Raw genomic sequence first — 57,671 nt, forward strand, 5'->3', positions numbered from 1 at the left:
ATCGGTGCTGGAGCACTGGATCAAGCGTCTGGACGACTTCCAGTTCCATACATCCGGCTTCGTGGACCGCTTCTTCTTCCAGTCCCTGTATGCACGGGTGGCCCCGCAGATTCTGTTTGAATTCGCAACCGACGGTCCGGGCTTCATGGGGGATGAGCCGTATGAAACGCTGGGCGAGAAATTGTCCCTGCCTCCATTCCTGGAATCGAAGCGCGAGCAGATTGAGGGTATGGTTCGTCAGATTGACACGGTGCGCAGCACGAAGGAATTCGTGAAGGAATAAATATCGTGAGTCCAAGAAGCAATCCGGCTTGTTTATAACAAGCGGCGGATTGCTTTTTTTTATGTAACGACTATATTCATGCCATCACATTCAACCTGAGTGGAAGATCCACGATATGATGTACAGCCAGCCACCGCCGGGCTGTTGTCTCACGATCTCCCTGTAGATGACAATTCACTGCAACAAGCCAATTTACCGATTAAGTACATCAATTCTGGTTTAAATACAAATACTGTATAGGAATCCATAACGAATTGGCTGAGGTGGAGCGTGTGAAAGGAAGTTTGTTTAAAAACGTTGTATTTTCGATATCGGCCGTAATCATTGCGGTTTTGGCTGTCCTGGGGGCAATTAGACCGGGGGCATTCGGGGAAGTAGCAGGGTATCTTTTTAGATTCACAACCAATAGTTTCGGTTGGTTCTATTTGCTCTCGATATTCATCATCATCGTCTTTCTGATTTGGGTTGCGGCAAGCAAATATGGCACGATTCGTTTAGGCGGAGACAAGGAAAAGCCGGATTATCCGTTCTTTACCTGGATCGGCATGCTGTTCTCCGCCGGTTTCGGGGTGGGGCTGGTATTCTGGGGTGTTGCCGAACCGATGAGCCATTTCTTTAATACACCCTTTGCAGGCGTGGAAGCAGAGGGCGTTGAGGCCGCGCGTGTGGCTATGGGCTATTCCTTTTTTCATTGGGGAATCAGTCAGTGGTCCGTCTTCGCCTTGGTTGGTCTTGTCATCGCTTTTCTCCAATTTCGCAAGCAGAAGGACGGGCTGGTCTCTACGGCACTTGAACCTGTCACCGGCACCAAACGGGGCGTGAAGAATACGATTGATATTCTGGCCGTTATCGCTACAGTCATGGGGATAGCTACCTCTATTGGACTGGGCGTGCTGCAAATGAGCGGCGGCTTAAACTCCATTATGGGAATAAACAATGGGGTCGGTCTGCAATTGATCGTGCTGGGGATTATTTTTGTAGCATATATGATCTCTTCGACTACGGGACTGGACAAGGGCATTAAGTATTTAAGCAATCTGAACCTTGCGATGGCACTTGTCCTTTTATTGTTTGTATTTATTACCGGACCCTCTGTATTCATACTAGAAACGTTTACGCTGGCAATCGGGGATTATGTTTCGAATTTTGTGTCGTACAGCTTGAGGCTCCAACCTTATGCGGAAGGGACATGGGTACGGGAATGGACGATTTTTTACTGGGCGTGGGCCATTGCCTGGTCGCCATATGTGGGAGCCTTCGTAGCCAGAGTTTCCAAGGGAAGAACCGTTCGGGAATTCATTGTGGGTGTGATGGTCGTGCCGCCCGTCATTGCCTGTCTCTGGATTGCTGTCTTCGGCGGGACGGCAATTTGGTTTGATCTGCACGAGAATACAGGGATTGCGGCGGCCGTCAATGCGGATGTCACCTCCGCTTTATTCCAGCTGTTTAACCAGTTGCCCTTCTCGTCTGTGATGAATGTGCTCGCGATTATCTTGATTCTGACCTTTCTGGTGACTTCGGCGGATTCAGCGACCTATATCTTATCCAGCATGACGACTTACGGCAGCCTGAACCCTCCTCAAATTGCAAAAATCGTGTGGGGCACACTCATGGCAGCAATTGCCGGCGTGCTGCTCTACGCCGGTGGATTGGAAGCCTTGCAGACGGCTTCACTGATCGCAGCACTGCCATTCACCGTGCTGCTGCTGCTTCTCATTATTGCGATCGTGAAGCTGCTGCGCCGTGAACCGCTTCCGATTCGGAAGGCCGATCTCAAACGGTTCCGTCATCTGGAGGAGGCTGCGAACAAGGGTAAGAAGTGAGAAGAAACCGTCGTAAGAAGCGGGAACAGATACTTTACGGTTTACCATAAGGGGCACTCATGCAGTGTTCCCTTTTTATTTTGTTGCTGAAGATATAGGCTCTGCATGGACCACAACGGTCGTACTGCAAAAAAAAGCCTTTATTACACCCGGGGGGAGCAATAAAGGCTTTGGGAAAACCAGCAGGAAAACCTGTTATTTTTTCTTGAGCAGCAAATATACAAAATACGGCGCACCGATGATGGCAACCATGATCCCGGCGGCGATGCCGTCAGGATCTACGATATTGCGCCCGATCGTGTCTGCAAGCAGCAGCAGCCAGCCGCCAATCAATACAGCAATCGGAATGTAGAGCTGATTCCGCGGACCTACGAGCGCTTTGGCGATATGCGGGCCCATGAGTCCAATGAACGTAATGCCGCCCGTCACAGACACGGCAGATGCTGCAAGAGCTACAGCTGCCAGAAGCAGCACAATGCGTTCCTTCTCGATGGACACGCCCACCCCGATGCCTACGGGGTCGCTTAATCCCAGCAAGTTCATTCGCTGCGCTTTGTACAGCGTGAAGGGAATCAGGATAATCAGCCATGGCAGAAGCGCAGCAATGAAGGGCCAATCGGTACCCCATATACCACCCGCTAACCATTTGGCTATAAAATCGACCTTGGTTCGTTCAGCGGATGAAGTGAGTACAATCATGACACCCGAAAGCGCCATGGAGAACCCGACGCCGGTAAGCACCAGTTTAACGGGCTGCAGGCCTTGGCCTTTTCGGAATGAGAACAGGTAGATACACACCGCGGTCAGCACGGCACCGATAAATGCGGCAAGCGGCAGCATGTATATAAAGGAACCCGCCTCAATCGGGAAGAACAAGAAGAATACAGCTACCCCTACCCCGGCGCCGGAGTTAATTCCGATAATGCCGGGATCAGCGAGGTCGTTGCGGGTAATGTTCTGCAGAATAGCACCGGAGAGCGCAAGTGCCATTCCTGCCAGCAGCGTGATGATCATGCGCGGCAGACGAACATCAAAGATAATGAACTTTTCTTTGAAGCTGCCCTGGCCGAACAGGGTCGGCAGAATCCGGTCATAGCTGACGGACGAATAACCCAGACCAAGCCCGATCAGGATGGTCAGCAGTGTCAGCACGAACAGGGCAATAAATGTTATGCGCTGCTTTCTTACTAAGGATGGATGAATCATGTTAGTCCACGCCCTCCTTTATGCACAATGAACAGGAAGAAGGGCAATCCCATAATGGCAATCAGGGCAGCAACCGGCGTCTCATAAGGAGCATGCAGCGTCCGGCCGACCGTGTCAGCAAACAGCATGAAGATGGCTCCAACCGTTGCCGACATCGGAATCACGTGGCGGTAATCGGTTCCAACGATACCGCGGACGATATGAGGAATCATGAGGCCGAGGAAGGCCAGATTCCCTACCAATGCTACGGACGTTCCTGCCAAGAGGACAATCACCACAAACAGAATGAGTTTGATGGCTGCGATATTTTGCCCCAAGCCGACAGCGACTTCTTCGCTCAAGCTGAGGATGGTCAGCTGTCTGGATAATACGATGGCGATGACAATGCCTATTAGAATAAACGGAAATATCGTCTGAAGCTGACCCCATGACGTGCCGATTACGCCGCCAGCCGTCCACATGGATATGTCTTTGGATATTTTAAAATAAATACCGATGCCTTCTGCGATGGCGTACAAAAATGCCGAGACAGCTGAACCGGCCAACACCATCTGCAGGGGAGAGAAGCCGCCTCTTCGCATGGCTCCGATTCCGAAGACCATGACAGCCCCAACCGCCGATCCAATGAAGCAGGCCACCATAATGCCGAAATAATTGGCGGTAGGAATGAAGGCCAGCGTAAAAGCCAGAGCCGCATTGGCTCCGCTGGTAAGGCCTAACAGACCGGGGTCAGCCAGCGGATTGCGCGTGATTCCCTGCATGATGGCGCCGGAGACCGCTAGCGAGGCTCCTACCAGAATGGCAGCAACCTCACGGGGCAGGCGAATTTCCCGAAGGATGGATAATTTCTCGCCTTGCATTGAGGTGGTAAGGGCAAACCACACATCCTTGATGGTGGTTTCAGCCGCACCGAACACCATCGCAATGACAAACATGCCAATGAATACGATGATGCCTGCGATCAATTTAAGAGAAAAAGGAATAGACCGTTTTGTTGGCATGAGAATCATCTTTTCATTTTAAAGTTTGAATAACTCGTAGTTAGTCTGGCCCAGGGCAGATTCATATGTTAGTTGCCCAGAAAATGTTCAATAAAGAAATCCAGTTGGTAGTCGAGCGTAGTAGCATCGTTAAAATAGAACCGTGTCGCATCAGCTTCGAATACGTGGCCATTCTTCACAGCCGGTATTTGTTTGTATGTTTCGGTTTCCTGGAAAGAGCTATCCGCCCCAGGGGTTTTACTGAAGATCACGTAGTCGCCGGCAAACTCCGGCAGTACTTCGGCGGACAGCGCATAGTAGCCGTCTTTCAATGCCATTTCTTTTACCTTTTCAGGCATTTTCAGTTTCATTTCCCCGTAGAGAATTTCGGTACCGCGGCCCCAGTTATCGCCGAATACATAAATTTGCTTTTCAAAATTCTCGATGACGGATACCGTGGCATCCTCACCGATTTTGGCACGGATATCCTCACCGGCTTTTTGGGCGCGTTGTTTGAAATCGTCGATCCATGCTTGCGCCTCTTTCTCCTTGTTAACCAGCTTTCCGAGCTCCAGATGCTGGGTCAGATAATCCACTTTGTTGTAGGTATAGGTAACGGTTGGCGCAATCTCCTTGAGTTTGTCGACATTCTTGATATTGGAGAGACCGATGATCAGGTCGGGATCAAGCTCAATGATTTTCTCCAGACTTTCGTCGCTGACTTCCATAGCATCCTTGATTTTATCCGCAAATGCCGGATTGCTTTTAGACCAGGAATCAACCCCGACAAGATTGACGTTCAGCGCAATCAGGTTGCCTGTGAACGCGGATAACACAATGACACGCTGCGGATTGGCCGGCACCTCGATGGGTCCGTTCTCGGACTCATATGTAATGGTTCCCGCTGCAGTTTCCGTTTGTTCCGCTTTAGGTGTTTCGGTAGTTCCTGCATTGCTGCTGCTTGTCACTGCCGGCTTGCTGTTGCAAGCGCTAAGAATGAACAGCAGTGCGATAAACGGGATGAGTAGCTTCTTCATAGTTGTCGTTTTGCTCCGTTTTGAGTACATTCTCTTTTTCCCCTTTTAATAGATTGTATGTGATGCATATAGGTTTCGCGGTGCGGGGATCGCGGCCGATCTCTGCATCGATATGGAATACTTTCTTTAATACATCGTGGGAGATAACCTCTTCCGGATCTCCGGCTTGAATGATGTCTCCGTCTTTCATCGCAATGATGTAATCAGCGAATCTTGCAGCCTGGTTGAGATCATGCAGAACCATGACAATGGTACGCTGCTGCTCGATATTCAGCTTCTCCAGAAGCTCCAGGATTTCAAGCTGATGCGCCATATCCAGATAAGTGGTCGGCTCGTCGAGGAAAATCATCTCGGTCTCCTGCGCAAGTGCCATCGCAATCCATACCCGCTGGCGCTGCCCACCGGATAGAGCATCCACCGAGCGATATTTATATTCCTGGGTTCCCGTAACCTCCAGAGCCCAGTCAATGACTTCCATATCCTGCTTGGACAAGCGGCCAAAACCGCGCTGATGTGGATAGCGGCCATAAGATACCAGCTCGCCAACGGTCAGTCCGCCTGGCCCTTCGGGTGTCTGAGGCAGAATCGCGAGTTTCTTCGCCAGCAGCTTTGTATTCATCTTGGCGATTTCTTCTCCATCGAGAATGGCAGCTCCGGCTTGATAGGGAATAATGCGCGTAACGGCTTTCAAAAGAGTAGACTTGCCGCAGCCGTTAGGACCAATAATAGTTGTGATTCTTTTATCAGGAATATCTACATTAAGACGATTCAATATCAGATTCTCGCCGTAGCCGACGCTTATTCGATCTGTACTTAGGCGAATCATCATGTCACCTCCAGAATAGTTAGCAATCAAACGATAATGATTCTCAATTTCATCCATAAATATAATGTGGAGGCGCGCCGTTGTCAATAAATATCTTAATGGAAATTTCAAATAATATTCATGTTTCTTCATAATAATAACAACATGTAGGTTATGGTCTTATGGAATGACTGTATATAGGCGAAATTGTGACAAAATGAATTTTTAATAAATGTTTGATTGTAAAACAGAGGAAGTCAACGTATACTAATTGATAATGATAATCATTTACGTTACAAGGTGATCACAACAGCCTTTTAATCTATAGACCGGGAGTGAAATGCATGAGTGGGAATGAGATATTTGATGTAACCGTTATTGGTGGAGGACCAGCAGGATTATATTCTGCTTTTTATAGTGGACTGCGTGGAATGAAGACCAAGATTATAGAATATCAACCCATGCTAGGCGGGAAGGTTCACGTCTACCCGGAGAAAATGATATGGGATGTCGGCGGGCTGACGCCGACTCCGGGCGCGAAGCTGATCGAACAGATGGTTCAGCAAGGCTTGACGTTTAATCCCGAAGTGCTGCTAAACGAGAAAGTGGAATCGATTGTCCGTAACGAGGAAGGGCTATTCGAATTACATACCGCGCATTCCGGCGTGCATCTGTCCCGAACGGTTATCGTGGCGGTCGGCGGAGGTATCCTGAATCCGCAGAAGCTGAAGATTGAAGGAGCAGAGCGGTTTGAAGTGTCGAACCTGAATTACACGGTGAAGTCCCTGCAGCATTTCAAGGGCAAGACCGTCATCGTGTCGGGCGGAGGAAATTCGGCGGTGGATTGGGCAAACGAGTTGGAGCCTGTGGCGGAGAAGGTGTTCCTGGCCTATCGCAAGGGCGAATTGTCGGGTCATGAAGCCCAGGTGGAGCAGCTGATGAACAGTACGGCGACCTGTCATCTCAATACATCAATCACGAAGCTTATTGCTTCCGATAATCATGAGGTGATCGAGCGGGTGGAACTGACCAATAACGAGACGGGGGAAGTTTCGTATCTGGCCGTGGACGAAGTCATCATTAACCATGGCTACGAACGGGATATGTCGCTCTTGGAGAACAGCAAGCTCGATATTGAACGGAAAGACGACTACTATATTGCGGGCAACGCAAGCTGTAAATCCTCCGTACCCGGACTGTATGCCGCAGGTGACATCCTGCATTTTGACGGGAAGCTGCACTTGATTGCGGGTGCTTTCCAGGATGCAGCGAATGCGGTGAACAGCGCGAAGCAATACATTGAACCGGACGCCACAAGTTACGCCATGGTTTCTTCGCATAATGATGTATTTAAGGAACGAAATCGCGAATTAGTGAAGCAATTGATCAATTAGAACGAAGGCATGCCGCTTTATTATAGAAGAGAAGCGAGGGAATCCGAGCTTCTTTTTTTGCGTTCCCCTATTGTTCTGGGTAATCCCTGAAGTAATCAACGGGCCGTAGCTGATCAGCTGCGCCATCAGAGTCAGGGCGCCCCTTTGATCTGATTCCCTAAGGAAACCGTCAACAAATGGACGCCCTGCGGTTCTTTCAAAACGTGACAAAACCCATCGCTTTCTTGGCAGCAAGGAGTGTTCTGCTGGCAGTTTGGGCAGCCCGCTGGGCCCCATCTATCAAGATGCGGTCAAGCTCGGAAGAATCCACGATTTGATGGAACTTCTCTTGAATCGGAAGCAGCTTCTCAATGACCACCTCAGCCAATTCCTTCTTGAAGGTGCCATACCCCTGGCCATTATATCGCTTCTCGATGACGGAGATATCTTCCTCGGAGAATACGGAATAGATCTCGATCAGATTGCTGACAGCAGGCTTCTGCTCCCAATCGTGACGAACCTCGCCTTCGGAGTCGGTAACGGCTTTGGAGAACTTCCTGCGGATATCCTCCGGCGAATCCATCATGTGGACGCAGCTGTTCTTGTTGGGATTGCTCTTGCTCATCTTCTTCGATGGATCATCCAATCCCATGACCCGGGAGCCAATATCCTGAATGATCGGCTCAGGGATTATAAACGTGCTGCCAAACCGGTTATTAAAGCGCTCTGCCACATCACGGGTCAGCTCCAGATGCTGTTTCTGGTCGTCGCCGACAGGCACATGCGTTGCCTGATAGAGCAGCACATCGGCAGCCATCAGAACCGGGTACGTAAACAGTGCAGAGCTCACCGTATCTTTGCCGTCCGATTTCTCCTTGAATTGGGTCATTCGCTTTAACTCCCCGAAATGCGCTTGCGTCTCCAGCAACCATCCAAGCTCCGCATGCGCAGGAACCTGCGATTGCAGAAAGATTGTCGCTTTGCGCGGATCAATGCCCGACGCGATGTAGAGAGCGGCAATGTCCCGCGTACGCTGGTGCAGCTTCCTGGGGTCCTGATACACCGTAACCGCATGGAAGTCCGGGACAAAAAAATAGGCTTCGTAATCATGCTGCAGATTCACATACTGGCGAAGTGCGCCCCCGTATCCGCCAATATTCAAATCTCCGCTGGGTTTGATACCTGACAATAATCGTTTCATTCACACACCTCCTGATCATTTGGAACAACACAAAAAACACCTCATCCCCTATGGGACGAAGTGTAACTCCGCGGTACCACCCGAATTCGACTGAAGTGTCGCACTTAAGCATGACAGAGGACTTGACTGCTCACTGGTTTCTGTCATCTCTCCCAAGGTAACGGGGGAGCACCGTCAAGGCCTACTGCTCTAGTGTTTCCAGAGGTTCGGGTTGAAGCGAGAAGATCCATTCACATATTCCAGGGTACCGGGCCTCGCACCAACCGCCGGTTCGCTTTAACCTTGGGAATAAGCTACTATTCCTTCTCATAGCCGTGTGGTATGTTGTTCATGAATTTCATCCATCCTGTTCAGCATGAGTGCAGGCAGGATGGATATGATGAGAATCATTACACAGTTGTTATGTGAATGTCAATCAGGAAGGTAACCTTTTTCATATAAAGTGGCACTTCTTTATAGAGACATGATGAAGGGAGGTACGGTAGAAAGTGTTCCAGTGGATCGAGGATGCCAAGAGGGGTAGTGCGGAAGCCCATGAAAAATTGGTCAAACATTATACAGGCATGGCGTTAGCTGTGGCTTACGACAAATTACAGGATCCCTACTTAGCGGAAGATGCGATGCAGGAGGCGTTCACCGACGCTTTTGGCAATCTCCATAAGCTGCAGGACCCCCGGCGATTTCCCGGATGGTTCAAGGTGATCGTGGAGCGTCAATGCTACAGATACCTGCGCAGAAAACAGTTTCGGACACTGCCGCTCCATGAGCTTGAGCAGCCCATCATTAATCAGCAAAGCTTGGAGTCGATTGTGGAGAGGAGAGAAATGATCGGTCAGTTGCATGGGACGATAGAGGAATTGCCATCGAACATGCGAATTGCGGTCCAGTTGTATTATTTTCAGGGCTACAGCCTTCAGGAGATTTCTGAATATTTGGATGTGTCCTTGTCTGCCTTGAAGAAGAGGCTGTTTGATGCACGGCGGAAGCTGAAGAACACGCTTCATGTTGCCGACTTTGTATCGGTGTTCTCTGATCTATATGAGGGAGGTAAACGCATGCTGCATATCGTAAACGGAGATTCGGTTGGAGATAAGCTGAAGCAAGGAAAAGTCCAGGGGGATATTCTGGTTTGGAGGGAGCTGTACTCGTTCGGTCCGGTATTCCCGCAAATGGATGAGCCCGATAACCGAAAGGCAAGGGCGCAGTATTTGGAGCAAACGCTTGGAATCCCGCAGAAGGAATATCTGGACACTTGTGAGTTGCAGGAGCGGAAGCTGCAGGATTTTGGAAAATATGATGAAGTTGTCCTTTGGTTTGAGCATGACCTGTTTGACCAGACGATGCTGTCTTATTTGTTGAATTGGTTTAAGGACCGGCCGCTGGGGAATACGAAGCTTAGCCTGCTGTGCATAGGCGCGTATCCCGGTATTGAGCTGTTCCGTGGGTTGGGGCAGCTTAGCTCAGCGCAGCTGGAGACTTTGGCGGGTACATGGCACACAATCGGAGATGAGGAGCTAACGCTGGGAAGTAAGGTATGGGAAGCCTACACTTCGGATCAGCCGCAGAAACATCAGCGCATCTTGCAGGATGATTATACGGCGCTGCCGTTTGTCAGAGATGCATTTGAAGCTCACCTGTCACGTCTGCCTTCCGTGAGCAGCGGGCTCGGGATCATCGAGCAGGCCACGTTAGAGGCTGTGGCGGGTGGAATCAACACACCTTATGAGTTATTTCGGAAGGTAGGTGACCAGCTTCATGTACTCGGAATGGGTGATCTGGAGTTCTGGTATTATTTATCCGCAATGACGGAGGGACCGCATGCATTGCTGGATATTAATGGCGCAGCATCGTTTCCAAGATTCAAGGCGAAGGCTCCCGATTTCCGAGATTGCATGCTTCAGGTGACGAGTCTGGGAAGGGATGTATTGGCAGCGAAATCGGACTACGCCCATACAAACATCGTCGATAAGTGGATTGGCGGCCTGCATCTGCAGGGGAAAGCTCCGCTGTGGCGCTGGGACCTGCAGCAAAGAACGATAGTGCTAGCAGGCGAATCAGAATGACATCAGACTAAGGGGACGAACCGTTTGGAATATCCAGACGGATCGTCCTTTTTTTGAAAAAAACTGATCTTCGGGATGGGGTTGGCCTGTCGCCATGTATGAAACAACTCGGTCTCTGGACGGAGCAGGTTCTCATCCCAGGGCGGGAATTCATAGCCGCTTCTTTAGCATACAATGGTGTCAAAGATACGTTCGAAATTTAAATCAAGCTGATAAAGATATGGAGGAAGTGCTTTGGAGAAGGGTGTCTTGATCGGAAAAGGCAGGAGTGCAGAGGTCTATGAATGGGGCGAGTTTCAGGCCTTGAAGCTGTTCTACCAAGGGTACCGTCCAGAATGGATAACGTATGAGGCGGAGATGGGGCGCATTGTTTCGGAAGCCGGCGTGCCGGCACCGGCCGTATTTGGCATGGTGGAGCTCGAGGGGAGGACAGGGCTCGTATATGAACGAATTACAGGGTCCTCGATGCTGCATCAGGTGCAATCGTCCCCGCTCCAGTTAAGGAAATGCGCGCGGGATATGGCACGGCTCCAGCATGCCACTCACGGCTGCACAACAACCATACTGCCGCGGCAAAAGGAAAATTTGGAACATGCCATAATGGATGCCCGCGGCATTTTACAGGATAAAGCTCAGACGATCTGCAAGATGCTGGAGTCTTTGCCGGAAGGGGACTCCATCTGTCATGGAGACTTTCATCCCGACAATATAGTGGTTACGGGGGATGGATGCCGGGCGATTGACTGGAACAACGCCAATGTCGGTAACCCTCTGTGCGATGTCGCCAGGACATCCCTGATGTTTCAGTCACCGTTTAACCCGTTGCAGCAATCAAGGATTATGGCGGCTGTGCTCCGGGCTGCCCGTACGATGTGGAATAGAGTATATCTGAACGAATACTGCCGCCTGTCCCATGCAAAGCGGGAGGATATCCACCGCTGGATGCTGCCGGTAGCGGCAGCCAGATTGAGAGAAGACGTTCCAGGTGAACGGGCATGGCTAATGGAGCTTATTGATGATCGGTTACGTGCGTATGCTTGATGAGCCGGTTATGCCGATCATCTCCAGAGTAGATGCGCCCTCAGGCGTAGTCATGCCGATCAGCTGAAAGTAATGGTGCTGTTCCATGGTGCAAGAGATGGCTTTTTGAGCAGACCATCGTATAAGGGCAGCGCCCCGGGCTCCCTGACGAGAAAAAAGGGACTCCATCCACATCGGATGGGTCCCTGCTTCTTACGGCTTGGCGGGTCCTTTAATCTTCTCGAAGTACGGAGCCAGCTTGGAGGCGAGCTCCTCAAACTGCTGCTGCTCTTCTTTGGTCAGCTTCTCCTCATGTTTGACCCCATTTTTATCGGTGATCTTCAGCTTTAATTGCATCAACTGCTTGGTCAGCTCCACATACTCCTTGAATTCGTCTTCCGTGAGTTTGTCTTTTGCTGCTTGAAGCATTCCCTCAATCTCTTGATAATCTTCCTGGGTACCGCCGATCTGTTCAATGGTTGTAGAAGAACCGAATATACCATCGGCTAGATAGGAAGAAGCATATACGGCTGACGGAATCAGGATGGCTACTGCGGCAATACCTGCAAGCATGCGTTTTTTCATGGGAGATCTACCTTTCTTTTCGTTCGCATAGTGTTGGTAGGACTGTTTAACACGCCCATACAATTCAGGTGGACAGTGCATCGAATCTGCCACCTGGCGAAGCTCTTCACGTAATTCCTTGTCAATGGACATACGCGTCACCTCCCGTCATCTCGAATCGTTTTCGGAGTTCTTTCAGTGCCAGATGATGCCTGGATTTCACTGTGCCAACGGGGATTTGCAGCATGTCTGCGATTTCTTCCAGAGCATAGTCGTGAAAATAGCGAAGGATAACGACGACACGAAGTTTATACGACAACTGACGGACAAGGCTGAACAGCTCATGCTGCGTTTCGGACCGCAGGACCGCGTTGTCCGTCCAGTCGAACGGTTCGCAAGTCGTCTGGCGGTTTCGTTCAAAGAGGCGAATTCGCCGCCAGGCCTTTCTTTTCCAATCCTGGACAAGCCGGACCGTGATCCCGTGCAACCAAAATCGGAATGGCCGGTTCGGGTCGTACTTGTCCATCGACCGCCACATGCGCATGTAAACTTCATTCACGATATCCTCAATGTCCTGTTTGTTGTAGACGAGAAAAGCAACCGTCCGATAGACGTCTTGATGAGTCGCCTGATAGACAAGCTGAAAGGCCGACTCGTCGCCGAGCTTCGCTTGTTCAAGCCACGGAAGTAACTCTTTATCATTCATTTGGGGCCCCTCCTGAACTTGTTACAACTCTTAATTCGCTCCCGTGGGCAAAAAGGTTCAGTAAGAGAATAAACTTTTTTTGCGATACTCGCTATTTCAGGGATTTTTTCAGGGTGTATCACTAAATTTCATGATGAGGAAAGGCACATTATAGAGAAGGATTGGCACATCTATTAAATATGGAACAGCTTCCGGAAGGCTTGTTTGAACAAAGAGAAGCTGGTGACGAGCTTGACTACCTAGGAGAAGCGGACAAACAACTGGGGAATCGTGCTCGGGTCCTGAAGGGATTTGGTCATCGTCAATTCATGGCGTGATAGACCGAGGCTGAGGTTCCTGTCTGGTAGTAGGGGTAGCTCATATCCGATTTTACGAGCTCCACGGTTGGCGCATCGGTTAACCTTTCAAGCATGAAGAGGCCGAGATCAATGGATGAAGATACCCCTCCGCCTGTAATGAGGCGGCCATCCCGCACGATGCGCGCTTGAACGACCTCCTTGCAGTAGGGTGCCAAAAGATCGTAAGCCGAAGCATTGGAGGTAGCTCGCTTGCCCTCCAGCAAACCGGCTGCCCCAAGCAGCAGTGATCCGGTGCAGACGGAAACGAGGTATTTTGCTTCCCGGGCCGTCTGCAGCCATGCGATTACCTCGGAATCCTGTCGCAGCTTCCGCGTGGCAAAGCCGCCGGGAACAAAAACCAGCTCATACTTGGAAAGATCGGGCTTTACCCGGCTGATCACATATTCCAGCCCGCGATCATCGGTAATGTGTGAAGTCATCGCGCAGTAATCCCAGGAGACCTCCGCTTCCGGCCGGATGCGGGAGAGCCTGGTTATGACTTCGGTGAAGCCGATCAGGTCCAGAGCCGTCATGCCATGGAACAGGATGAAAGCCATTTTCATAATAAATACCTTCCTTTCAAAATGTGTTAAACTAATTCTAATCATGAGCTCGGAAAATGGAAGGACCATTTATAGCAACTGTATTAATACAGGGGGATGAGCGGGATGGATACGAAGCATGAACAAATCGTTGCGTATATGATCCGGGAAGTGGAAGAAGGTCATATACGGCCGGGTCATAAGCTGCCATCGATCCGGGCGGTGGCCCACATGTTCTCGTGCAGTCCCAATACGGTCGTTCATGCGTATCAGACCTTGGAACGCGAAGATGTGATCTATGCGGTATCCAAGAGCGGGTACTATCTGGTAGAGGGGAAGGTCCGCTCCCATACACGGACTGAAAGCGGGCCGATCGATTTCGCCTCAACGACACCCAGGGGCGATTTTTTGCCGTTCCAGCAGATCGAGCACTGCCTGCGCCAGGCCATTTCCTTGTATAAGGAGGAACTGTTCGGTTACACCGATCCGCAAGGGATCGCCAACTTGAGGAATGAGCTGCGAAAGCACTTCCATGCGCAGCAGATCTTTGCGCAGCCAGGCCAGATCGTGGTGGTGACAGGCGCTCAGCAGGCCTTCTCGATCCTGACGCGGATGCCGTTTCCGGGGGAGGGGCAGGCAGTTCTTGTGGAACAGCCGACGTATTTTGGGTTCCTGGCGGCCGCGGATGTTGCGGGGTGTCCGGTGATCGGAATCCAGCGGGATGTTCAGGGGATTGACCTGGGAGAGCTGGAGGCCCATTTTGGCAGCGGACAGATCAAATTCTTCTTCACGGTGCCGAGATTTCTCAATCCGCTCGGTACGTCTTATTCGCTGGAACAGAAGAAGCGGATTGTGGAGCTTGCGAGTAAGTACGGTGTTTATATCGTGGAGGATGATTATCTTGCGGACCTTGAAGAGGATGCGAAGGCCGATCCATTGTACGCCCTGGACGATGGCAAGCAGGTGATTTATATCAAGAGTTTCTCCAAGACGATTCTTCCGGGGATTCGAATGGGTGCCGCCATCCTCCCCGAACGACTTGTAGACCTGTTCATAAACTACAAGAATGCTGCGGACATAGCGTCGCCGATCCTCTCCCAAGGCGCGCTGGAGCTATACATGAAGAGTGGGATGTATAGGCGCCATGCCACCAGAATCCGTGACCATTACCGAGAGAAGATGCGATATGCTATCGAAGTGTGCGCACGTGTTTTCGGCAGCGGCATTCAATATACGTGCCCTTCCTCAGGCGTGTTCATCACCCTGCAACTGCCGCAGTATGTGAAAGCTTCTGTACTGCAGGATCGTCTGAAGCAGAAGGGGATTTCGGTGACAAACGTGGACCAGCACCTGCTGCCGGAGAATCAGCGGAATGACCGGATCCGGCTATGCATTATCGGCGTGGAGCAGCCTCAGATCGAGGCAGGGTTTATCGTGATTGAGGAGGAGATCCGGCGCTTGGAGCGCAGGGTGCGTTAACAGAGGGGGGCTGTATTTGGACTTACAACATGAAGACAAACTAGAGGCAGCGACCTCATGTTAGGCCGCTGCCTCTAGTTTGCTATTAAGAACCCTTCAGATATGTCAGGATATGATTAAATGGATTGTCGATGTAGGAGATATTCAGTCGCAATGATGTACAAGTAAAAGACCCACACCGTCATGGCGTGGGTCTTTTACTTACTCATAGTTTCACAGATTGCTCGCCAGCAACTGATGAAACAGGTCGCAGTTTACCAAGTATATGAAATGCCAGAGTGAGTTAGTACGGGTTATGAACCCTTGCCCAGGCCCACGCATAAGATGTAGTCACAAACCTGCTGCCTGGGAAAGGGCGTGACTTCATATGGGAATTCAATTAACCGCGATGCACTGGGTTTACCTGGCGTTCATCGTCCTGATCATGACGCTGCTGATCCGGCGGCGCGATACAACGCTTATATGCGTGACCGGAATATTTGCGCTTGGCCTGCTGGCAACGGAAACGCTGAGCGGCTCGGTCTCCGGCGTGTTTAATTCCTTCATTTATGCTACGAAAGAGCTGATGGGTACAATCATGATCATATCGATCATTGTAGCGATGAGCAGGGTATTGATCAAGACCGGCATCAACGAAACGATGGTAGCCCCGCTAACCCGGTTCCTCCGTACCCCGGCCATGGCTTATTGGGGAATCGGCATCATCATGATGGTAACGTCCTTCTTCTTCTGGCCGTCACCGGCGGTTGCGTTAATCGGAGTTGTGCTGCTGCCTGTAGCCATTCGCGTGGGACTGCCCGCGCTTGGTGCTGCGGTAGCCATGAACCTGTTCGGTCACGGCATAGCGCTGTCCGGGGATTACATTATCCAGGGCGCGCCTAAATTGACTGCGGATGCCGCCGGTCTGCCGGTATCCACCGTGATGGCAGCGAGCGTTCCGCTTGTCATTGTGATGGGAGTTGTAACAACGGTGACGGCATTCTGGATGATGCGAAGAGATCAGCGGAACGGCAGCTGGAGAGATGGATTGGTCACCATCAAGAGCACAGGAGAGACACTCGCCGCACGTTCTGAAGAGGATGACGCTGCTGCTCCTATTTCTCCTGGCATGAAGAGATGGCTGGCTATCGCCATTCTGCTGCTGTTTGCTGCCGACGTTGCGGCCATGTTCATCCTGAAGCTGCAGGGCGGGGATGCAACAGCCTTGGTCGGCGGAACCGCGGTCCTTATCTTAAGCATCATTACGCTGGTAGCACATCGCAACCGCGGACTAGAGAAGGTCACCTCGTATTTAATTGAGGGCTTCGTGTTTGGATTCAAAGTATTCGGACCCGTCATTCCGATAGCGGCATTCTTCTATCTCGGAGATGCGGCGTTTACCGATTTGTTTGGCAAAGTACTTCCGGAAGCTTCCCATGGGATCGTGAACGACCTGGGGGTTGCGCTTGCGAATGCGGTGCCGCTAAACGGCGCGGTGGGCGCAGTAACGTTGACCATCACCGGTGCAATTACGGGCCTGGACGGCTCGGGCTTCTCCGGCATATCGCTTGCCGGCTCGATCGCGCAATTGTTTGCAACGGCCATCGGATCAGGTGCAGCTACGCTGACCGCGCTTGGGCAGGTTGCCGCAATTTGGGTGGGGGGAGGCACTCTTATACCGTGGGCACTGATTCCGGCCGCTGCCATTTGCGGCGTCAGTCCCTTTGAGCTCGCAAGGCGTAATTTAAAGCCAGTGCTGATCGGTCTTACCGTTACCACGGTTGTGGCCATGTTCCTGGTGTAAGTGGCAAACGACAGAAGGAAAAGCGCTGTCTCTTGAGGGGCAGCGCTTTATCTCATGGAAGAACCATAATTGGTAATGTTAATCTTCACATCATACGTTACGTTGGCCTTGCTAAAGGCCTCGTCCCAGTTCTTCTCAACCTTTTTCCATAACCGGGGATGCTTGATTCGGAGCTGTTCTCCGAATCCTGCGACATCGACATGATAGGACTCCTGCATTTTGTAGAGTACCTGCCGAATTTGTTCGCGGACCGTATCCTCAAAGTAGCCCTCCAGCTCATCCTGGTAAGACTCGGTTGCTGTATGCTGCGGACTGCTCCAGTCCTCGATCAGGGCTCCTCTGGATGCGACCTCGACATGGAATGAAATTTGATCCCCTCGAACGATGGGAGTGATCTTGCTCTTCGTTACTTTTGGTTCATAGGTTATCGTATCTTCGGTTCTCGGTTTATAGGTTTTCAAAGCGCCTGTTCTGACTTTGCCCGTAATCCAGGATAAGCCCTCCAGATCCGTTTGGTTTAGACTGCCGATCCACTTCTTGCTTGTTCCCTTGAAGATGCCTGCTCCGGAGAATTTGTGCTCGCCCTCGGCCGTAATGACATTCTGCAGCAGAAAGCTCGAACCGGATTGCATCATGCCATCGAGCTTGACCAGTGACATGGCAGGCAGAATCTTGTTGGATAATTGATGGTTATCAAACAGCCCGGTCAAATATAAGGCGGGAATTTCCCCGGGCTCCGATGAACTCAACGCTTCCACTGCACTTCCGTGGCTGATCAGGATGAGACAGCTGGGCCGGATGTCGTTATCCCGCATAATATAGTCCAGGAGCTGCTCGAGATTATATTTCTTTGCTAATTCGGTGGACAGGACAATGACCTTCAAGTGATGACCAATCAAGGGGCGCTCTCGTCTTAGAGCAAATTGCCGAAGGATTTGAACCACGGAATCACCAGTCAAGCGCTCGTTCAGATAAGACTTGCCCCCTTGCGGTGATGATGAGTTCTGGTTCTTCTTTTGCCCGCTGGACGGGGGGGTGATTTGAACGGTGATGGTCATGTTCTTTTTTTTCGGATAATGCCCTCCCTGCTCATTGACCTGCTTCTCAAACTTGGACTCTTGGGCAACGTCCATTCCAAGGCCTACATATAGATTTAATTCCTCGATCTCATCGTTGCTCCAACACCCCGTCGTCGTAAGCAGTATGACGCATGTGAGCACGATTCTCAGAGTACGTGCAGACTGATTCAATTGGTAGTCTCCCCTTTGCGGCGAATCTTGCTGATGATCAGCAGGAAAAATGGAAGGGTGCCAAATAAATAAACCGACACATTGCCCACAATCTGCCCCAGCTTGAATAACTCCGAGATATTTTTCGGGATGACGGCAATCAAGAAAATAACCGGCAGCATCATGAACAGAAAGGGGCGGATGTTCTTCTTGAATAGCTGTGACCAGCCGAGTGATGCGGCATAATGCGTTATGGTAAAGGTCGAGAAAATCTGCATAATCCAGATGACAAGCAGCAGGGATTCGAACCGTTCAAAGATCAGGCCTTGAATTTCGAAGCTTCGGATTAAATCCAGACTGGGCCAGGTGGCAACCTTGACGCCGCCGAGGGACAGACCACCGATGGTCATGACTAGCGCAACCAGGTAGACAAACGTAGGGACGATCGTCCCCCAAGTAACGGCCTTCATTCCTTTTTGGGGAGAGCTCATAAATGCCATAATGATGAGCATGATCTCAAAGCCGGCAAATGCGAGCGTCGTCGATTTCATTCCCTGAAGCACGGGCATTACGCCGGAGCCCAGTACGGGGCGCAGATTGTTGATCTCGAATAACCCGCTGCTGAGCGAGAACGTAATGATGGAGATGACCAGAGTGATGGGCAGAATAATCTCGAAGAGCCTGGCTATGCTGCCGATCCCACCTGTAGTCAGGTAGAGGCCAACCCACATAAAGGTCATCACGATCGCCCACATGGGTGTTCCCTCTAACAGGAACATCCCCGTGACTTCTGCCATGACTCTGAGCTCAAAAGCCGAGATGGTAAGTAAGTAGCCGATGGTGATCAGGCTGATCAGAAATGCAATTGCTTTGCCTGTAATTTGAGGCACGAATTGAAACCAGGTCTGACCGGGAAATCTCCGGCAAAGCTTCACGATAACGAATCCGGCCAGAAGAATCAGCAGGCTTGAGAGAAGGACCGAGATCCATACGTCAGGTGAATTGCTTGCTGTGACGGCCGTTCTCGGCAATGTCAAAATACCTGCACCCAGCATGTAGTTAATAATGATGACTGCAGCCTGTGCAGTCGTAATTTGATCACTCGAACGGTTCATCGGTGTCACCTCCGCCATATTCTTCAACATTTACTTTTTTCGATCCGAGTCCTTGGTCTTGATCATTTGAGGGCGCTCCTTCATGACTTGCAGCGGCAAACGGATGAGTAAATCCTTCCAGTCACTGAATCGGTAAGGCACCAAGGGGCTTGCATACGGGACACCGAAGGATCTCAGCTTGACGATATGGCTGCAGAGGAATAGAAAGAACATGACAACACCGAACAATCCAAGGAAGGCAGCGCAGAACATGCCGATGAATCGAAGGAACCGGAGGCTGATGCCTGCACTGTAACTCGGAATGGTGAACGAAGAGATAGCCGTAACGGCAACAACAATAACCAGAAACGGGCTGACAATCCCTGCATTAACGGCGGCGTCGCCAATAATAAGACCACCAACGATACCCATCGCGGGGCCAATTGGCTTGGGCAAGCGAATACCGGCTTCTCTTAAGATCTCAATGGCAATTTCCATAATGAGTACTTCGAGCAAGGAGGGAAAGGGGACTCCCTGTCTGGTCTCGATTATTGAGAGGGCTAGCCGTGTCGGAATTAGACCGGGGTGGAACGAGATAAAGGATACGTACAGTGCCGGAGCGAGAAGTGCCAGCATGGCTGCCAGCATGCGAAGCAAACGAACGAAGGAACCGGATATCCAGCGTTCGTAATAATCCTCAGGTGACTGCAGCAGCATACTGAAGGTAACGGGGACAATCAGAGCAAAAGGGGTCCCGTCCAGCAGGATGGCGACACGCCCCTCAAGTAAAGCACCGATCACCCGGTCCGGTCTTTCGGTATTGTGCACTTGTTGGAAGGGGCTCAGGATGTTGTCCTCAATCAACTGCTCCACGTACCCGGATTCCAGAGGGTCATCGATATCCATTCGCTGGATTCGCTGCGTGACTTCCTGGACAAGCCCATCATCGGCGATGTCCTTCATATACGCGATGACGAGGTCTTTCTTCACGCGGGTTCCGACTTGATGCCGGGTAATCGAGAGGCTTTCGTTTTTTCCGTGAAGCCTGAGCAGTCCCGTGTTGTCCGCCAGCCTTTCTGTAAAACCCACACGCGGTCCCCGAAGCAGAGCTTCGGATAGCGGCTCCTCCAGACTGCGGCTTTTGCCTCCTGCCGAGAAGAGAAGGAAGGCGCCCTCCATCCCCTCCACCAGCAAACCGGTTGTACCAATCAAGACGGATTGAACCAGATCCCCGAGAGTCTGGGTCTCCGCGATATCCGTGACAGGCAACAGTCGCGTCTTCAGATAGCTGTTGATGGAGTGGCTGGAGTCGGCGAAGCCGTCTGCTTCAGACTCAGGCACACCACTCAGCATTAACGGCGTAATGAGATGGGTGTCGATGATATCGTTGTCGCATAAACCATCGATTGTCAGTACGGCAACACGGGTTTGCGTCCCCTTGATCGTGAATTCTCGGATCTTCACATCGGCGTTGCGACTGGTATGTTCGCGAATGAGCGTGATTTCGGCAGCGTATTGACCCGTTAGTTTAAATACTGTATGCGTGGAATCCTTCCCGCTTTTCTTCTCCATTTCGGCAGCGGAACGCATGTCGCTGCGTGCGGAATGACGCCCGTTCAGGGCTTTCCTGAGCCAGCGCGTGAGCTTAAGCAGCAGGAGCGGGATGATAAGAAGCAATAGGGCTTGAACAAGAATGATCCAGCTGGGAATATGTTGGAGAACCATTGACAACAAACCAATCACCCCTGCGTTGTTTAAAATGAATGCAAGGGTATTGTTGCCCTATAGGCTGTTAATAATTCCTTTATTTTCATCCGGTGCTACTTCGGACCAACAAAAAAAGGGACGTCCCCCGGAACCGTGATATGGCCCGGTTGGATGTCCCTTGGATCAATCTATATAGATATCAATGTGGTCTTTACTTCTTCGATATCGAGAACGGCAGTTCTTCTGCCTCATAAGAACGGTAGCTTGGTGCGAGTCCGAGACGGAAGCTTAGGGATTTGCCTTCCAGAATATCGTCATGCGTAATGTACAGCTTGGTATAATCCTGCCCCTCCAGTTGGACATTCGCAACGAAATTGGACTGCGGGTTATTGTTGTCGGTATAAATGTGCATCTGCTTGCCATTCGGCAGCTCAATCGTTACGCTGTCAAACAGCGGAATACCGAGCACATACTCATTGCTGCCCGGGCATACCGGATAGAAGCCCATGGAGCTGAACACGTACCAGCCTGACATGCTTCCGTTGTCCTCGTCGCCCGGGAATCCGTTAAAGCCGCTGTTGAACAGGTTGGTCATCAGCTGTTTAATGACAACCTGGGATGAGGCAGGCTGCCCCACATAGCTGAACAGATAAGGAATATGGAAGCTTGGCTGATTGGATATTGCCAACTGGCCATAGTCGATGGCAGCCATCTCACTCATCTCATGAATTTCAAAGCCATAGCCCCGCACGTCGAAGTCGGGCGCTTTATTGCACAATTCGGTTATTTTGTCGAAAAAACGTTCCTTCGAACCGTACGCCTCAATCAAACCCTGGAAATCCTGGAATACGGCAAAGCTGGTCTGCCAGGCGCTTCCCTCAGCATAATCGAGTCCCCAGCTCGTGTCGTTAAAATCTGGACGAAACTGGCCGTTCTGATCCTTGGCCCGCATAAATCCGGTCTCTGCATCAAAGATATTGCGGTAATTGAGCGCACTTTGTCGGTAATGATCCGCCATATCCGGTTTCCCCAGCACATCGGCTACGCGGCTGATGCAGTAGTCGCTGTAGGCGTAATCCAGCGTGTGGTTGACACTCTCATGATAGCTGCTCGGAACATAGCCGTGCTTGATGTAATCGAGCGTTCCTTGACGACCATAACAGTTCTTCTCGCTTTGCGTGGTGGCTGCAGTCAGCATCGCCGCAAGCAGCTCTGGCATCAGGTCCTGGGCAATGCCCTTGGCGGCAGCATCGGCAATGACGGCGTCAATAAGCGTACCCGGCATCAGTCCGCGCTCATCAGGCGACAGCCATTTCGGCAGGAAGCCGGTTTCGCGGTAGGAGTTCAGGTAGCCCTCCAGCATTTCCTCATATTCCTTCGGCGCGATGATGGAGTACAGCGGATATACGGTTTTGTAGGTATCCCAGAATCCGTTATTGGTATACAGAATTCCTTTCTTGACGGCTCTGGCAGTTGTATCATAGTGGACCGGCTCCATGTTGGCATCCAGCTCATAGAACTTCTGCGGAAACAGGAACATACGGTACAAGCAGGTATAGAAGGTTCGCAAGTACTCCTCATTGGTATGGGTAACCTGGATTTTGTTCAAGTAATGGTTCCAGGCCTGCGCAGCCGCCTCCTGCCGGTCTTCGAAGGATGCATCCAGCTCGCGTGTAAGGTTAAGCTCCGCTTGCTCCATGCTGATAAAGGATGTGGCCAGCTTCACATCGAGGGTATCTCGCTCACATTCTATGAAACGCAGGACAGCATGCTGATTGACGCCGCTAAAATCTACCTCACGGGAGAATTGGCCCTCGGCATCGTATTGGCCCGTCGCCCCGAGGTCGATGTCCTTGCTGAAACTCATGGCTACGTACATCCGGAACCCATCATCGTGGCAGCCCGAGAAGTTGCTGATATAGCCGGTGATTCTGCGACGGGCAGCATCAAGCTTGAACTCGCTTTGGCCCTTCGCGTTCAGCACGAAGCCGGCCTGCTGTCCGGAATGGTACTTCATGCGCATCGCCGCTCCGTAGCAGCTGGGAACCAGCTCGGTTGTGATGTTATAGCGCTGCTGCTTCACCTTCACGTAATGCGGCTTGAATGTCGCTTCTTCCGGGCGGTAGGAACTTTGACAGGTGAAGACGGACCCTCTGATTTTGTCATCCGCTATCGGGGTCATCAGGAAGTGGGCGAAGTCGCCCATCCACGGACTTGGCTGGTGGGTCAGTCGGATGCCTTGGAACACGCGGTCATTGGGGTTGAAGAACCAGCTTCCCTCATTGTGGGTCTGTACGACATAATGATTCATGCCAAAAGGCACACCGGTGTAAGGAAGCGTATTCCCGTTGGAATAGGCATGTTGGTTGTTGGAGCCTTGTCGAGTATCGATATAGTGCAGCATGCAAAAGTCTCCTTTGGTTTTCAGAAATGAAGTGTCTTACAGTTTCTTTACGGTCTGGCGCTCGATGAGCTGAACCGGAACCACAACATGCTCAAGCGGTTGATCCTTGGGGCTCTCGATCAGTGTGATCAGGCTTTGCGCGGCCTGATATCCCATCCGTCCAAAATCCTGGGATATGGTCGTCAGCTTGGGTTCAACGAAGCCAGCAAGATGAATGTTATCAAAACCGACAACGGAGAAGTCATCCGGTACGGAGAGGCCCAGCTCTTTGGCGATTTGAATAATCTCGATCGCAATCAGGTCATTCTCGGCAACGATGCCCGTAATCCCTTGTGCCATAACGGATTGAATAAACTGGATATAATATTCCCTGCCATTATCGTTGTCATGGGTCAAATAACGGTCAGTTAAATCGCTCACGCTGTAATCGATCAGGCTGTGATCATACAGAGCCTTCAGGTAACCGAAATATCGCTCTCGAATGGAAGAGGAATTCTCTACCTTCAAGGAGGAGATAAAAGCGATTTTCTTATGGTTATTCTCAATCAGATGCTTGGATGCCTGATACCCGCCATCAAAGTTATCCGAGACAACCGACAGGAACGGAATACCCTCAATGCATTTATCCATCGTCACGAGCGGGTACTTCGCCAGGTGGTATTGGTACAGAATGCCAAGATCCGAAATGCTGCTTACCGGATAGAAGATTAATCCTGAATTCGTACTTTGAAGTGCGGACTCCAGCAGCTTCCGTTGACTGACAATCGTATTGGACTGAATGTTCAGGGTATAGTTGGTTGTTGCAAGATATTCGTTAATACCCTTTTCATAATCACCAAGTCCCGGGTTATGCGAGAACGGAAGGATCAGCAGTATCTCCTTGCTGGTCCTGCTCACAGGACGGTGCGGAGCCTTGGCGGCATTCACGAAGCTTCCCTTCCCCTGAACCCGATGGATCAGCTTGGCATTCTCCAGCTCGGTCAGTGCCCTCTTCGACGTGATTCGGCTTACGTTGTATTCCTTCGAAATTTCAGCTTCGGTCGGAAGCTGGTCTCCAGCCTGAAGCTCTCCGGATTCTATCCTGGCAGTAAGCGCATTTACGATATGTTGATATAGTGGAATTTGTTCCATAGCGGATCTCCTCGCTAAATTTGATATATCATTTCGCGGCGTATATGTCAAAGTCTAATGATGTTTTTAATGTGAAAATACAGTGGTTATGTTGAATATACGAAAGACAAGAGACATAGGCAAACCCATTTTTTTATGTACGTAGTCCAACCCTTGGCAATTGTGCATATAGGCAGGGCAAAGGGCTTTTGCCGGCTTTAGTTTCCATTGCCAACGTTCAAACGAAAATCATGAACTTCTAGTTTCATAGTATAGTTCCCTACGTTATATTTCAAGATTAAACGCTTCCAACCCCAATAAATAGAAATGTAAGCGCTAGACAAATAAATTGGTATATCTTATAATCGGATTTATGAATTAATTGATATATCAAATATTGGGGGTTGATGGAGTGTTTCGCGCTAAAAAAGGGAAGGTTGTCATGTCGTTGTTGCTGGCATCTGCTCTGCTTGTTACGGCTTGCGGAGGAAAGTCCGGGGAAGCACAGGATCCGAAAGGTAATGCATCTGCCGATACAAAAGAAATTTCGCTTTTACGGCCAAGCTGGAACAATTTACGGCCTGCATCCAGCGAGCTGTGGATGTGGCAGGAATATGAGAAGATGTCCGGGATCAAGGTGAAATGGGAAGAGCTCACCGACATCGGGGAGAAGAAGAACGTGATTTTGACGAGAGGCGATCTGCCGGATGCGTTCTATCAAGTCGACTGGAGCAACGGAGAATTGCTGAAGTATGGTCAGCAAGGCCTGTTCTTGCCACTGGAAGAGCTCATTAAAGAGCATGCGCCGAATCTGCAAAAATATCTCGAAGAGAATGAAGATGTAAGAAAAGGCTTGACCAGCGCAGACGGTCACATTTATGCAACCCCTTACATCGATCCATACCCGGAGGGTAACCGGACGATCCGCTTATGGATCAACAAGAAATGGCTGGACAACCTTGGCATGGAGGTTCCCAAAACAACGGCCGAGCTGGAGGAAGCCTTGATGGCATTTGTGACCAAGGACCCGAACGGCAATGGCGTGAACGATGAGCAGGGCTGGTATATGCCAAGCGGCTCGCTCGGCTGGACGTTCGAACAGATGATGATGGGTTCCTTCGGCATCGGCAACGGTGGACGGAAGGCGCTCGGAAACTTTATTTATGTCGATGACAACGACGAGATTCAACTGACGATTACAGCCGATGGATACAAGGAGCTCTTGAAGTATGAGAACCGGATGTACAAGAATGGCGCGATCAACAAACAGGCCTTCAGCGGCGTGGACTACGATAAGTGGACGGCGGACGCTGCCAAGGACACTGTCGGCGCATGGAACTGGGCGGCCATCGATTATATCGGGGAGAGCATAAAGGATGATTTTGTAGCCATCAACGTGCTTGCAGGTCCTGACGGAGATACCGCATCGTTGACCGATTCCCAGGTTGCGGGGGCTTCCAGTTTGGTTGTAACGAAGGATGCGAAGGACCCGGGCGCGATCCTGAAATGGGTTGACTACTTCTACAGTGAGGAAGGCAGCGTATTCGGTTACCTGGGCAAGGAAGGCGTTACTTACAATGTGGAAGACGGCAAGAAAGTCTATATCGATGAAATCTTGAACTATAAAGACGGCATCGGACTGGGCGCATTCCAATACGTGGATAACGTATATGGCGGTTACTTCCCGTACATCGAGCTCTCCCCTGAGGTTAGAGCTGCTGCGGGCCGCAAAGAGGCGCCGGTATACACGGATCTGACGGAAGAGACCCTGCCAAGCGTTATGCTGCCGGATCTGCCGGCAACGATCCAGGAAGCGAATGAATCTTCCTCCATCATTGCAGACGTTGGCAACTATGTTGGGCAGATGCGCGTGGAGTTTGTAACGGGTACCAAGGATATCGACAAAGAGTGGGATAACTATATTGCCCAGCTGAAGAAGATGGGCTCGGATAAATATCTGGAAATCAAGCAAACGCAATACAAACGTTATAAAGAGAGCTAAAAGGACCGTTTGTTGGGGAGATTCTTCTTGAATCTCCCCAAATTTTAAATTCTAAGGAGAGGGGAAAACCATGGAATCTTCACTTCACAAGAAGCCGTTCCTTAAACCGAAACGCAAATCCATTTTGAAGCAAAAGTGGCTGTACTTCATGATGCTGCTGCCGCTGACCTCCTTAATCATATGGAATTATATCCCGATGTACGGGATTATCATCTCGTTTAAAGATTACTCTCCCGCATTTGGCATTATGGACAGCCCCTGGGTGGGATTTGCCCACTTCGAACGGTTCTTTAACGCCTTTTACTTCTGGGATGTCATCATTAACACGCTAAGAATCAGTCTGTACAGCCTCCTGGTCGGAATTCCGCTTCCCATCATTCTGGCGCTCATGTTCAATGAGCTGCGCCGCAAGAAGTACAAATCGCTTGCACAGACCATCTCCTACATTCCGAATTTCATTTCGATTGTTATCGTTGTCGGCATGGTTACGTTCTTCACGTCCCCGGTCGACGGTGTGATCAATACGGTCATTCAATATTTCGGCGGTACGCCGATTGATTTTGTCGGCAGTGCGAAGCTGTTCCCGCATGTCTTTGTCTGGTCGGGCATTTGGCAGACCGTGGGCTGGGGAACGCTGATCTATACTGCCGCCATGTCCGGCATTCCGCAGGATCAATATGAAGCGGCTTACCTGGAAGGCGCCACGCGTTTGCAGTGCATCCGGTACATCACCATTCCGGCGATCATGCCAACCATTGTGATCTGCGCCATTTTGGCCACGGGGTCGGTTATGTCAGTCGGGTTCGAAAAGGTGCTGCTCATGCAGAACGATGCAAACCTTGCAACGTCGGAGGTGCTGTCAACATACATGTACAAGTCAGGTATATTGAACGCGGAATACAGCTTCTCGGCTGCCGTAGGCCTGTTTAACAACCTGATCAACTTCATCGTCCTGTATCTGGTGAATAAATTCGCGCAGAAATTCAGTGAGACCAGCCTGTGGTAAGGAGGGGCAACCATGCAGTTTCATCTATCTAGAGAAGATAAAATTTTTAACTGGATCAACATTGTAGTCGTAGGGATCGTCACTTTGCTTATTCTATATCCGTTGTTATTCGTTGTGTTTGCGTCACTCAGCGATCCCCGCCAGATCTTCGACAGTGCTCTGCTGCTGTGGCCCAAGGGATTTACGCTCGAAGGATATAAACGGGTGTTCGATAATCCGGATATATGGATGGGCTTCAAAAATGCCGTGATTTACACGGTCCTTGGAACAGCCGTGAACGTCATCATGACCACCTTGGCGGCCTATCCGTTATCCCGGAGGGATTTCCGGGGCCGGAACGTCATTACCATTCTGTTCACATTCACAATGTTCTTCTCCGGCGGGTTGATTCCGACGTATTTGGTGAACCAGCATCTGGGGATCATCAATACGATGTGGGTCATGATTCTGCCGGGAGCCGTTAGCGTATACAACATGATTATTATGCGTACTTACTTCCAGCAGAACATTCCGCTTGAACTGGAGGAGAGCGCGTTTATTGACGGAGCTACGGACATGCAGCTGCTGCTCAAGGTGGTTCTTCCATTATCGACTCCGATCATCGCCGTGATGATGATGTTCTACGGAGTAGGCAGATGGAACGGTTATTTTGACGCGATGATTTATTTGTCAGACCGCGAACTGTTCCCGCTGCAGCTGATCCTGAGGGAAATCCTGGTGCAGAACCAGATGGGGGATGCAGCGAACCAGGCGATGATGAACAGCAACCAGAGCGAGGTCAACCTGATCAAACAGTCGATTAAATATGCGGTTGTGGTGGTGTCGAGCATTCCGGTGCTGGTCTTCTATCCGATTGTGTCCAAGTATTTTGAGAAGGGCATCATGGTTGGGGCGATCAAAGGATAATCTTCAACATATGCTTCTCCGCAGCAGTCTCTATCGTTTGTCGCCGAATTCATCGGGTAGGCCAAAACCGTCCCGGGATCCGGCGACAACGCGGTTAGGGATGCAGCTGGATTGATATGATTCTGTAACGACGGGGAAATTGGGTTTACAGTTCGTTCCGAAGCGCTCGGAGGTTGATTTGACAGCTTGTCACTTAAGTGATAAATTGACAGAGATTAGGATCGAGGAGGTGAATGGAGCAAATGAAGCAATTAGGGTTTAGTCAAGAGAACCGGCTGGCGATGCTGTCCTGGATTCGGATCACCCGTTTTCAACAGGTCGGCAATCAAATCTCGAATGAATTCCTGCAGCCCTTCTGCATTACCGTTGCCCAATTCGACGTGCTGATTCAGGTCATGGTACATCAGCCTTTATCGCAGCAGGAGTTGGCTGAATACCTTTCCATCAGCGGGGGCGGCGTTTCCCACATGGTGAAGCGGCTGGAGAAGCTGGGGCTGATTGTCCGCAAGCAGGATTGGAAAGTGAAGTATATCTCCCTTACGGAGAAGGGACAAGCCCTGCTGGAAGAGATTATCCCGTTGCTGTCGGATTTCCAAACCTCCATGTTTGATATTCTGGATGAACAAGAATTACAGCAGCTGTACAAAACCATGAGAAAGCTTCATCAACATAACCTGAAGAATAAGGCAGCGCAACCGGAGTTCAAAGCCGAGGAGGAATAGCCCCGAGGTTATCCCGGGTGCCTCCATTCCATTAACTGAACAATAATTGTTGTATCCATGCAGTGTCAAGAATGCTGTGGCGGCGGTGAATCGGCTGCAGGCTTGATTGCCGGGAAGTAGACGGGGGGTCCTCTCATAGGGGATTCCTTTTTTAATGTTGTTGAGGTACAGCTTTTTTAGGGTTGTGCCCTAGATTTCTATGTACTTCGCAAGAACATTTGTTCTATAATTGGGGGTGAATAAATCGAATCGTACAGGAGGTTGTTTCTTTTGAAGAAGAGTGCGCTATTGGTCATTGATGTACAGAATGAGATGTTTCATGTGAATGATCCGGTGTATGAAGGGGAGCGATTGCTCTACAATCTCAAGCAGCTCATTGCAAAAGCCAGAAACGGCGGCGTTCCTGTTTTTTACATACAGCATAATGACGAGGGTCTGGTCAAGGGGTCCGACGCGTGGAGAATTAATCCCGAAATAGCGCCCGCGATGTCGGATGTCATCATTCAGAAGACCAGACCGGATTCATTCTATCACACAACGCTTGAAGAAGAACTGAAACGGCAGGATATTGAACATGTGATTCTGGCGGGGATGCAGAGTGAGTTATGCGTAGATACCACGTGCAGGAGAGCGTCCAGTATGGGCTACGCGGTTACCTTGGTGTCGGATGCTCACAGCACCTGGAGTAGTGCGGCGTTAACGGCTCAGCAGATCATAGATCACGAGAATGCTACCCTCAGATGGTTTGCGAGCATCAAGACAACGGAGGAAGTTATCTTTGCGGAAGAAGCCGGCGTATAATCGCCGGCTTTTTTTGGGGTTCTGAGCGTTGTAAGAATACGCTCCTGCTTGGAGCAGGGCGTGAAGCTGCGGCGCATTTTGATAGGGCAAATCAGATTCTGACAAGCGAGAACGGCAGAGCGAGAATCATGAAGAGTTAACACTTTACCAAGATGCAAGCAATCACGATGGTTAACCCCACAGCGCGATGGCGATGATGCCAAACGTGATGAGCATGGACGTGAGGATTCGTCGCCAGCCTTGCTGCTCACGCAGAACGAGGATGCCGAGTATGGTGCCGAATACCGTGCTGATTTCACGAACCGGAGCGATATGTGCAAGCGGGGTAAGCCGCATGGCGAACAGAAACAATAAGTAAGACCCGGGTGCAAGGACGGAGCCAAGCAGGATCGTCCGCCAGTTCACCGACCATTCCTGCTTCAACTGTCCAGCCAGCATAACCGGAATGATCAGTGCGATGAAATAACTGATATTGGATAGCTGGATTAGCGTGACGGGGGAAACCCCCGCATCCAGAATGGCTTTGTCGGTAAGGGTGTATCCCGAAATACAGAGCCCGACCAGGCAGGCGTAGATCAATGCTTTGGGATTCACGCCCGATGGGCCTCTGAACCTCAGACCGGATAAAGCAAATAACGAAAAAGTAATGATACCAAGCCCCATATACCCCAATGGTTTTAACTGTTCATGAAATAACACAAGGCTGCACAGCGAGGTCAACATGGCGCCGAGCCCCCGCATGAACGGATATACCTGAGACATATCGCCATGGGTATACGCTTTGGAGAGCAGCGTAATATAGCAGCCCTGGATTGTCATCGACAGAAGCATCAGGCCGTATATGTGCGGGCTCAGCTGGAGCTTAGACATCTCGATGAGAAAATAAGGCATCAGGAAGATTAAAGTGACCGAGTGGATGCACCACAGAAATACCGATTTATGAATGCTCCGCTTCGTGAACAGATTCCAAAGCGCATGCGTCAGCCCGGATGACAGTACCAGCAGCAGGGATAGCAATTCCATCAGAGATGTCCGATGAGCACTTCAATGCCGCGTGCGGACAGATTGTCCACCCACTCCTGTGAGCAGCCCCGATCCGTAATGACCATGGAGATATCCTCCAGCTTGGCAAGCTTGGCGAATGTGGTGACCCCCAGCTTCGAATGATCCGCGAGAACGATGCCTTCCTCGGCACGCTCCAGCATTTTTCGCGAAATATAGGCTTCGTCCAGATCATAATCGGTAATTCCGTCGGTTAACGAGATGCCGCCGACAGAGATAAACGCTTTATTCACTTTGATCTGCTCCAGCAGCATCTCGGTGAGAGGGCCTGTTGCCGCTTGTTTGGTGCGGTCCATATCGCCGCCGATATAAATAATTTTCCCCTGGAAAACTTCCATCGCCAGATTGAGCACAGGCAGCGAGTGGGTGATGACCGTGACATGAGACCGGTCCTTGAGATAACGCATCACCTCAATCGTGGTTGTTCCGTTATCCAGCAAAATCGTTTCGCCATCCTTGACCAGGGATGCGGCAAGTTGGCCGATAGCGGCCTTCTCTCCTGTGCGAGTCTGGGAACGGCTGGTGAAGGATGGTTCAATATGCTCGGCGCGCGATTTGACGGCACCGCCGTAAACTTTGCGAAGTTTGCCTTCCTTCTCTAAACGGTCCAGATCCCGCCGGATGGTTTCGGCAGATACCTCCAGCTGTTCGGCGAGAATGTGGACCTTTACCTTGCCTTCAAGTTCTAATTGATGCAGAATTTTCTCCCTGCGATCTTCGTAAGTAACGGACATTTATTTATTTCACCTCGATATAATGTATGACTGATATTGACCGATGATGTGGATTAATCCTTATATTAGGGTGATAAAATCATAAAGTCAATGAAAAATCATTGACTTTACGAAGTTCCCTCCTCTAATATACACATAAAACCACAATAATGTGTATCAGAACCACATGCCCATATAAAAGGAGGAAATACGCAATGAAGCCGATTCTTCGATTCGGAGACGATCATACCTTCAAAATCGTGCAGTTTACCGATATTCATTGGATGAATGGAGAACCAGAGGATCAGTTGAGCCGACAGTGCATGGATACGGTGCTGGACCTGGAGCAGCCGGACCTGGTCGTGTTTACGGGCGATCTGATCTATTCAGGGGAAGTTGATCCCGGCTCAAGAAGGTGCGAGGATCCGGTGCAGGCTTTCAAGGATGTCGTGGCTTCGGTAGAATCCCGCGGCATCCGCTGGGCTTTTGTATTCGGGAATCACGATACGGAGGGGGATGTGACGCGTGAAGAGCTAATGGATGTCGCTATGCAGCACACCTATAACTGTGCGGAGCACGGTTCGGCGGATATTCATGGCGTAGGGAATTACACGCTTCCTATATACGGCAGTAATGGGGACAAGACAGAGGCCGTGCTGTACTTCTTCGACTCAGGGAGAGAGTCCAAACACCCTGCCGTTCCGGGATACGATTGGATCCGACGCGATCAGATCCGGTGGTATGAAATGGCCTCGATGGCTTACAGCGTTAAGCATAGCGGGAAACCGCTGCCGGCATTGGCTTTTTTCCATATCCCTCTGCCGGAGTACCAGGAGGTCTGGGAGCGGAAGACGTGTTACGGCAGCAAGTATGAGAAAGTATGCTGCCCGGAGGTGAATACCGGACTGTTCGCGGCGATGCTCGAAAGAGGCGATGTGCTGGGTACCTTCGCCGGGCATGATCACATCAACGATTATTGGGGCGAACTGCACGGCATCCGTCTCTGTTACGGCAGGGCCACCGGATATGGCACATATGGCCGGGAAGGCATGCTCCGAGGGGCGAGGGTCATTCGCCTGCATGAAGGACAGCGGCAATTTGACACCTCGATCACCCTGGCTAACGGCTCGCAAATAGGAGAGCAGGATAAGCATGAGCCCGGCATGTCTGTCTGATTATTGCGTATAGCCCCAAATACACCTCTTTAACGATATGCGGGACAATGAACCCTGCGGTTCCATAAGAGGTGTATGAATTGGGTTATTGTACTTGTGCGTTCATGAATATTACTTTGCTTGCTTGAGTATCACTTACTCGAGTTTACCGGCATTTCAACGGCTTTTTCAAAAAGACATGCAGATAGCTGTTCAAACACCTCGGACTCCCTTTCAACCATTTTGTACATTTTGTTCTGGCCTCTTATAGCATAACCTTTTTGATTCATATCGAGGAAGTAATCATGTAATTCTCCATCACCGTCACGATAAAAAATAGTGAACGCAAACGTCTCTCCTCCATCATTTCTTATGTTTTTGGTGACAAATGATCTTGCTGATCTCGTATACGAAACGGAATCCAGAATGCTCATCCATTGGTTGAGCTCATTATGGTTGTCCTCGAATTCGATTAGGTAAGGTGTTATGTTAGATCCATTCAGGTGATAAAAAAAGATTTTTTCTATTGTAGTAAAATGGCTAATGAGGCTTGTAGCAGGCAAGCGAACCGAGTAATAGTTAATGATCCAAGAAATTGTTAAGATTATCACTGCACATGTGATCACTAATTTCTGTTGTTTCCTCAGCTTCTTCATAAATTTCCTTTCCTCAATCCCTGTCTTTTGTATTTATTAATCTAAACACTTGATTGGATAACTTGGTTGCAGAAACACCCTGTTTTTGACTTCACATTGGTAAAAAAGAGCGAAGCGTGCTTATTTTTGTTGGAACCGTACATTGGATCAAGCAGGGCGATCCTCCTTTTTGCATTAGATTTGTTGGGAATGATTTTTTGGAAGGTGGGGTGTTGTTGCCGATGAAGGTACAGATGTTGGAGCAAGCTTACGTATTATCGGGGCTGTCCATCAAGGATGTTCTGGAACAAAAGTTCTGTGTATTCGATCTGGAGGCCACCGATGATCAGGTAGAGAACGCGGAGGTCGTGGAAATTGGAGCCGTCCGTATGGACAGTACGGGCATACAAGAAGAGCAGACGTTCCATACGTATATCAAACCATCCGGGCCGATTCCGCAGCCGATCGCAGTCTCGACAGGAATCTATAATGCAGATGTGGAGGGTTCGCCCAGATTCCCGAAGGGGTACGGAATGTTTACCGGTTTTGCTAACGAATGCATCTTTGTCACGTACGGAGGGGATGAGTTTGATCTGCCGCTGCTCCAGCGTGAATGTGCCCGGCATGGTCTGCCCGAACCCGCGAATCCCTGTATTGATATCAAGGCAATGTTCGCTGGCCTTCATCCTGAAGTCGAAGATGAGATCACGATGGAGATGATGATGGACTATTACGGATTCGAGACCACAAGTCATAAGAGTGGCAATAGAATCGGAAATTACATGTTGATCGGTCACATATGGATGGATATGATGCAGGAGCTTAAGGCCAGAAGCATCCAACACCTTGAATACCCCGAACCGCTGATCGTCAAAAGATTTCAGCATCCGTCCAAGCGAAGCGTAGATACCGGCTCACGCAAGCTTCGTTTTCCTGCTCTGACGAATTCCCAGCGGAAGATCATGCTCAGTATTCTTGTATTATTCTTTCTTACGATGACTCTAACGGGTATGGTTGATCTATTCACGTTCCGATTGAGATGGAATGGTGGTTTATCCGGAAATGGCAATCCTGCACTCTTGATTGTATTCCTGCTGGTGCCGTTATACGCCGTACTTCTGTGTCTGACGGGGGCGGCATCCTGTTACTTTTTCCGGGAAAAAATGAGGGATGGATGGTATTCCGGCGGCATGTTATCTTTCCTTGTCGTGATGAACGGCACCATAAGCTGGTTGGCTGTCGGATATTATTATAGGATCTTTCATAACCTTGTCGGGGCAACATCAGAGTCAGGCTCCACTATATTCCGGTTTGGGGAATGGGATCAGTATTCAAATACGGCCTTTATTAATATTTTTACATATAGTCTGGGCATCTCTCTTTCGTTGTTAATAGGCTATGGGATTGCATTTCTTACACGTAAACAGCGGGGCTGATCTGGTGAGGCCCTGCCCTCAGGGAAGCTTAGAACGTGCAGGAACGCGAATTGCCTATAACTCCCCTTGTGTTCGCCTCGGAATTTTGGGACAATAAGGAGTGGTGGACTATGAATGGAAAGAGGACCTATCAATGAACAAACCATCCATATATGGATTAACCTTAGATCAGATGACCGCTTGGCTTGGCGAGCGTGGACATAAGAAGTTTCGGGCAACACAGGTGTGGGAATGGCTGTATCGGAAGCGGGTCACTGCTTTTTCGGATATGACGGACGTGCATCCCGAATGCGTGGAGCTGCTCGCGGATCATTATACTATTCTGACCTTGGAAGAGCATACCAAGCAGGAATCGCTCGACGGGACGGTTAAGTTTCTGTTTAAGCTGGTGGACGGCAACCTGATAGAAACCGTATTGATGCGGCATAAATTCGGCTTGTCGGTCTGTGTGACAACTCAAGTGGGCTGCAACATTGGCTGCAGCTTCTGTGCCAGCGGGCTGCTGAAGAAGAGTCGGGATTTATCGGCAGCTGAAATTGTAGAGCAGGTCATGCAGGTTCAGCTACACCTGGATCAGAGAGGCAAGGACGAGCGCGTCAGCCATCTTGTAGTGATGGGGATTGGGGAGCCGTTTGATAACTATGAGAACATGTCGGATTTCATCCGCGTGATCAAGGATCATAAGGGCCTTGCCATCGGACCGCGGCATATTACGGTTTCGACCAGCGGGCTGGCTAACAAAATCGTGGAGTTTGCGGACAGCGATCTCGGCGTGAATCTCGCCATCTCCCTGCATGCGCCGAATGACGAGATTCGTACGCGCATCATGAAGATTAACAAAGCGATTCCGATTCAGAAGCTGATGGCAGCCATTGATTATTATTTGGAAAAAACGAATCGCCGGATCACGCTGGAGTACATTCTGCTGAAAGATGTGAATGACCAGCGCGAGCACGCGCTTGAGCTTGCAGAGCTCGTGGGCGATCGTCGTAACCTGGCGAATGTGAACCTCATTCCCTACAATCCGGTGGATGAGCACAGCCAATATCAGCGGAGTTCGAAGGAATCGATTACCGCATTTTACGATACCCTGAAGAAGCAGGGGATTAGCTGCAGCGTGCGTCTGGAGCATGGCACCGATATTGATGCGGCCTGCGGACAGCTGCGGAGCAAGCAGATCAAGAAAGCACAATAGCACCGAGGGCGATGCTGGATACAGCAATCGATCAGGGCTTATCGGGCGAAGAAGAGTATACTCATTCCATGGGTATGCTCTTTGCTGTTTCCATGGACTTCTATAACTCGGGATAGAAATAACGGCCCTGAAAAGGGCCGTTATGCCTGCTCTCATACATGTTACGGGAATCAATTGCTCCAGCTCCCTTTCCTTCTTGGACTGCTGATTGCTTAGTAAGCTTTTCTACCGCTATAGGAATGGTGCTTGTGGATCCGGCCGTGTTTTTTGACTTCTTTGTTGATTGCTTTGCCACCGGCTCCGCCTCCGACTGCTTGCTGCTGCCGGGTGCCTTTGCTATCGATGGCCGCGTTGGTTCCGCCTGTGCTGTATTTTCCGGCGCCGCTGGCAATTTGCGTAGCAGAAGCGCTGCTGCCCCGGCTCGGCAGCTTGGCTACCTGTTTGTTGATCACAAACACCACTTCCTTTTGAAGCTGTTTGTGCCGGCCGCGCTTGCTGCGGTGTTTCGAGGAATGATCCCTCGGATGCTTAAGTCCCAGGTTCTTGGCAATGCCGCCCGCGCCTATGCTTTCCTGCTGGAACGTATGCGGGGAGTTGATGGCGGCGTTGCTGCCGGATGCGCTGCTCTTTCCTGCGCCGCTGGCGATTTGCGTTGTATTGGGAGCATTCGTGAATTGGTCGTTGACGACAACAACAAATCGTCCGATGCCTCCAAGCGGCGAGCTCAGGGAGAAACGCTGATTGCCCTTCTCGATGGTGATGGTGAGCAGATCCTTATGAGCCACTTGCCCTCATCTCCTTTTTTGCAGGGTCTATGTTTATACTTTATCGTAGAACATTCATGCTGAGCAGGGTAAGGGGTATATGCCAAGAGACGGACCAATTGAGGAAACGGCCTGTATTCCAGCGGTTAGAGGAATGTATAAGAATTGGGGCTTCGTTGTGTATAATGAGTAAGGTGATAGAAAGGGTGGGAATATGCTGACAATCAAAGAATACAGCGTGGAGTTGGTCAAAGATCCGTTCGGAATCTTAACCGGCAAACGCTTTGAATTTGTATGTGATCTGGACGTTCCGGAGGATGATGAGCTTTATTCGGAGCAGGGCATTTACTTAAGGGTGATTTTTCTGGATGACGAGGAGCGCTCGCGTATCGTCAAGTACGATTTTTATGAGCGGACCACGGATCAGTATCTGGACTTCGATATGGAACCCGAAGAAGAAGAACAGCTTACCGCTTTTTGCAAAGAGCATTTGCAAGAGGATGGTTAGAGCCGAGCCGGAAGCATTGTGAAAAGGCACCCTCGGGGGTGTCTTTTTTTCATTTTTACACAGCAGATTTATCGTTCAGCGGTAATTCAAGACATACAGGCGTATTCCTTAAAATCAAGAGCCAGACTATGCATACAATCGGTTCGCTATTTGCATGATATAAAATAACAGAATTCAACATAATTTTGGATGAGCTGTAGGTCATATACTGAAAACATGGTGAAATAGAGGATAGGGTTACCATATTTTCACCCTATTCGTAACGCAATTTACATACCTGTAAACCTCTTTGAAGATTAAATATGTTATCCTAGACATACTAACCTTACATACATCATTCATTAGGGAGGGGATTGACCGTGAATATTGAGGTACGTTTATGCCCGAAGGAACAGTCATTTATTCTGCATAACATCTATCCACTGTACTTGCATGACATTGCTGAGATATGGGGGGTCCGCCCTAACCGGTTCGGTGTATTCGAGAAAGAGGATGTGCCAACCCTGAGCGAACAGACCAAGCAGCTCGATGTTTGGTGGGAGCAGCCATCGGTTCTTTTTCCTTATTTGATCAGTGTGGATGGCATTGCGGCAGGGCTGGCGCTGGTGGCGACAACACCGTACATTCCATCACCGAATATCCAGTATTATTTGAATGACTTTTTTGTGCTTCGGACTTTTCGAAGACAAGGTGTAGCCCAACGTGCGGCTGAGCTTGTGTTCGATCATTTCCAAGGTGCATGGGAGCTTCAGACGAATCCGACCGAGCGTAATATGAGCACTCAGATTTTTTGGCGCAAAACGCTGAATACGTACACGGGCGGAAGGTATACGGAGCATGATGGCGTCCATCCTGAGAAGGGAGATATGCTGGTATTCCGTTTTAATAACAAATAGATCGGAAACTCCAAGTATTTCTTCTATGTTGGGATAGGGGGCTTGACAGCTAGGTGAGGCCGGGATTACACTGAGTAAAATTTTGTGAAAAAATGCTTGGATGAGGACGCCTGAATCGTAAATGAAGCTGAAATCAGAGAGCTGCTGGATGGTGCGAAGCAGTCAGCGGCGATGAATGGCCATCACCTCGGAGCAGATCTGCCGATGATTGAGGTCTTGAGGTGGATCCGGGAACTCCCTGCCGTTATCATGGGGCATCATTGATGGATGGTGATTAGAGCGCGTGCCGGTTTGATCGGCGCGAATCAGGGTGGTAACGCGGAGCGAGGCTCCGTCCCTACAAGGGACGGGGTTTTTTTGTGTTTCCAGGGTCATCGTACGCGCAACGCACAAGCGTACAATGCTTGATGACGGATGGATTCAGGACTCCAACAGCTGGCAAACAGGATTGATCCTGGGAGAGAGGGAGTGTACAAATGCTTGGGAAGTTGATGCCACGGGACGAGGTGCTGTATGGAGCGGATTTTATTCAGGATGAGGTCTCGTACAATCTGATCCATCTCATAACTGAATCGCCGCAGAATGTTGGTCTGAAATCGCTGGATGGACGCATGATCCTTGCCCAGTCTCCCCGTGGGAACGCCTGGTTATGGTTAGCCCGGGAGGTCACAGACGAAGAACGTCAAAACTTATTGCAAGAGCTGGTGAGGGAGCTGGGAGAGGCTGCACTGCCTGGAGTGACCGGAGAGCCGGACGTGGCGGAGCAGTTTGCAAGGATTTATGCGGACGCCCATAACGTGGCCTGCCGTCATCATATGACGATGGAATGTTACCATGCTCCCATCGTGAAGCGGCCTCTGCATGTAGAGGGTGCAATTAGGCTTGCCGCACCCGAGGATACGCAGCAGGTGGCCCGGTTTCTGGTAGGCTTCTCGGAAGATGCTTACGGTGTGCGCGCGAATGCGGCAAGCCAGGTCGTGGCAGCGGAGCGCCTCATTAAACAAGGCGGACTCTATGTATGGATTGCCGGTGATCAAACGGTATCCATGGCCAACATCGCGCACCGGTCACCAAGACACGGACGGATAAATGCCGTATACACTCCGAGAAATGAACGGAAAAAAGGATATGCCAGCGCGTTGGTGGCCGAACTTGGACTTGTCCTGAGGCAGGATGGCCTGGTCCCCATGCTGTATGCCGATCAGGCCAACCCGGGCTCCAATCGGGTGTACCGAAAGATCGGATTTAACCGGTGCGGGACGATTCGTGACTTCAAGTTTGTTAACCATGAATAACGAATCCTTGGATGTCGCCCGCCACGGCTTGGACAAAGCCGGGGCAGACGGCAGGCGCCAACAAATGTTATTCTATAAAGGTATCTAGAAAATGCCGGGCCCGATTGGACAGTACATGATCCTTGAGCCAGACAATGCCGACGTCGGACTGAAAATCAGCGCTTGTGATGGACAGTGTCCGGATGTTGGGGATCGCGAATGAGGACATGACCGATTCGGGTAAAATGGTGGTACCAATACCTTCAGCTACCAAGGCCAGGATAATGGCGACGCTGGAACATTCACATATGACACGCGGTTCAAGTCCGCCGCGCTTGAATTCTTGTATGACCCGCTCATGCATCCCGATCGTCTGATCGGTCTTTAAGGACAGGAACGGATAATCCGCCAGCTCGCGCATCGAGATTTCGGACAGGGCGGCAGTGCTTTCCCAACTGCTGGGAAGGACCGCCACGAAGGGGTCCGAAGGCAAGGGCTGCACAGCATATCGCTCAGGCCCGAAGCTGGATTCGAAGGGGAGGCGGGTCACCGCCAGCTCAATGTTGCGTTTGTCGAGCTGATCTGCCAGCAGGGAATGATCCCCTTCCCGAATCTTGAAGGTGACCTCCGGATAGTGCTGCCGGAAGATATGGATCCGCTGCGGCAGGAGAGAAATGCAGGATACGACGGCGCCGATGGAGAGCATGCCGCGGACTCCTGCGTGAATCTCTTTTACCTCGGTTAGCGTTTCATTAAACTGGTTTAGCAGGGATGCCGCCCTGTTCTGCAGAAGCTCGCCTGCATGCGTCAGCTGCAGCTGCTTGCCGCTGCGGTCAAACAGCGTAACGCCAAGCTCCTCCTCCATCAGCTTCAGCTGACGGCTTAACGGAGGCTGCTCCATGTTCAGCTGTTTCGCTGCACGCGTGATCTGTCCTTCCTGCGCAATCGTCAGGAAATATCGTAGCTGCCGGATATCCATGCTCTCTACCTCCTCTCCATACCCAAAAGGTATGGTATCCCTATAAATCAGATATTTTTAATATAGGGTATCGATTGATATGATTCAACTAATAAAAACGTTTGCAGATTAAGGAGATGTGTGTACATGACTTACATGATACCCGTGGAATTAACGAATACCCCGAAGGCGAAGCCGAGCCATCATAAACAGGCCTTCGGCACTGTGTTTACGGATCATATGTTTATTCTCGACTATGACGCCGGCAAAGGCTGGCACGATCCCCGTGTCATTCCTTATCAGCCTATTGAATTGGATCCTGCTGCGAAGGTATTTCATTATGGCCAGACGGTATTTGAAGGCTTGAAGGCTTATCTGACAGAAGATCAGCGGATTCTTATGTTCCGTCCAGGCAAAAATATTCAGCGGCTTAACTTGTCCAATCATCGCCTCAGCATCCCGGCACTCGACGAAGAACTGGTGATGGAGGCACTCAAACAGCTGGTGCTCGTGGATCGCGACTGGATTCCATCCGAGCCGGGAACATCGCTCTATATCCGCCCGTTTGTCATTGCAACCGAGCCGGTGCTTGGCGTAGCGCCGTCCCTGCAATACAAGTTCATGATCATCCTGTCGGTTGTCGGCTCGTATTATGCGGAAGGCATTAATCCGGTGAGCATTTATGTCGAGCCGAAATATGTACGCGCGGTAGCCGGAGGAGTGGGTAACGCCAAGACGGCAGGCAACTATGCGGCAGGCTTGAAGGCACAGGATGAAGCCACCCTGAAGGGATATTCCCAGGTGTTATGGCTCGACGGCGTGCACCGCAAATATATTGAGGAAGTCGGCAGCATGAATGTGTTCTTCAAGCTTGGCGACACAGTGGTGACCCCGGCACTGAACGGAAGCATCCTGGACGGGGTTACCCGGAACTCGGTCATTCAGCTGCTCCAGCATTGGAACATTCCTGTGGAAGAACGTGCGCTTTCCATTGATGAGATCGTGGAAGCCCATCGCAGCGGATTGCTGACCGAAGCATTTGGAACCGGCACGGCAGCGGTTATTTCACCCATCGGCTCCCTGGAGTGGGAAGACGAGCAATTGGTGATTGGCGAGGGAGCAACGGGCGAACTCTCCAGACGTGTATATGATGCGATCACGGGCATCCAGCTTGGAACGGCGGAGGACCCGTTCGGCTGGGCCGTTGAGCTTACATTATCTTAATGAACTTTATAAGGACTTGCTTCAGGCGGCACACTGCTTGAAGTTGAGTCCTTTTTTTCTTGCCGCGGCTCATGGTACGATGTGGGTAAATCACGAACTCGTATCGATATTGAGGGCCATGGAGGTGAATGTGTGTGAATCGTCCGCAGAGCGTTGTTCCGGATGCCATCGTTTTTACGAATGCTGCCTTTCCTTTCACTGCATCGACCACGCACGGTATATTTGCCGGAGCCCAGCGCCTGCATTGGCACCATGCTCTGGAGCTTAACTATATTCGCAGCGGCATCGGATTTATTCTGATCAACGGGATGAAGCTGCCTTTTCAGCAGGGGGACATTATTTTCATTAACAGCAATGATCTGCACCGGGCTTATGAAACGGAGAACCTCGTCATGGATGTCATTATGTTCGAGCCTTCGCTGCTGTCCATTGATCTCAAGTTCGATCCGGATTTGATGGCTCCGTTCCGTTCGCTGGGGAACGTGGACCGGCAGTCTCCGGTCCACGATGAATTGGCCCGGCTGCTCCGGCGCATGATGGACGAGAATGAAGCGCGGGGCACCTCTTACATGAGTCTGATCCGTTCGGATCTGATTCGATTCCTTAGTTTGGCGAACCGCCACCTGTCAACTCCGATCCAGGAGAACCGACCGATCAAGGGCAGGGGAATGCACGCGTTAAAAGAAGTTCTGCGCACGATGGAGCTTCACCTGGATTACGGCTGGACGCTGCAGGAGCTGTCGGATTTGACACACCTGAGTCCTTCCCGGTTCAGCGCACTCTTCCAGCAGGCGGTTGGAACGTCCCCGCACCATTACCTGATCCAGCTGCGCCTAACCCATGCCGTGCATCTGCTGGAGACAACCGATCAGAAGATCATTGAGATTGCGGAAACCTGCGGATTTCGGAATTTGTCCAACTTCAATCGCTTGTTCAAGCAGCATGTCGGCGCATCGCCAAGCGAAATTCGGGAGCACGCGTATGCGGGCCGTCCCGTTATTCCTTCAACCACGAAGTCTGAGAAACAGTAAGATAGTATCACTCCTCGATGGTATAGCAGTAGATGGAGCACGGTGGAAGCGGTATCTTGGATATATACCACCATGATGCCGCTATAGGCGGGTAGGAGTGAAGTCCATGAGTTTGTATCTGGGTGTAGATGCCGGCGGCAGCAAGACGCACGCTGTGATCTGTGATGAACAAGGGAACATTCTTGGCAAGGGGGCTTCTGGTAACGGTAATCACCAGATTCACCGTGAACATGCGGCCCGTAACATTGAGGAAGCCTGTGATGCAGCTCTTCAACAGGCTGGTGTTGCCAAAGAAGATATAAGTTATGCCTATTTCGGCTTGGCTGGAGCGGACCGGGAAGCAGATTATGAGATTCTGCGCCCCATGATCGGAGCGCTGGGCTATGCCAGACATGGTATCGCATGCGATACCATTATCGGTATGCGGGCAGGAACGAGCCGTCCATATGGAGCTGCATTGATCTGCGGTACGGGCTTTAACAGCGCGGCGCGCAATCGCGCGGGAGCAGAGCTGCAGTATGGGGGCTTCGGATTCTTATATGGGGACGGATACGCAGGCGGTTCGGGGTTCGCGAAGCTGGCCTTCCGGGCGGTTATTCGGGCTTGGGACGAGCGGGGACCGGCAACTTTATTGACTTCGCTCGTTCTGGAGCAGATGGGATATGCGTCCGTGGAACCGATGTACGAGGATGTTCTCTACGGTAAAGCTTCGGTTCCGCCAAGCCTGGTGAAAACCTTGTTCCAGGCAGCCGAAGCCGGCGACGAGGTAGCGACCCGGATTCTTCAGAACGAAGGCGAAGAGCTGGCCAATGCGGTATGCACGCTCATCCGGCGGCTGGATATGACCGATGAAGCCTTTGACATTGTCTATATCGGCAGTGTGCTGAACAGGCCGAACAGCTCCATTTTGACGGATGCGATTGAACGGGTCGTTGCAGTCCGTGCACCGCATGCAGCATGTGTAAGACTGACCTCCGATCCGGTTTCCGGCGCACTTCTCTGTGCGATGGATGCCGATGGGGTTACCGTGGCTGCAGAGACGGAAGCCAAACTGAAGGCTTTTACGTTCGAACAGGTAACCACGGCCTGACCAGCTTAGCGATGGAATAGATCATATGGATAACATATCTTGGAGGCGATGAACATGGCAGCAGGATTGAAGATAGCGGTCATTGGGGGAGGGTCCTCGTACACCCCGGAAATTGTTGAAGGTTTCATTCGCAATTATGAGCAGATGCCGATTCGTGAACTATGGTTCGTAGATATTGATGAGGGCAAGCATAAGCTGGAGATCGTAGGAAATCTGGCGAAGCGCATGGTAAAAGAGTCCGGCCTGTCGATTGAGGTTCATCTCACACTGGATCGCAGACAAGCGATAGCAGGCGCTGACTTTGTAACGACTCAGATGCGTGTCGGCTTGCTGGCCGCACGTAAACAGGATGAGCATATTCCGATTATGCATGGTGTCATCGGTCAGGAGACGACGGGTCCGGGCGGAATGCTGAAGGCACTGCGCACTGTTCCTGTCATTCTGGACATCTGCCGCGATATCGAGGAGCTGGCGCCGAATGCGTGGATGCTTAACTTTACGAATCCGGCCGGAATTGTAACCGAGGCTGTTGCGAAGCACAGCAAGGTCAAGTCCGTAGGACTGTGCAACTCCCCGATTAACTTCCAGAAGTTTCTCGCGGCTGAATATGGCGTGTCCGAGAAGGATGTTCTGGCCGAGTTTGTTGGCATCAACCATCTTCACTGGGTGACCTCGGCCATCGTCAACGGCGAAGAGAAGATGCCGGAGCTGCTGGACGGCGGCAAGTCGTATACGGCGAAGAACGTGCCGACCTTTGGATGGGATGCCGACTTCATCCGTTCGCTGGGAGCCATTCCGACGTATTACCTTAAATACTTCTACATGACGGATACGATGCTCGCGGATATGAAGGCATCACTGGAGAAGGACGGGACCCGAGCGGACGTGGTTAGCCGGGTAGAGCAGGAGCTGTTCGAGCTCTACAAGGACGAGAATTTGGCGGAGAAGCCGAAGCAGCTGGAGCAGCGGGGCGGTGCTTACTATTCCGAAGCGGCTGTTAACCTGATGACCTCGATCTACAATGACCGCCATGATATCCAGACACTGAATGTGTCCAATGGAAACATCTACGACTTCCTGCCTGCGGATGCCAGCATTGAGATCAACTGCGTGGTGACAGGCCAGGGCCCAATTCCACTCGTACCGCAAAAGGTTCCTTCCCATGTAAAAGGGCTGATGCATGCGGTGAAAGTGTACGAACAATTAACGATTGAAGCCGCCATTACCGGTGATCGCGGCATTGCTCTGCAAGCGCTGGTTCATCATCCGCTGGTACCGTCCGTGACGGTAGCGAAGCAGCTGCTCGATGAGATGCTGGAGGCGAACAAGAAATATTTGCCGGCCTTTTTTAAGCCGGAGGCTGTGCTGTAAATCGAGTGGGGATACCACTCCACATAAGAAACAACGCTTATATTTAGTAAAAAAGAGCCTTCCCAAGATCAGATAATCTTGGGAAGGCCTTTTGCTGATGAAACCGTATGCGATTCGTTATACGCCGGAATAAGCCATGAAACCGCCGTCCACAGGGATCACCGTTCCCGTGACGAACCCGGAGGTCTGATCGTCCACGAGCCAGAGCAGCGTACCGAGCAGATCCTCGGGTACGCCGAACCGTCTCATGGGAGTATGCGAGATGATTTTATGAGAGCGTTCGGTTAGCGAACCATCGCTATGGGTCAGCAGGTTGCGGTTCTGCTCGGTCAGGAAGAAGCCCGGCGCAATCGCGTTCACACGAATGCCCGATTCCGCGAGATGAACCGACAACCACTGCGTGAAGTTGTTGATGGCCGCTTTGGCTGCGCTGTAAGCCGGAACCTTGGTCATCGGGCTTGGCGCGCTCATGGACGAGACGTTCAGCACGACGGCCCCGGGACGCCCCAGCATCCCCTCCGCAAAGATTTGCGTCGGAATGAGGGTGCCGATGAAGTTCAGGTCGAACACGCTGCGGAAGCCCGGCACGCTTAACCCGAAGAACGTTGTAACCTCCGGATCCGGCGCTCCCGCATCTTCCGGCCGGTAGATTTCATGGGTTGTGTTGGCATCCTTACGGTTGCCGCCGGCTCCATTAATGAGGATATCGCAGGGGCCATAGGCTTCACGTACAGCCTTCTCGGCTTCGCGGACGCTCTCAACATCCGTCACGTCGCACGGAACGGCAATCGCAGCACCGCCGGCGGCGATAATCTCGTCGGCCACCTGCTGGCCCTTCGAGGCCGTGCGATTCAAGACAGCCACCTTGGCGCCTTGCCGTCCCAGTTCAAGGGCCATCGCCCGGCACAGCACCCCGGAGCCGCCCGTAATGACAACCGTCTTTCCCTTTAGTGACGGATGGAGCGGAAGTGACGGGGTATTTTGCGGCGTGTCTTCAGGGATAGCTTCTCCTGATCCTGGCCCGGAAGCTCCTGCAACATGAATATGAACCTCGCTCATTGAACAGCCTCCTTCCGCTCGGCTGCGCTCTCTGCACGCTCACGGCTGTATGCGTCCCACAGCCCCCACAGATACATAATGCCTAAGGCGCGGTCATACAGACCGTAACCCGGGCGGCATTGCTCACCCCAGATATGCCGTCCGTGATCGGGTCTTACATATCCGGTGAAACCGTTGTCATGATAAGCCTGCACAATACCGGATATATCCACGGTCCCGTCTTCGGTCCGGTGCGACGTCTCCATGAAATCGCCATTCTCGTAGACGCGGACATTTCGGATATGCGCGAATGGAATCCGGTCATGGAACTCGTGGATCATGGAGACGATATCGTTGTCCGGATTGGCGCCGAGCGACCCGCTGCACAGGGTCAGGCTGTTCGCCGGGCTGTCATACAGATGGAGGAATCTGCGCAGATTCTCCTGACTGGTGATGATTCGCGGCAGACCGAAGATCGGCCAAGGCGGATCATCCGGATGAATGGCCATTCGAATGCCATTCTTCTCGGCAGCCGGAATGACGGCGCTTAAGAAATATTCAAGGTTGCTCCACAGATCTTCCTCGGTAACGCCGCGGTAAGCCTCGAATAAGGACGTCAGATGCGCCAATCGCTCCGGCTCCCAGCCTGGCATGGTCAGGGTGCTGTTCCGGTTGATCGTCTGAACCAGCTCCATCGGGTCGGTGCCGTGGATCTTGGCCTTCTCGAAGAAGAGAGCCGTGGATCCATCCGGCGCCTGCTTGTGAAGATCAGTTCTAGCCCAGTCGAACACCGGCATGAAATTGTAGCAGATGACTTTGACGCCGACCTGACCCAATTTCTCAATCGTCCGGATGTAATTGGCTATGTATTGGTCGCGTGATGGGAGGCCGAGCTTGATATCCTCGTGGACATTCACGCTTTCCACGACGTCCACATGAAGTCCGTACGCTTTAGCTTGGTCCACAACTTCTCCAATTCGCTCCATCGGCCATTCTTCACCGACAGGAATATCGTGAAGTGCCCATACGATGCCCTCCACGCCGGGAATTTGTTTAATCTGATCCAGCGAGACCGTATCATTACCCTCGCCGAACCACCTGAATACCATGCGCATTTCTTCACCGCCTTTATAAGTTTAAGGAGTTAACGCAACAGCTGCCGGAAATCTGCAATTACGATGGTACAGCCAAGATGGAAGGCTGCGGACGGACAAGGAGGTGCACCCGCACCCGCCGCTTATGCCTTATTTAAAATAATCGGGATGCTTTTCTTTCAGCACAGCCAGATTGGAGATGATCAGGCTGAGATGTTCCTGCATCTCACGCTCTGCATGATCAGCGTCATGGCGCCGGATCGCGTCCACGATCTCCCGATGCTGCTCGTACAGGTTGGTCCAATTCGGATCGGCGGACAGCCATAACATCCGGCTCCGGTTCAGATGAGCATTCATCTGCTGCAGCACATTCCAGGTACCTACCTTGCGGCAGCCTTCAAACAAAATCCGGTGAAAGGTTTCATCCAGTTCAAACATATGCTTGCCGTCATGTTTCTCGATGCTCTCGCTTTGCTCGGACAGATTCCGTTCCAACTCAAGAAGTTTATCCTCCGGAAAGCTCTCGCAGGCAAGACGGACGACAGCCTTCTCAAGCTGCTCCCGCATGAAGCGGGCTTCCTCGACCAGCTCCGAATCAATGAGCGAGACCCGCGTGCCGCGCTGGGGAAGCACAACAACAAGGTCCTCCTGAGCCAGGCGGACAAAGCTTTCCCGCACCGGTGTTCGGCTAACTTCGAATGAAAGGGAAACCTCCTTCTCGGATAGAGCGGTTCCGGGGGGGAGCTCGAGACTCACAATTTGCTGCTTAAGCTGGGAGTACACGATATGTCCGGCCGACCCTGGCTGTAAACGCAAAGATTCTACCACGGCATCACCTCCTAATGTATTCCATACTACCATACTTGTATGGTAGTATGGAACTGAAAATCTAAATAAGAATCGGAGGGCAATCACATGAGCCGTTTGGATACGGAAAATCTGCTGCTGAACAGCAACAGTGCCAAGAAACTTTTTTATGATTATGCGGAAGGCATGCCGATATTCGATTATCACAATCATCTAAACCCGAAGGATATCGCGATCAACCGGCAATTCGATAACCTGACAGAGATATGGCTGGAGGGAGATCATTACAAATGGAGAGCCATGCGCTGGCTCGGTGTCAACGAAGAGCTGATTACAGGCAGTGCAAGCCCGGAAGAGAAGTTTATGGCCTGGGCAGGCTGCGTTCCGCGTCTGGTCGGCAATCCACTGTATCACTGGACGCATCTGGAGCTGGCGCGTTACTTCGGGGTTCAGGAGCGGCTAACCTCAGGCAATGCCAGGGAAATCTGGGAGACCTGCAATGAACAGCTCAAGAGTCCTTCCTTACGGGCAGGCGGGATTCTGGATAAATTCAAAGTGAAAGTAGCCTGCACCACGGATGATCCGCTCGATTCGCTGGAGTTCCACCGTGCCATTCGGGAGAACGGGGAATTGACCACCATCGTAGCGCCTGCATTCCGTCCGGATCGGGTGCTGGACCTGACCCATCCCGATTTCACCTCCTATGTGGAGACACTGGGATCCACGGCAGATCAAGCTGTAGATACCTACCAGGAATTGCTGGAAGCTCTGCAGCATCGGATACAATATTTCCACGATCATGGCTGCCGCCTGTCGGATCACGGCTTTGGCAGTTTTCCTTATGAACCGGCAGGGGAGAAAGAGGTTGCAGACATTTACGGCAAAGCCATCAGCGGTCTCAGCATAACGCCGCTCGAAGAACGGAAATACCGCACGTATACCCTGCTTAAGCTGGGCGAGATGTATCACGCGATGGGCTGGACCATGCAGCTGCATATTGGGGCGATCCGGAACAATAATGCGCGTATGTTCGCGAAGATCGGCAAGGATAGCGGGTATGACTCGATTATGGATTTTCATCTGGCGGAGAGCCTGAACGGATTCCTGAGCAGACTCGACAGCAGCGATCAGCTTCCGCAAACGATTGTATACAGCTTGTATTCGTCTCATTACGAAATGCTGGCTACCACGATCGGGAATTTCCAGGCGGCTGGCGTTGAGGGCAAGCTTCAGCTCGGGTCGGCCTGGTGGTTCCACGATCAGAAGGAAGGCATGCTGAAGCAGCTTACCGCGCTGTCTTCCATGGGGCTCATCAGCACCTTTGTCGGCATGCTGACGGATTCACGGAGCTTCATGTCGTTCCCAAGGCATGAATATTTCCGGCGAGTGCTGTGCCGTCTGTTCGGGGACTGGATCAAGGAAGGGGAGGTACCCGCGGATTACGATTATATCGGTGCCATTATCCAGGATATCTGCTACCTTAATGCCGAGCGTTATTTTCAAATTCGTTGACAATTTCGCGCAGAGCATGAACAATAGACTTACTATATGAAAGCGTTTGCCGACTGACGGATAGGCATGGGTTGGTAGGCAGATGGGAACAAAAGGCGAGGGGGACATACCGTGCACTTGAACCGGGCGATATTGGTGGATGACGAGGTGTTTACGCGCAAAGGGCTGCTGAAGCTGATAGATTGGGAAGCCTGCGGCTTTCAAATCGTAGATGAGGCGGATAACGGCGAAGATGCGCTGGAGCTGATTGAACGGCTTCAGCCGGATGTGGTCATTACCGATATCCGCATGCCGGTGCTGGATGGACTTGAGCTGATCAGGCGAGTTGTCACGCAGGATATCGTGAAGCCTTATTTTATTATTGTAAGCGGATACGATGACTTTAACTATGCGCAGCAGGCGGTTCGTTACGGTGTACACGACTTCATTCTGAAGCCGATTGACGAGCTGGAATTCAGTATTGCGCTGGTCCGGCTCAGCGGACGGCTGGAGTCTGACCGCGAGGCACGCTTGCGAGAAGAACGTCTGTTGTCCGGCGCCTTGATGGAGTCGCTGATTATAGGGGAAGCGGATGAGGCGCTGCTGGAGGAATGGGAGCGGCGTCTTGAGCTCTTGCCCGAGGACCGACTGTTCTACGTCTTCGTCGAGCGGAATGACCTACCGCTATCAAAGGACGAGGGTGAAGCGGGCGGAGGCGAGTTCAAGGACCGGGTGGAAGAGGCGCTCCTTGCCGTCACGAATGGAGCTCAGCCCTTCTACTTGCATGAGCACCGCAATCGAATCGGCATCATCGTACCGGGGCGTATTCTGCAATCTTCTCAGGATTGTCAGCGGGAATTCGCCAGACGCATTCAACAATCGCTCGTTACTGATAACGATAGGATCTTTGTCTATTTCGGTCAACCGGTTCAGCAGCTGTCCTTTATCCAGAATGCCTATGAAACGGCCAAGGAAGCCTTGTTATACAAGTACGTCTATGATGAGAGCGGCATCGTAATCCATGAGGAAGCCGCTCTGCATGCGCTGCAATATATCGGTCTGGAGGAGAGCCTCTACGAGCTGCTGCTGGAGCAGATCGAAGAGCTGCATTTCGCCAAGCTGGAGGAGACGATCACATTATTGTTTCAATCCTTCCAGGCGAAGCTGTATGCGCCTGAAGCCGTGAAGATGGCGATCAACCAATGCGTACTGGGCGTGGTGCGGGTGCTTAGCAGCATGGAGGGGGATCAGAGCCGGCTGTCCAGCCTGGAGCCGATGACCGAGTGGCATGACCGCAATCTGTCGCTGCGTGAGCTGAAGCGTCTGTTTACCGATTTTGCAGTTGAGAGCGCAAACTATATTTCACATCTTCGCAAGGAGCAGCACAAGGGCGGAATTCAGAAGATCCGGGCTTATATTGAGGCTAACTTTCATGAGAATATCAGTCTGAAGAGCATCGCGGGAAAGTTCTATATGAACCCGGTCTATCTGGGACAGCTGTTTAAAAAAGCATACGGCGTGTACTTTAATGATTTCCTGCTGCAGCTGCGCGTAAATGAAGCCAAGCGATTGCTGCGCCAGACGGACCTGCGCATCTATGAGGTGGCCGAACGCGTAGGCTTCGGCAACCCGGACTATTTTGTCACGCAATTCGAGAAGATTGAGCGGATGACGCCAAGCGAATATCGGAGCCGCTTGATGAAGGAGGCAGCGTCCGAAGGGACGAATCGATGAAGCCAAGCTTAAACAATGTCCGCCTGCGGGACAAGATGCTGCTGATGTATTTCCTGGCTGTTTTTTTGCCGATTCTGATCACCAACCTGATCTTCTATAATGTGACATCCGGCAGCGTGAGGGAGCAGCGGATCCAGGATATAACCGTAGCGCTTGAGCAGATGAAGAACGAATTCCGCCGAGAAGTCGAGGATGCCCTGGAGATCTCCTCGGTCTTCTATACGGATGTTCAATTGAATGAGATCGTGGAGACGGGATACGACCACCCCGCCGATTATATTGAGGCTTATGACAGCTATCTTCGCCGCATTTTGAATTCGGGCAGCGCCGTATACAACTCGGTCAGCGAAATTACGTTATATGTGGACAATCCGACCCTGCTGTATTCCGGGGGCATCAATTACATCGATGACCAGGTGAAGGAAGAGGCCTGGTACAAATTGATCGCGGGCAAGAACGTGACTCAACCGATCGTGATGCGCACGGGTGGAAACGGCCAATTGGACAGCTTCAGCATCATCCGGAGCATGAATTATTTCAACTCCCAGAATGACTATAGCAAGTATCTCAAGATTGATATGCGGATGCCCTCGATCCGGCAGATTATGAGCAATCTGAACGTGCAGGGCAAGGTGTACCTGCTGAGCGGCGCCGGAAATATTGAATACACCACAGATTCGAACGTCAACGTCATGCAGGACTCCGTGCCGTACAGCAGCATCGTGCATGAGGACAAGTTTCTGGAGTTTCGTACCGACAGCTTCACAACCAACAATCTGAACTCCTGGACGATGGTGGCGGTGACGCCTGAGGATGTGGTGCTGCGGGATGTCCAGCAATCCCTGCGGTTTGTCATTGTGCTGACCTGCTTGAACTTTCTGCTCCCCACCCTGGTGATCGTCTGGATTAGCCGTTCCCTAAGCGTGCGGCTGGTACGCATACTCAAGCATATGAAGAAGGTTAAGAACCAGAATTATGACACGATTGAAGAAGCGGAGGCCCGCGACGAGATCGGCCAGCTGACGGGTGAATTCAACCGGATGACGCTGCAGCTCGAAAGCTTGATCAATGACGTATACGTGGCGGATATCCAGAAGAAAAATTTGGAACTTCAGCGAAGGCATGCGCAATTGAATGCACTGCAGAGCCAGATTAACCCGCATTTCCTCTTTAACGCCTTGGAGACCATCCGCATGCGGAGCCTGATGAAGGATGAGGATGAGACGGCAAGAATCATTCATAACATGGCCAAGATTTTCCGTAATTCATTAGTCTGGAAAAAAGATATGGTGACGCTCAAGGAAGAGGTGGAGTTTATCCACTGTTTCCTTGAAATCCAGAGATACCGGTTTGGGGACAAGATTGATTATACGGTCCACGCACCCGCAGAAGAGGGTCACCTGCAATTACCCAAAATGGCGATGGTTACCTTCGTGGAGAATGCCAGCATTCACGGCATTGAGCCGCTGAAGCACGGGGGACGCATTGAAGTGCATATCGTACGCGAGGGTCGATCGCTCATCTGTACCATTCAGGATAACGGGGCCGGCATGTCCGCGGAGCAGGTCGAACGCATCTGCCGTTATCTCGATACCGAGGATGAGATGGGGGAGCGGATCGGCATTCAGAATGTGATCTACCGATTGAAGCTGTACTACGGAAGCCGGTTCCGGTTTGAAATCGATAGCTCGCCGGGACAAGGCACTCGGGTCCAGCTGTCCATTCCCATCGAACAATAACGGCGGCAAATCCTGCTTGGCATTCCGGTTTGGAATGACCAGAAGCAGGATTTGTTTGTTGCAGGGAGAAACCTGCCCTGCATGATGCCCGTACAGCCTTTTTTTTCTGCCGCTGGACACAGTTCTATAGTTTTCTAAGTATCACCTAAAGATTGACGGGTGAAAATCGCTCAAGGGCTCTCTTATAATGAAAGTGCTTACAATTAAACAAGACCGAAAGGGGTAGGTCAAGAGCATGAATAAGAAATTTTGGATGAGCTGTCTGACCGTAGTCATGATGGTATCTCTTCTGGCAGCTTGCGGCGGAAAAGACAATCAAACCGCGGACAACACGCCGGCGGCTGGTGGCGAAGGCGAGAAGAAGGAAGAGAAGGTCACCTTCACGTATTTCAACGCAGCAGCAGGCAAGGACAAAAATACGAACGAAACCACCATCGGTAAGATCTTCGAAGATCAAACTGGCGTGAACTTTAAGATGGAGCATCTGGTAGGGGATGAGAACACGAAGGTGGGAACCTTCATCGCCAGCAACGATTATCCGGATGTCATCGTACCGGGGAACTCGATTGACAAGCTGGTTGGCGCGGGCGCCTTTATCCCCTTGAATGATCTGATTGATAAGTATGGACCTAACATCAAGCGTGTATACGAGCCGTATTACAACCTGATGAAAGCCGAGGATGGCAACATCTACTTCCTGCCGCTGAGCGCGGTGGTAGGAGAGTACACGTCTGCTCCAAACATTGAGCAGGGTGCATTCTGGATTCAACGACGTGTTCTGAAGGAAGCGGGTTACCCGAAGATCAAGACCTTCGATGAATACCTGGGCCTGATTCGCGACTACGTGAAGAAACATCCGGAGGAAGGCTTGACCGGGTACCTGGCACTGACAACACAGGATAAATTTTTTGCACTGACCAATGCCCCGATGCACTTGGCCGGATATCCGAACGATGGCGGGATCATCATCGACATGGAGACCCACGTAGCGAACGATTATGCGGACGATGACATTACGAAGCGCTACCTGCAGGAGCTGAACAAGCTCAATACAGAGGGGTTGTTTGATAAATCCTCTTTCGTGGATAACTATGATCAATACCTTGCCAAACTGACTTCCGGTAAGGTGCTCGGCTTCTTCGACTATCGATGGCAGGTAGGCCAATCGATGAATAACCTGCGCGAAACAGCCAACGCATCGGGTAACGACGATCTCGAATATATGGCGCTGCCGATCGTCTACGATGAGAATATCAAGGACCAGTATCTCGATCCGCCATCCTTTGTTAACAACCGCGGCGTAGGAATCTCCGTCAGTGCGAAGGATCCAGAGCGTATTGTGAAATATTTCAACAACCTGCTTACGGACGAGAACCAGGTTCTGTCGAACTGGGGCATCAAGGACGAGACGTATTCCGTTGATGAGAACGGCCGCTTCTACCGTACGGAAGAGCAGATCACACAGACGAATACGGAAGCCTTCCGCGAGTCGTTCGGCTTCAAGTACTTTGAATACAACTGGCCTCGTTACGGCAATGGCTCCACGCTTCCTGACGGTAATTCCGTCGGTGCAGGACGCCAGCCTGAGGTTGCCAAAATGTCTTATTCCGAACCGGATAAGAAGCTGCTTGAAGCCTATGACATCGATTCCTTCTCGCAATTGTTTGCGGCGCCGGATGATCGTCCATGGTACCCGGCTTGGAGCATTCCGATTGATCAGGGCTCACCGGCACAAATCTTCACTCAGAAGAAAAGCGATTTGCAGCGTAAATACTTCCCGAAACTGGTGCTTGCAAACCCTGCGGAGTTTGACCGTATCTGGAATGAATACGTGGGCGAGTTCAGCAAGCTGGATGTGAAGGGATATGAGGATCTGATCACCGAGGAAGTCGCCAAGAAAATCGCAAATGCCCAAGGACAATAATAGATGAAGGAGAGGCGAAGGGGGCGGACCACTCGGTAGACTTGAGTATCCGTCCCTCCTCTTCTATACAACAAGCTCGGCGCTGAGAAGTTGCCTGCTTCGAACTTAACGGTAAGGGCTTGGATAGGAAGGAGAAGAAACCGTGGATAAAGCGAACCCGATTGGACCTGCAGAAACGAAGGCGTTGCGAGAAACGCCGGCGGAATCGAAAGGTTTCTTCAATAAACAACGGAAAAACGATACTGGTTTAAATACCAGGCCGCCATCAGGTGAAAAAAGCTTCTTTCAAAAGCTCCTGCAGCAGAAGGCGCTCGTCTTCATGTCGATTCCTTTTTTGCTCTGGCTGTTTATCTTTAAATACCTGCCACTATGGGGCTGGACGATAGCGTTTCAGGATTTTAAACCTGCGAAGAAAATCTTTGATCAGGAATGGGTAGGTTTGAAGCATTTTACCTTCCTGTTTCAGGATGAGCATTTCCTTCGGGTCATGCGCAATACACTCGCCATGAGTTTTATTAACCTCGTGCTCGGGTTTGTTACCGCCATTGTGCTGGCGATTCTGCTCAATGAACTGCGTAATCTGATGTTTAAACGGGTCGTGCAGACGATCAGCTATTTGCCCCATTTCATCTCATGGGTGGTGGCGGCGAGCATTATCTCGACGGCTCTGTCCTCGGACGGCGGAATCATCAATGAGCTGCTGCTGTGGCTCGGTCTCATCAAGGAACCGATTCTTTGGCTTGGAGAAGGAGAATATTTCTGGGGAATACTCGGTGTTTCGGAAGTATGGAAGAATGTCGGCTGGAACACCATCATATATTTGGCAGCCATGACGATGATCGATCCCTCGCAGTATGAGGCGGCGGAAATCGATGGCGCCGGACGTTTTCAACGGATTTGGAACATAACCCTGCCGGGTCTGAAGCCGGTATTTATTATCCTGTTGATCATGAATATCGGTAACTTGCTCGAATCCGGTTTTGAACCGCAATACTTGCTTGGTAACGGCATGAACGTGGATTATTCCGAGAACCTGGATATCTTCGTGCTGAAATATGGTATTCAGATGGGGAACTTCTCGCTCTCGATCGCTGCAGGCATGTTCAAGACGGTGGTCAGCTTCATACTCTTGTTCACGGCTAATCATATCGCGAAGAGACTGGGCGAGGAACGATTGTTCTAAGCGTAAGCTTACGAGGACCGTTTTCCTTCAGAACACTTACAGGAGGATTCATATGGCGAAGACATCAGATTCACCACGAGCTCATGCCCGGTTCAAGTCTCCCGCGGACCGGATATTCGATACTTTGAACATTGTATTCATGATCTGCCTAATGGTGGTTACGTTGTACCCGTTCCTGAATACACTCGCAGTATCCTTCAACAATGCGACGGATTCGGTGAAAGGCGGCATTTATCTATGGCCTCGGGACTTCACATGGGAGAATTACAAATATGTGTTTAACGAAGCAACCATCTTTCAAGCTACCTTCATATCCGTGCTTCGTACGGTGATCGGTACGATCACCTCCGTATTCTGCTGCGCCATGGTTGCGTATACGATCAGCCGTCCGGAATACGTGCTGCGCAAGTTCGTATCCATTGCTTTTATCTTAACCATGTATTTCAGCGGCGGTTTAATTCCGAACTTCCTGCTGATTCGCGAATTGGGCATGCTGGGCACCTTCTCGGTCTACATCATTCCGGGACTGATCGGCGTGTTTAACGTGATCGTCATTCGATCCTTTATCGAAGGGCTGCCCGAAGGGATTCTGGAATCGGCACGCATTGACGGCGCCGGCGAATTCACGACCTTTATGCGGATCGTGCTCCCGCTATGCGTACCCGTTCTTGCGACGGTATCGCTGTTCACGGCGGTATCGCAGTGGAACTCCTGGTTTGACGTATTCCTCTACAACTCTTCCTATACGGAACTGAGCACACTGCAGTACGAGCTGATGAAAATACTCCAGAACTCGAATTCCTCGATGAACTCGGGCAATGATTACGCAAGCCAGTTCGCAAGCTCGGAAAGCGGAGCGAATCAGGTCACGCCGACATCCATTCGGGCCACGATGACCATTGTGGCAAGTGTGCCGATCATCCTGGTGTATCCGTTCCTGCAAAAATACTTTGTGCAGGGGATGACCTTGGGCGGGGTAAAAGGTTAAGCTGCGGGAGCCGCTAAAGCTGTGCACCGTGCGCACTGCTTCCTGTGCGCACGGTACGTGGCCCGATGCATGCCTTGGATGACTGTCGACCAACCGGGATGCAGGTGGCATCACGATCATAAACCATCAATCTTGTTATTATCTCTAATTCAAGGAGGGACTGAATGTGACCAACCAT

The 57,671-nt window shown here is 51.1% G+C and carries 50 protein-coding genes (2 of these 50 running past the window's edge); 29 read left to right on the plus strand and 21 right to left on the minus strand.

Annotation, left to right across the window (positions count from 1 at the left end; translation table 11 throughout):
* Together B9D94_RS29310 and B9D94_RS29315 are read left to right on the plus strand one after the other, a co-directional pair.
* Positions 1-283, plus strand: the 3' portion of a protein-coding gene (locus B9D94_RS29310; protein WP_063478133.1) for a ring-cleaving dioxygenase. It extends 695 nt beyond the left edge of the window; 283 of the gene's 978 nt are visible here — the last part of the coding sequence; its start codon lies beyond the left edge, outside the window; the stop codon is at positions 281-283.
* 272 nt (positions 284-555) lie between these two features.
* Positions 556-2,106, plus strand: coding sequence for a BCCT family transporter (locus B9D94_RS29315; protein ID WP_040680066.1), 1,551 nt, complete (start codon positions 556-558; stop codon positions 2,104-2,106).
* Positions 2,107-2,301: 195 nt separating this feature from the next.
* Here B9D94_RS29315 and B9D94_RS29320 read toward each other — a convergent pair whose 3' ends face one another.
* The 4 genes from B9D94_RS29320 to B9D94_RS29335 form a co-directional block, all read right to left on the minus strand.
* Positions 2,302-3,312, minus strand: coding sequence for a FecCD family ABC transporter permease (locus B9D94_RS29320; RefSeq protein ID WP_148248589.1), 1,011 nt, complete (start codon positions 3,310-3,312; stop codon positions 2,302-2,304).
* On the minus strand, positions 3,309-4,313 hold the full coding sequence (locus tag B9D94_RS29325) for a FecCD family ABC transporter permease (RefSeq protein ID WP_063478131.1): 1,005 nt from the start codon (positions 4,311-4,313) through the stop codon (positions 3,309-3,311). Before B9D94_RS29325 ends, B9D94_RS29320 begins: the two co-directional genes overlap by 4 nt.
* A gap of 68 nt (positions 4,314-4,381) precedes the next feature.
* On the minus strand, positions 4,382-5,329 hold the full coding sequence (locus B9D94_RS29330; protein ID WP_148248590.1) for an iron-hydroxamate ABC transporter substrate-binding protein: 948 nt from the start codon (positions 5,327-5,329) through the stop codon (positions 4,382-4,384).
* Positions 5,283-6,155 (minus strand): ABC transporter ATP-binding protein, encoded by an 873-nt coding sequence (locus B9D94_RS29335; protein ID WP_036640309.1) that lies wholly within the window; start codon positions 6,153-6,155, stop codon positions 5,283-5,285. Before B9D94_RS29335 ends, B9D94_RS29330 begins: the two co-directional genes overlap by 47 nt.
* Positions 6,156-6,478: 323 nt before the next feature.
* Here B9D94_RS29335 and B9D94_RS29340 point away from each other — a divergent pair, with 323 nt between their 5' ends.
* Positions 6,479-7,528: an NAD(P)/FAD-dependent oxidoreductase gene (locus B9D94_RS29340; protein ID WP_063478129.1), complete on the plus strand. Its 1,050-nt coding sequence runs from the start codon at positions 6,479-6,481 to the stop codon at positions 7,526-7,528.
* 196 nt (positions 7,529-7,724) lie between these two features.
* Here B9D94_RS29340 and trpS read toward each other — a convergent pair whose 3' ends face one another.
* Positions 7,725-8,708, minus strand: coding sequence for a tryptophan--tRNA ligase (gene trpS, locus B9D94_RS29345; RefSeq protein WP_148248591.1), 984 nt, complete (start codon positions 8,706-8,708; stop codon positions 7,725-7,727).
* A 488-nt stretch (positions 8,709-9,196) separates the two neighbouring features.
* Between trpS and B9D94_RS29350 the strand changes: the two genes are divergently transcribed.
* Together B9D94_RS29350 and B9D94_RS29355 are read left to right on the plus strand one after the other, a co-directional pair.
* Positions 9,197-10,771 (plus strand): sigma-70 family RNA polymerase sigma factor, encoded by a 1,575-nt coding sequence (locus B9D94_RS29350; protein ID WP_063478127.1) that lies wholly within the window; start codon positions 9,197-9,199, stop codon positions 10,769-10,771.
* A 234-nt stretch (positions 10,772-11,005) separates the two neighbouring features.
* Positions 11,006-11,812, plus strand: coding sequence for a phosphotransferase family protein (locus B9D94_RS29355; protein WP_006207154.1), 807 nt, complete (start codon positions 11,006-11,008; stop codon positions 11,810-11,812).
* Positions 11,813-12,004: 192 nt separating this feature from the next.
* Here the strand turns inward: B9D94_RS29355 and B9D94_RS29360 are convergent, their stop codons facing one another.
* The 3 genes from B9D94_RS29360 to B9D94_RS29370 all read right to left on the minus strand — a co-directional run bounded on the left by B9D94_RS29360 (position 12,005) and on the right by B9D94_RS29370 (position 13,962).
* Entirely contained in the window at positions 12,005-12,508 is a 504-nt protein-coding gene (locus tag B9D94_RS29360) for a DUF3600 domain-containing protein (protein WP_076153011.1), read from the minus strand.
* On the minus strand, positions 12,498-13,061 hold the full coding sequence (locus B9D94_RS29365) for a sigma-70 family RNA polymerase sigma factor (protein ID WP_006207152.1): 564 nt from the start codon (positions 13,059-13,061) through the stop codon (positions 12,498-12,500). Before B9D94_RS29365 ends, B9D94_RS29360 begins: the two co-directional genes overlap by 11 nt.
* A gap of 301 nt (positions 13,062-13,362) precedes the next feature.
* Positions 13,363-13,962 (minus strand): DJ-1/PfpI family protein, encoded by a 600-nt coding sequence (locus B9D94_RS29370; RefSeq protein WP_063478125.1) that lies wholly within the window; start codon positions 13,960-13,962, stop codon positions 13,363-13,365.
* Between the two features lie 105 nt (positions 13,963-14,067).
* On the opposite strand from B9D94_RS29370, the gene B9D94_RS29375 reads away from it, so the two are divergent.
* Positions 14,068-15,420 carry an aminotransferase-like domain-containing protein gene (locus B9D94_RS29375; RefSeq protein ID WP_148248592.1) on the plus strand — a complete coding sequence of 451 codons (1,353 nt, stop codon included), beginning with the start codon at positions 14,068-14,070 and terminating at the stop codon, positions 15,418-15,420.
* A gap of 367 nt (positions 15,421-15,787) precedes the next feature.
* Positions 15,788-17,203 (plus strand): hypothetical protein, encoded by a 1,416-nt coding sequence (locus tag B9D94_RS29380; RefSeq protein ID WP_076153007.1) that lies wholly within the window; start codon positions 15,788-15,790, stop codon positions 17,201-17,203.
* Positions 17,204-17,250: 47 nt separating this feature from the next.
* Here the strand turns inward: B9D94_RS29380 and B9D94_RS29385 are convergent, their stop codons facing one another.
* From B9D94_RS29385 to B9D94_RS29405, 5 genes are all read right to left on the minus strand, one after another.
* Positions 17,251-18,453, minus strand: coding sequence for a Ger(x)C family spore germination protein (locus B9D94_RS29385; RefSeq protein WP_006207146.1), 1,203 nt, complete (start codon positions 18,451-18,453; stop codon positions 17,251-17,253).
* Complete coding sequence (locus B9D94_RS29390) at positions 18,450-19,547, minus strand: GerAB/ArcD/ProY family transporter (RefSeq protein WP_148248885.1); 1,098 nt, start codon at positions 19,545-19,547, stop codon at positions 18,450-18,452. Before B9D94_RS29390 ends, B9D94_RS29385 begins: the two co-directional genes overlap by 4 nt.
* Positions 19,548-19,577: 30 nt before the next feature.
* Positions 19,578-21,260, minus strand: coding sequence for a spore germination protein (locus B9D94_RS29395; RefSeq protein ID WP_148248593.1), 1,683 nt, complete (start codon positions 21,258-21,260; stop codon positions 19,578-19,580).
* 184 nt (positions 21,261-21,444) lie between these two features.
* Positions 21,445-23,637 (minus strand): GH92 family glycosyl hydrolase, encoded by a 2,193-nt coding sequence (locus B9D94_RS29400; RefSeq protein ID WP_148248594.1) that lies wholly within the window; start codon positions 23,635-23,637, stop codon positions 21,445-21,447.
* A gap of 36 nt (positions 23,638-23,673) precedes the next feature.
* Positions 23,674-24,768: a LacI family DNA-binding transcriptional regulator gene (locus B9D94_RS29405; RefSeq protein WP_148248595.1), complete on the minus strand. Its 1,095-nt coding sequence runs from the start codon at positions 24,766-24,768 to the stop codon at positions 23,674-23,676.
* A gap of 391 nt (positions 24,769-25,159) precedes the next feature.
* Between B9D94_RS29405 and B9D94_RS29410 the strand changes: the two genes are divergently transcribed.
* The 5 genes from B9D94_RS29410 to B9D94_RS29430 all read left to right on the plus strand — a co-directional run bounded on the left by B9D94_RS29410 (position 25,160) and on the right by B9D94_RS29430 (position 30,184).
* The gene (locus B9D94_RS29410) at positions 25,160-26,749 is read left to right on the plus strand and encodes an extracellular solute-binding protein (RefSeq protein ID WP_148248596.1); all 1,590 of its coding nucleotides are present in this window, start codon (positions 25,160-25,162) and stop codon (positions 26,747-26,749) included.
* 70 nt (positions 26,750-26,819) lie between these two features.
* Complete coding sequence (locus B9D94_RS29415; protein ID WP_006207139.1) at positions 26,820-27,755, plus strand: ABC transporter permease; 936 nt, start codon at positions 26,820-26,822, stop codon at positions 27,753-27,755.
* Positions 27,756-27,767: 12 nt separating this feature from the next.
* Positions 27,768-28,661 carry a carbohydrate ABC transporter permease gene (locus B9D94_RS29420; RefSeq protein WP_006207138.1) on the plus strand — a complete coding sequence of 298 codons (894 nt, stop codon included), beginning with the start codon at positions 27,768-27,770 and terminating at the stop codon, positions 28,659-28,661.
* A 242-nt stretch (positions 28,662-28,903) separates the two neighbouring features.
* Positions 28,904-29,383: a MarR family winged helix-turn-helix transcriptional regulator gene (locus B9D94_RS29425; RefSeq protein ID WP_006207137.1), complete on the plus strand. Its 480-nt coding sequence runs from the start codon at positions 28,904-28,906 to the stop codon at positions 29,381-29,383.
* A gap of 270 nt (positions 29,384-29,653) precedes the next feature.
* On the plus strand, positions 29,654-30,184 hold the full coding sequence (locus B9D94_RS29430) for a cysteine hydrolase family protein (RefSeq protein WP_006207136.1): 531 nt from the start codon (positions 29,654-29,656) through the stop codon (positions 30,182-30,184).
* Between the two features lie 171 nt (positions 30,185-30,355).
* Here the strand turns inward: B9D94_RS29430 and B9D94_RS29435 are convergent, their stop codons facing one another.
* Positions 30,356-31,207, minus strand: a complete 852-nt coding sequence (locus tag B9D94_RS29435; RefSeq protein WP_006207135.1) for a DMT family transporter — start codon at positions 31,205-31,207, stop codon at positions 30,356-30,358.
* Positions 31,207-31,980 carry a DeoR/GlpR family DNA-binding transcription regulator gene (locus tag B9D94_RS29440; protein ID WP_148248597.1) on the minus strand — a complete coding sequence of 258 codons (774 nt, stop codon included), beginning with the start codon at positions 31,978-31,980 and terminating at the stop codon, positions 31,207-31,209. The genes B9D94_RS29435 and B9D94_RS29440 overlap by 1 nt, the downstream gene beginning before the upstream one ends.
* Positions 31,981-32,174: 194 nt before the next feature.
* Between B9D94_RS29440 and B9D94_RS29445 the strand changes: the two genes are divergently transcribed.
* Positions 32,175-33,134 carry a metallophosphoesterase family protein gene (locus B9D94_RS29445; RefSeq protein ID WP_148248598.1) on the plus strand — a complete coding sequence of 320 codons (960 nt, stop codon included), beginning with the start codon at positions 32,175-32,177 and terminating at the stop codon, positions 33,132-33,134.
* Positions 33,135-33,265: 131 nt separating this feature from the next.
* Here B9D94_RS29445 and B9D94_RS29450 read toward each other — a convergent pair whose 3' ends face one another.
* Positions 33,266-33,769, minus strand: a complete 504-nt coding sequence (locus B9D94_RS29450; protein WP_148248599.1) for a hypothetical protein — start codon at positions 33,767-33,769, stop codon at positions 33,266-33,268.
* Between the two features lie 221 nt (positions 33,770-33,990).
* Here B9D94_RS29450 and B9D94_RS29455 point away from each other — a divergent pair, with 221 nt between their 5' ends.
* Both B9D94_RS29455 and rlmN read left to right on the plus strand, forming a co-directional pair.
* Positions 33,991-35,184, plus strand: a complete 1,194-nt coding sequence (locus tag B9D94_RS29455) for a 3'-5' exonuclease (RefSeq protein WP_148248600.1) — start codon at positions 33,991-33,993, stop codon at positions 35,182-35,184.
* A gap of 133 nt (positions 35,185-35,317) precedes the next feature.
* A complete protein-coding gene (gene rlmN / locus B9D94_RS29460; protein WP_063478113.1) occupies positions 35,318-36,379 on the plus strand; it encodes a dual-specificity RNA methyltransferase RlmN in 1,062 nt (353 codons plus the stop codon).
* Between the two features lie 212 nt (positions 36,380-36,591).
* On the opposite strand, the gene B9D94_RS29465 is transcribed toward rlmN, so the two are convergent.
* Complete coding sequence (locus tag B9D94_RS29465; protein ID WP_148248601.1) at positions 36,592-37,164, minus strand: hypothetical protein; 573 nt, start codon at positions 37,162-37,164, stop codon at positions 36,592-36,594.
* A 193-nt stretch (positions 37,165-37,357) separates the two neighbouring features.
* Between B9D94_RS29465 and B9D94_RS29470 the strand changes: the two genes are divergently transcribed.
* From B9D94_RS29470 to B9D94_RS29480, 3 genes are all read left to right on the plus strand, one after another.
* Positions 37,358-37,651 carry a DUF6509 family protein gene (locus tag B9D94_RS29470; RefSeq protein WP_148248602.1) on the plus strand — a complete coding sequence of 98 codons (294 nt, stop codon included), beginning with the start codon at positions 37,358-37,360 and terminating at the stop codon, positions 37,649-37,651.
* 359 nt (positions 37,652-38,010) lie between these two features.
* Complete coding sequence (locus B9D94_RS29475) at positions 38,011-38,547, plus strand: GNAT family N-acetyltransferase (RefSeq protein ID WP_006207129.1); 537 nt, start codon at positions 38,011-38,013, stop codon at positions 38,545-38,547.
* A 476-nt stretch (positions 38,548-39,023) separates the two neighbouring features.
* Positions 39,024-39,842, plus strand: coding sequence for a GNAT family N-acetyltransferase (locus B9D94_RS29480; RefSeq protein WP_148248603.1), 819 nt, complete (start codon positions 39,024-39,026; stop codon positions 39,840-39,842).
* A gap of 67 nt (positions 39,843-39,909) precedes the next feature.
* Here B9D94_RS29480 and B9D94_RS29485 read toward each other — a convergent pair whose 3' ends face one another.
* Positions 39,910-40,800, minus strand: a complete 891-nt coding sequence (locus B9D94_RS29485) for a LysR family transcriptional regulator (protein ID WP_063478109.1) — start codon at positions 40,798-40,800, stop codon at positions 39,910-39,912.
* Between the two features lie 126 nt (positions 40,801-40,926).
* On the opposite strand from B9D94_RS29485, the gene B9D94_RS29490 reads away from it, so the two are divergent.
* The 4 genes from B9D94_RS29490 (at position 40,927) to B9D94_RS29505 (ending at position 45,495) form a co-directional block, all read left to right on the plus strand.
* Positions 40,927-42,003, plus strand: coding sequence for a branched-chain amino acid aminotransferase (locus tag B9D94_RS29490; protein ID WP_148248604.1), 1,077 nt, complete (start codon positions 40,927-40,929; stop codon positions 42,001-42,003).
* 128 nt (positions 42,004-42,131) lie between these two features.
* Positions 42,132-43,034, plus strand: coding sequence for an AraC family transcriptional regulator (locus tag B9D94_RS29495; RefSeq protein ID WP_253806083.1), 903 nt, complete (start codon positions 42,132-42,134; stop codon positions 43,032-43,034).
* A gap of 106 nt (positions 43,035-43,140) precedes the next feature.
* Positions 43,141-44,124: an N-acetylglucosamine kinase gene (locus B9D94_RS29500; RefSeq protein ID WP_006207124.1), complete on the plus strand. Its 984-nt coding sequence runs from the start codon at positions 43,141-43,143 to the stop codon at positions 44,122-44,124.
* 54 nt (positions 44,125-44,178) lie between these two features.
* Positions 44,179-45,495: a 6-phospho-beta-glucosidase gene (locus B9D94_RS29505; protein ID WP_148248606.1), complete on the plus strand. Its 1,317-nt coding sequence runs from the start codon at positions 44,179-44,181 to the stop codon at positions 45,493-45,495.
* A 117-nt stretch (positions 45,496-45,612) separates the two neighbouring features.
* Here the strand turns inward: B9D94_RS29505 and B9D94_RS29510 are convergent, their stop codons facing one another.
* From B9D94_RS29510 to B9D94_RS29520, 3 genes are all read right to left on the minus strand, one after another.
* Positions 45,613-46,554, minus strand: a complete 942-nt coding sequence (locus B9D94_RS29510) for an SDR family oxidoreductase (RefSeq protein WP_006207122.1) — start codon at positions 46,552-46,554, stop codon at positions 45,613-45,615.
* Positions 46,551-47,648 (minus strand): mannonate dehydratase, encoded by a 1,098-nt coding sequence (gene uxuA / locus B9D94_RS29515; protein WP_036640242.1) that lies wholly within the window; start codon positions 47,646-47,648, stop codon positions 46,551-46,553. The genes B9D94_RS29510 and uxuA overlap by 4 nt, the downstream gene beginning before the upstream one ends.
* A 129-nt stretch (positions 47,649-47,777) precedes the next feature.
* Positions 47,778-48,455 carry a GntR family transcriptional regulator gene (locus B9D94_RS29520; protein ID WP_006207120.1) on the minus strand — a complete coding sequence of 226 codons (678 nt, stop codon included), beginning with the start codon at positions 48,453-48,455 and terminating at the stop codon, positions 47,778-47,780.
* A gap of 87 nt (positions 48,456-48,542) precedes the next feature.
* Between B9D94_RS29520 and uxaC the strand changes: the two genes are divergently transcribed.
* The 7 genes from uxaC to B9D94_RS29555 form a co-directional block, all read left to right on the plus strand.
* Positions 48,543-49,946, plus strand: coding sequence for a glucuronate isomerase (gene uxaC / locus B9D94_RS29525; protein ID WP_036640240.1), 1,404 nt, complete (start codon positions 48,543-48,545; stop codon positions 49,944-49,946).
* Between the two features lie 111 nt (positions 49,947-50,057).
* Complete coding sequence (locus B9D94_RS29530) at positions 50,058-51,659, plus strand: response regulator transcription factor (protein ID WP_148248607.1); 1,602 nt, start codon at positions 50,058-50,060, stop codon at positions 51,657-51,659.
* Entirely contained in the window at positions 51,656-53,398 is a 1,743-nt protein-coding gene (locus tag B9D94_RS29535; RefSeq protein ID WP_148248608.1) for a sensor histidine kinase, read from the plus strand. Before B9D94_RS29530 ends, B9D94_RS29535 begins: the two co-directional genes overlap by 4 nt.
* Before the next feature lie 235 nt (positions 53,399-53,633).
* Positions 53,634-55,322: an ABC transporter substrate-binding protein gene (locus B9D94_RS29540; protein ID WP_006207116.1), complete on the plus strand. Its 1,689-nt coding sequence runs from the start codon at positions 53,634-53,636 to the stop codon at positions 55,320-55,322.
* 319 nt (positions 55,323-55,641) lie between these two features.
* Positions 55,642-56,505: an ABC transporter permease gene (locus B9D94_RS29545; RefSeq protein WP_228030093.1), complete on the plus strand. Its 864-nt coding sequence runs from the start codon at positions 55,642-55,644 to the stop codon at positions 56,503-56,505.
* A 52-nt stretch (positions 56,506-56,557) separates the two neighbouring features.
* On the plus strand, positions 56,558-57,493 hold the full coding sequence (locus B9D94_RS29550) for a carbohydrate ABC transporter permease (RefSeq protein WP_006207114.1): 936 nt from the start codon (positions 56,558-56,560) through the stop codon (positions 57,491-57,493).
* A gap of 166 nt (positions 57,494-57,659) precedes the next feature.
* Positions 57,660-57,671, plus strand: partial view of an endo-1,4-beta-xylanase gene (locus B9D94_RS29555; RefSeq protein ID WP_148248609.1) — the 5' end (the start) only. The gene runs 1,005 nt beyond the window's last position; the window shows 12 of its 1,017 coding nt (coding positions 1-12); the start codon lies at positions 57,660-57,662; its stop codon lies off the right edge, out of view.

The organism is Paenibacillus sp. Cedars, from assembly GCF_003184205.1.
Taxonomy (GTDB): Bacteria; Bacillota; Bacilli; order Paenibacillales; family Paenibacillaceae; genus Paenibacillus_AQ; species Paenibacillus_AQ glucanolyticus.

Coding starts and splice junctions, on each gene's coding strand:
- B9D94_RS29375 (WP_148248592.1), top strand. CDS start 14,068: ATGGATACGAAGCATGAACAAATCGTTGCGTATATGATCCGGGAAGTG.
- B9D94_RS29400 (WP_148248594.1), bottom strand. CDS start 23,637: ATGCTGCACTATATCGATACTCGACAAGGCTCCAACAACCAACATGCC.
- B9D94_RS29340 (WP_063478129.1), top strand. CDS start 6,479: ATGAGTGGGAATGAGATATTTGATGTAACCGTTATTGGTGGAGGACCA.
- B9D94_RS29485 (WP_063478109.1), bottom strand. CDS start 40,800: ATGGATATCCGGCAGCTACGATATTTCCTGACGATTGCGCAGGAAGGA.
- B9D94_RS29495 (WP_253806083.1), top strand. CDS start 42,132: ATGTGTGTGAATCGTCCGCAGAGCGTTGTTCCGGATGCCATCGTTTTT.
- B9D94_RS29405 (WP_148248595.1), bottom strand. CDS start 24,768: ATGGAACAAATTCCACTATATCAACATATCGTAAATGCGCTTACTGCC.
- B9D94_RS29420 (WP_006207138.1), top strand. CDS start 27,768: ATGCAGTTTCATCTATCTAGAGAAGATAAAATTTTTAACTGGATCAAC.
- B9D94_RS29365 (WP_006207152.1), bottom strand. CDS start 13,061: ATGAATGATAAAGAGTTACTTCCGTGGCTTGAACAAGCGAAGCTCGGC.
- B9D94_RS29445 (WP_148248598.1), top strand. CDS start 32,175: ATGAAGCCGATTCTTCGATTCGGAGACGATCATACCTTCAAAATCGTG.
- B9D94_RS29505 (WP_148248606.1), top strand. CDS start 44,179: ATGGCAGCAGGATTGAAGATAGCGGTCATTGGGGGAGGGTCCTCGTAC.
- B9D94_RS29480 (WP_148248603.1), top strand. CDS start 39,024: ATGCTTGGGAAGTTGATGCCACGGGACGAGGTGCTGTATGGAGCGGAT.
- B9D94_RS29470 (WP_148248602.1), top strand. CDS start 37,358: ATGCTGACAATCAAAGAATACAGCGTGGAGTTGGTCAAAGATCCGTTC.
- rlmN (WP_063478113.1), top strand. CDS start 35,318: ATGAACAAACCATCCATATATGGATTAACCTTAGATCAGATGACCGCT.
- B9D94_RS29360 (WP_076153011.1), bottom strand. CDS start 12,508: ATGTCCATTGACAAGGAATTACGTGAAGAGCTTCGCCAGGTGGCAGAT.
- uxaC (WP_036640240.1), top strand. CDS start 48,543: ATGAGCCGTTTGGATACGGAAAATCTGCTGCTGAACAGCAACAGTGCC.
- B9D94_RS29440 (WP_148248597.1), bottom strand. CDS start 31,980: ATGTCCGTTACTTACGAAGATCGCAGGGAGAAAATTCTGCATCAATTA.
- B9D94_RS29490 (WP_148248604.1), top strand. CDS start 40,927: ATGACTTACATGATACCCGTGGAATTAACGAATACCCCGAAGGCGAAG.
- uxuA (WP_036640242.1), bottom strand. CDS start 47,648: ATGCGCATGGTATTCAGGTGGTTCGGCGAGGGTAATGATACGGTCTCG.
- B9D94_RS29330 (WP_148248590.1), bottom strand. CDS start 5,329: ATGAAGAAGCTACTCATCCCGTTTATCGCACTGCTGTTCATTCTTAGC.
- B9D94_RS29540 (WP_006207116.1), top strand. CDS start 53,634: ATGAATAAGAAATTTTGGATGAGCTGTCTGACCGTAGTCATGATGGTA.
- B9D94_RS29455 (WP_148248600.1), top strand. CDS start 33,991: ATGAAGGTACAGATGTTGGAGCAAGCTTACGTATTATCGGGGCTGTCC.
- B9D94_RS29325 (WP_063478131.1), bottom strand. CDS start 4,313: ATGCCAACAAAACGGTCTATTCCTTTTTCTCTTAAATTGATCGCAGGC.
- B9D94_RS29550 (WP_006207114.1), top strand. CDS start 56,558: ATGGCGAAGACATCAGATTCACCACGAGCTCATGCCCGGTTCAAGTCT.
- trpS (WP_148248591.1), bottom strand. CDS start 8,708: ATGAAACGATTATTGTCAGGTATCAAACCCAGCGGAGATTTGAATATT.
- B9D94_RS29380 (WP_076153007.1), top strand. CDS start 15,788: ATGGGAATTCAATTAACCGCGATGCACTGGGTTTACCTGGCGTTCATC.
- B9D94_RS29510 (WP_006207122.1), bottom strand. CDS start 46,554: ATGAGCGAGGTTCATATTCATGTTGCAGGAGCTTCCGGGCCAGGATCA.
- B9D94_RS29435 (WP_006207135.1), bottom strand. CDS start 31,207: ATGGAATTGCTATCCCTGCTGCTGGTACTGTCATCCGGGCTGACGCAT.
- B9D94_RS29415 (WP_006207139.1), top strand. CDS start 26,820: ATGGAATCTTCACTTCACAAGAAGCCGTTCCTTAAACCGAAACGCAAA.
- B9D94_RS29450 (WP_148248599.1), bottom strand. CDS start 33,769: ATGAAGAAGCTGAGGAAACAACAGAAATTAGTGATCACATGTGCAGTG.
- B9D94_RS29500 (WP_006207124.1), top strand. CDS start 43,141: ATGAGTTTGTATCTGGGTGTAGATGCCGGCGGCAGCAAGACGCACGCT.
- B9D94_RS29390 (WP_148248885.1), bottom strand. CDS start 19,547: ATGAACCGTTCGAGTGATCAAATTACGACTGCACAGGCTGCAGTCATC.
- B9D94_RS29320 (WP_148248589.1), bottom strand. CDS start 3,312: ATGATTCATCCATCCTTAGTAAGAAAGCAGCGCATAACATTTATTGCC.
- B9D94_RS29425 (WP_006207137.1), top strand. CDS start 28,904: ATGAAGCAATTAGGGTTTAGTCAAGAGAACCGGCTGGCGATGCTGTCC.
- B9D94_RS29545 (WP_228030093.1), top strand. CDS start 55,642: ATGTCGATTCCTTTTTTGCTCTGGCTGTTTATCTTTAAATACCTGCCA.
- B9D94_RS29535 (WP_148248608.1), top strand. CDS start 51,656: ATGAAGCCAAGCTTAAACAATGTCCGCCTGCGGGACAAGATGCTGCTG.
- B9D94_RS29335 (WP_036640309.1), bottom strand. CDS start 6,155: ATGATTCGCCTAAGTACAGATCGAATAAGCGTCGGCTACGGCGAGAAT.
- B9D94_RS29370 (WP_063478125.1), bottom strand. CDS start 13,962: ATGAAAATGGCTTTCATCCTGTTCCATGGCATGACGGCTCTGGACCTG.